This is a genomic window from Actinomadura sp. NPDC048955, assembly GCF_040649435.1.
In the GTDB taxonomy this organism is placed as follows: Bacteria; Actinomycetota; Actinomycetes; order Streptosporangiales; family Streptosporangiaceae; genus Spirillospora; species Spirillospora luteofluorescens.
This window is the reverse complement of sequence record NZ_JBEZJI010000026.1, coordinates 1-53,888: the sequence shown is the minus strand read 5'-3', so window position 1 is coordinate 53,888 and position 53,888 is coordinate 1. Positions and strand designations below refer to the sequence as shown.

The window sequence follows — 53,888 nt, the reverse complement described above, 5'->3', positions numbered from 1 at the left end:
GTAGGTGCGGCCGTCGAAGAGCGGCTGGATGATCGAGCGGCCGTTGTTGCCGTACCAGTCGGGGACCCAGCCGGGGGCGGCGATGTCCCAGGTGCCTTCGCGGGCGCGTGCGGGGGTGGAGAGGGTGCTGGAGTAGAAGGAGCCGCCGGGGTCGGGGGTCAGTTCCGTCTTGACTCCGCAGGCGTCGAGGTTCTGGGCGATGGACTGGGCGATCAGCTTGTGGACGCTGTTCGTCCGGAACGGGAACTTCAGGGTGAGGCCGGTGCGGCCCGTCCTGGCGAGCAGGTCGCGGCATTTGGCGGGGTCGCCGGACTCGCCGGGCGTGGGGTAGTGGTTGACGGCCGCGTAGCCGGAGTTGCCGGGCGGGATCACGGTGTGCAGGGGGCCGGCGACCGACGGGCCGCCGACGATCTTGATGAGGGCGCTGCGGTCGACGGCGTACTCCAGCGCCTGGCGGACCGCCCGGTCGCCGAGCGCGCCGCGGTTGCGGGGGCTGCGGGTGTTGAAGACCAGGTACGGGCTGTTGTTCGGGGTCTCCCTGATCGCGAAGCGCGGGTCGTCGCGCAGCCGCGGGATCGCGGACGTCGGGACGGGCTGGTCCCATGCGAGATCGGCGGTGCCCTGCTCGATCTGCTGCTGGACGGTCTCCGGCGAGTCCTGCCCCAGCGTGATCTGGATCTTCGCGACGTGCCGCTCGCGGAGCGGGTCCGAGCCCGCCTGCCATGCCGGGTTTTGGGTGAGCACGTAGGAGATGCCCGGCTTGTAGTCCGTGATCTGGTACGGGCCGTCGGAGACGGTGTGCTGCCGGAACCCGGCACTGTCCGGGACGTACCGGTCGTACTCCTGCGGCGCGGCCGCGGTGACCGGCAGCGCCAGCAGGTTGAGGAAGTCGCTGGCGGGGCGCTTCAGCTTGAACACCAGCGTCCGCGCGTCCTTGGCGCGGACGCCCTCGAAGCCGTGGTCGCGCTGGTAGGCGGCGATCGCCCGGGCGTCCTTGGCGTTCACGGAGCCGTAGCCGCGGCAGAACGCGTCCATGCCCTTGAGCGTGGAGAGGAAGTAGCCCTTGGCGGCGGAGGGCGAGGCCGGGTTGCACAGCCGTTCGAAGCCGCGGACGAAGTCCTGGGCGGTGACCGGGCGCGGCGGGTTGGTGTTCCACCGGACGCCGTCGCGCAGCCGGACCGTGTAGGTGCGGCGGTCCTTGCCGATGTCGCCGTTCTCGCGCGTCGGGATCCGCTCGGCGACGTCGGGCCGGACGGGGACCGTCTCCTGGAAGTCGTTGGACGCCCGGTTCCCGAACAGGGTCCGGGCGAACGTGCGGGCGAGCCCGTACGCGCCGACGCTGGCCACGGACGCGGGGTCGAGGTGCTCGACGTCGGACGAGCCGACGACCCGCAGGGTGCCGCCCTGGCGGGACGCGCCCTCCGCGGAGGCCCCGTCACCCCCTCCGGCGCATCCGGCGAGCCCCACCACGAGGCCCGCCAGCCCCGCCGCCACCTTGATCATTTCGCGTGCCGCCACGGTGTCACCTCACTGACTCAGAGCCTGGCGCGCTAGTCACCGGCGGTGTCACAGTAGGGCCAGAGCGTGACAAAGGGCCGGTACATCACCGTTTCTCTACAGAAGTAAGGACGCCCTGACAGTGGGATGTCCACTGACAGGGCGTCCTTTGGGAACTTTGTGATCAGGCTCTCAGCGCTCGATGTCGCCGCGGATGAACTGCTCCACCGCGTCGTGCGCCTGGTCGTCGTTGTACTGCTCCGGGGGCGACTTCATGAAGTAGGAGCTGGCCGACAGGATCGGGCCGCCGATGCCGCGGTCCTTGGCGATCTTGGCGGCGCGGACGGCGTCGATGATGACGCCGGCGGAGTTCGGGGAGTCCCAGACCTCCAGCTTGTACTCCAGGTTGAGGGGGGTGTCGCCGAAGGAGCGGCCCTCCAGCCGGACGTAGGCCCACTTGCGGTCGTCCAGCCACGGCACGTGGTCGGACGGGCCGATGTGCACGTCCGCCTTCGCCATCTCGTGCGGGATCTGCGAGGTGACCGACTGCGTCTTGGAGATCTTCTTGGACTGGAGCCGCTTGCGCTCCAGCATGTTCATGAAGTCCATGTTGCCGCCGAAGTTGAGCTGGTACGTGCGCAGCAGCTCGACGCCGCGGTCCTCGAAGAGGCGGGCCATGACGCGGTGCGTGATGGTCGCGCCGACCTGCGACTTGATGTCGTCGCCGACGATCGGCACGCCCGCGTCGGTGAACTTCTGCGCCCACTCGGGGTCGCTGGCGATGAACACCGGCAGCGCGTTCACGAAGGCGACCTTGGCGTCGATCGCGCACTGGGCGTAGAAGCGGTCGGCCTCTTCGGAGCCCACCGGCAGGTACGACACCAGGACGTCGACCTCGGCGTCCTTCAGGGCCTGCACGACGTCGACCGGCTCGGCGTCGGACTCCTCGACCATGTCCAAGTAGTACTCGCCAAGGCCGTCGAAGGTGTGCCCGCGCTGGACGGTCACGCCCGTGGGCGGCACGTCGGCGAACTTGATGGTGTTGTTCTCGCTGGCGTGGATGGCCTCGGACAGGTCCATCCCGACCTTCTTGGCGTCCACGTCGAACGCCGCCACGAACTCGACGTCGCCCACGTGGTACTCGCCGAACTGAACGTGCATCAGGCCGGGGACTCGCGTGTCGGGGGTCGCGTCCTTGTAGAACTCGACGCCCTGGACGAGTGAAGAGGCGCAGTTGCCCACACCGACGATGGCTACGCGCACCGAACCCATCCGGTAGCTCCTTCTCTGTTGCGGAACATGTGGTGGAGTCTCACCCGCCCCCGAAGGCGCCGGGCCACCGCTCAGCGGCCCTCGTCCCGAGGCATGTCCTGGTCAATTCGCTTAGCTGACTGTGCTTGCTGTTCCTGCTCGGCCCGCTCGCGCCCGATGAGCTCGTTGAGCCACCGGACTTCGCGCTCGACGGACTCCAGCCCGTGGTTCTGCAGTTCCAGGGTGTAGGAGTCGACTCGCTCGCGGGTTCGCGCCAGGGCGGCGCGAACGCTCTCCAGGCGCTCCTCCAGCCGGCTGCGCCGGCCTTCGAGGATCCGCAGCCGGACGTCGGCGCGGGTGTGCGAGAAGAAGGCGAAGTGCACGCCGAACCCCTCGTCCTCCCACGAAGCCGGGCCGGCCTCGGTGAGGAGCAGTTGCAGGCGCTCCTTGCCGTCGGCGGTGAGCTTGTAAACGATCTTCGATCGGCGGCTCTGCAGCGCCAGCGGCGCGTTCGGCTCCTCCGGCCGGTCCTCCATGATCAGCCCGTTGGCCAGGAGCTGCTTGAGGCACGGGTAGAGCGAGCCGTACGAGAACGCGCGGAACATGCCCAGCAGGGTGTTGAGCCGCTTGCGCAGCTCGTACCCGTGCATCGGGGACTCGTGCAGCAGCCCGAGCACGGCGAGCTCCAGCACGCCCGCGCCCTTCTTGGCCGCCATCCCGGTCCCTCTTCCGCAGAAGCCGATGTCTCGATCCGATGTATCGAGTGAATGTATCGACTCGATACATCGACAAGATACGTAGCCCGGCTCGTCCTGGCAAGTGGGGATCTAGCTGGGACGCCCCGGACGCCCCATCGGGCCGTATCGCGAATGTGGCGATTTCAGGGTGTATGTGGTGGAACTGTGTCAAAGTTGCGTCCTGGAACCACCTGGCCGCGTCGCACGACCCCGATCCCGGAACAGCCCGGAACGGAAGCCGAGTGAGGAGGAGCCACCGACCCCCCGGGGCGCGGACCGGCCGGGGCGTCCTTCGCCGAGCACACGCTCCCCCCGCTCACCAGCCCGCACAGTACTCTTCGGACGGCGCACGAGCCGCAACAAGGGCCGGGAGCCACCCGGCCCTCGGCAACAACCGTTGTCCCCTGTTGATGAGGTCGCGTGAGTAATCCAAGCCAGCCCCGACCGGAACCCGGGTCGCAGAGGCCGGGCGGGCACCAGAACCCCCGTCCCGGTGACTCCGGCGACCCCGGTGAGCCCGCCGGAACGCCTCCCGCGGGCTCTCCTGGCGCGCCCCAGAACCCCGCCCCGCCGGGCACGGCGGAAGGCCCCGGTTTCATGGGCGCCTCTGGCGCGAGCCCCGGTCCCTTCGGAGGTCCCGCGCCGGCCGCGCCCGCACCTGCGGGCCCGCCGAGCCCCGTCCCGCCGCCCACCGGTCGCCACGCCGCTCCTAGCGCGCAGGGCGGACCGGGTAACGCGCTCGTACCGAGCGGCCAGGGCGGACCAGGCGGAGCACCCGGCCAGGGTGGTTTCAACGGCAACGGTGGGTTCGGCCCTAACGGCGGCCCTGGCGGGACGTCCGGTCCAGGCGGATTCGGTGGGCCTGGAGGCAACGGTGGTCCCGGTGGATTCCAGCCTCCGGGTGGGCCTGGCATGGGCAACGCGCACGGCAACGTGCCCCCGGTCGGCCACGGCATGCAAGGCGGGCCCGGAATGGGTCGTCCAGGGATGGGCGGTCCCCCCGGTGGTCCCGGGGCGCCAGGAATGGGAGCGCCGGGACGGCCCGGTTTCCCCAACGCGCCCGGTATGGGTCCCGCGCAGGGAATCCCCGGTGCGCCCGGTGCGGGGGGCATGGGCCCGCCCGTGGGCTTCGGGACGCCGGGGATGCCCGGCGCGGCCCCGAAGCCGGGCGTGCGCGAGAAGCTCGGTGAGCTCGGAAAGGCCGGGCAGGGCCTCAGCGCGAAGGTGACCGCGAAGTTCCGCGGCGGCGGCGTGCGCGCGGCCAACCGCACGGGCGGTCCGGGAGGCCCCGCCGGCCCCGGTGGCCCTGGCGGACCCGGCGGTCCGGGAGGTCCGGGAGGTCCCGGCGGGCCTGGACGGCACGTTCCGCCCGGCAAGAAGGGGTTCTTCGGCCACCTGCGGTCCCGCGAGACCGGATGGCGGCGCTTCATCCCGTCTTGGAAGGTCGTGGGCGGCGTCTGCGGGCTCGGCCTCGCGGCGTTCGTCACGCTGATCTGGGTCGCCTACTCCAACACCCCGACGCCGAAGGAACCGACGGTCGCGGGCGTCGAGGACCAGGCGTCGATCTTCTACTACACCGACAGCACCGAGATCGGCCGGATCGGCAAGAAGCGGCAGAGCGTCGAGCTGGCCAAGATCCCGCCGAACGTCCAGAACGCGGTGCTGGCGGCGGAGAACCGCAGCTTCCGCACCGACCCGGGCTTCTCGATCAAGGGGACGACCCGGGCGGTGTGGGACAACCTGACCGGCGGGTCGGGCGGCGGCTCCACGATCACCCAGCAGCTCGCGAAGAACTACTACTCCGACCCGAACAACCGGACGGTCAGCCGGAAGTTCCAGGAGCTGTTCATCTCGCTGAAGCTGGAGGACGAGCACTCCAAGGACGAGATCCTCAAGCTCTACCTGAACACGATCTACTTCGGCCGCGACACCTACGGCATCCAGGCGGCGTCCCGCGAGTACTTCGGGACGGACGTGTGGAAGCTGCGGCCCGACCAGGCGGCCCTCCTCGGCGGCATCATCCAGAACCCGAACCGGGACCCGGGCGACAAGGCCAGCCAGGCGTGGGCGACCGGCAGGTACCAGTACACGCTCAACGGCATGGTCTCGATGGGCAAGCTCAGCCGGGCCGAGGCCGACAAGTACATCAAGCAGGGCCCGCCCAAGATCCGGAAGGCGGGCACCAGCGACCAGCTCTACGGCGGTCAGCGCGGCTACATGCTGATGCGCGCCAAGCTAGAGCTGAGCCGCCTGGGCGTCGACACCAAGGAGCTGACGACCCAGGGCCTGCGGGTTTACACGACGTTCGACCGCAAGAAGATGGCGATGGCCAAGCGGGCGGCCGAGCAGACCGTCCCGCAGGTGAACCCGAAGAAGCTCGCGAAGAAGAAGATCCGGGTCGGCCTGGTGTCGGTGAACTCCGCGAACGGCGAGGTCGTCGCGTTCTACGGCGGTCCCGACTACCTGGACCAGTCGTTCGACAACGTGTGGCAGGGCTCGGCGCAGGCGGGGTCGGCGATGAAGCCGTACGTGCTCGCGACGGCGCTGAAGCAGAACTACAGCCTGAAGAGCCTCGTCGAGGGCCGGTCGAAGACGCCGATCGGCCCGGACGGCAGCGTGGTGTCCAAGGACGACCCGAACGCCGTGATCGTCCCGAACAGCCATGACGTGGGCCCGGCGATCAACCTGATCACCGCGACGAAGGACTCGGTCAACACCGCGTTCATCCAGCTGATGGGCAAGGTCGGAATCGAGGAGGCGATCAAGACCGAGACCGATGCCGGCATCGCGTCCGACCTCCTGGAACCGCACAAGTGCTGCCTGAACCTCGCGCTGGGCGTCAACAACATCCGGCCGATCGAGCAGGCGGCGGGGTACGCCGTGTTCGCCAACGGCGGGATGTACCACCAGCCGCACGTGATCCGCGTGGTCAAGAAGTCGGACGCCAAGACGGTGCGGCTGCGGCCGAACTACGAGAAGCGCCGCGTCTTCAGCCCGAAGGTCGCCGCGGACGCGACGTACGCGATGCAGCAGGTCATCAGGGGCGGTACCGCGACGGCGGCGGCGCTGCCGGACGGACGCCAGGCCGCGGGCAAGACCGGTACGACGGACCGCAACGTCTCGTCGTGGTTCGTCGGGTACGTCCCGCAGGTCTCGACGGCGGTGACGATCTACAACGACGCGGTGGGCCCGGACGGCAAGAAGAAGTCGGTGATCCTGCCCCAGATCGGTGAGGTGGAGGGCGGCACGATCCCGGCCCGCATCTGGCGGTCCTACATGGCGAACGCGGTGCAGGGCATGGACCCGCAGGCGTTCCCGCCGCCCGCGTGGGGCGGGATCGTGCAGAAGTGGGCGAAGCCGCCGGAGAAAAAGAAGAAGGACGACGAGGGCAAGCCGCCGTGGTGCAACACCCCGGTCGGCAAGTTCGACCCGCGCTGCCAGGACGACGGCGACGGGGGCGACGGCCAGCAGCCCTGCCAGTCCCCGTTCCAGAACGGCAACTGCGACCCGAACAAGCCGCCGAGCAACCCGCCGCCGCGCTGGTGGTGCCAGATGCACCAGGGCGACCCCGCCTGCCGGAAGCGCAGGGGCGGCCGCGGCGCCCAGATCGAGACCGAGAGCCTGCGGCCGCTGCTGCCGTTTGCGAGGCCGCCCGAATGAACCGGCCGGCTTTCGCGAACCGAACCGTTCACTGGAGATGGGGGTGTGACATGGAGCATCCTTGCGAATTGCCGCACGCCGGCGCCTTTGACCGCATGCGCCCGTCCGTTCCGATGAAGGTGAGCCTTGCCTCAGCGGCCCCCTGCGCGCCGGGGGCACAGTACGCTCGGACGACGCAAAGCCGTACCCCAGTTGATGAGGCCGCGTGAGTAACCCAAGCCGATTTGGACCGGATTTCGGAGAGGGCTCTGGCCGGAGGGGCTCCCCCCGTCCCGGCTCTTCCGGCATGCCCTCGGGCGGGCAGCGCGGCGCGCCGGGTGGCTCGCCGAGCGGTTCGCCGACGCCGGGCAGGGCCCCGCGCCCCGGAGGCAGGCCGGGCGGACGGGCGGGCGGGCCGTCGCGGTCCGGCTCGTCCGGCGGCACGCGGCGTCGTGGCGCACCCGCGCCCATGCGTTCGGGCGGCGCCGGCCGTCCCATGCGAGGCGGCCCCGGAGGCCCTCCGAGCGGACCGGGTGGTCCCGGAGGGCCGGGCGGCCCCGGTGGACCTGGCGGTCCGGGCGGACCCGGCGGCCGCGGCGGCGGCTCCGGAGGCGGCGGCGACGACGGCTTCTGGGGTGACGAGGGGCGCGGCGGCGGGCGCGGCCGCGGCGGTGGCGGTGGCCGTCGCCGCGAGCGCAAGCCCGCGGACGAGGCGAACAAGAAGACGGGCTGGCGGCGCTACGTCCCGAACTGGAAGATCACCGTCGCCGTCGTCAGCGTGGCGATCCTCGGCCTGGCGACGCTCGTCGTCGTCGCCTACGCCAACACCCCGATCCCGACGGAGAAGCAGCAGGACGCGCTCCGCCAGGAATCGGTGATCACCTACGCGGACGGATCGACACTGGCCCGCATCGGTACGCACCGCGAGGACGTCGCGCTGAGCAAGGTGCCCAAGCACGTCCAGAACGCCGTCCTCGCCGCGGAGGACCGCAACTTCTGGCACGAGCCCGGCATCTCGCCGACCGGCATCGTGGGCGCGCTGTACCGGGCGGGGACGGGCGGCGGCGCCGCCGGCGCCTCGACGATCACCCAGCAGCTGGCCCGCAACTACTTCGCGAACCTCAGCCGGGACCGCACGGCCAGCCGCAAGCTCAAGGAAATCCTCATCTCCATCCGGATGGGCAAGGAGATGGACAAGTCGCGGGTCCTGGAGCTGTACCTGAACACCGTCCCGTTCGGACGGCACGCCTACGGCATCCAGGCGGCGTCCCGCGCCTACTTCCACAAGCCCGTCACCGAGATCAACGAGTCGCAGGCCGCGATGCTCGCGGCCCTGATCCAGCGGCCGGGGTACTTCGCCACCTACGGCCCGGCGTCCAACCCGGCCAAGCAGGCGCTGATCAGCCGCTGGAACTACGTCCTCGACGGCATGGTCGAGGAGAAGTGGCTCGACTCGGGCAAGCGTGCCCAGGCGAAGTTCCCCCAGACGCAGAAGAACTGGAGCGACGTCCCGGACGACCCGAACTCCGGCTACCTCCAGGACCGCGTCATCAACGAGCTGAAGACGACGCTCGGCATCGACGAGCAGATGCTGGAGACCGGCGGACTGAAGATCACCACCACGTTCCGCAAGGACCTGCAGGACTACACCAACAAGGCCGTCTCGCAGATCCGCAAGCAGAACGGGCTGAAGAACGACATCCAGTTCGGTCTCGCGGCGATCGACCCGAAGACGGGCGGGGTCGTGGCCGCCTACGGCGGTCCCGACTACCGCAAGCAGCAGTTCGACAACTCCTTCCAGGGCAAGGTGCAGCCGGGTTCGTCGTTCAAGCCGATCGTGCTCGCCACGGCGCTCGACCAGGGCATCAGCCTGCGGACGACGATGGACGGCACCTACAAGCGCACGATCAACGGCGCGTCCTTCACCAACGACAGCCGTTCGGAGAACGGCGTCTACAACCTCAAGCAGATGACGGCGATGTCGATCAACACGGCGTACGTCGACCTGGGGCAGAAGGTCCAGCTGGCCAACGTCGTCGACATGGCCAAGAAGATGGGCATCCCGAAGGACACCCCGAACCTCTCGAACACCATCACGTCGCTCCCGCTGGGCGTCATCGACGCCAGCCCGGTGACGATGGCCTCGGTCTACTCGACGTTCGCGGCGGGCGGCAAGCACCGGGACGCCCACGTGATCGCCAAGGTCACCGACAACCGGGGCCGGCCGATCATGAACAACGACCACAAGCTGCTGGAGAAGCTGCCCTGGCAGAAGCCCACGACGGCCTTCGACGAGGGCGTCGCGGCGGACGCCACGAACGCGATGCAGGCGGTCGTCACCAGCGGTACCGGTAAGCGCGCGAGCCTCGGCGCCCGTCCGGTCGCCGGCAAGACCGGTACCACCGACGAGAACAAGTCGGCCTGGTTCGTCGGCTACACGCCGGAGCTGGTGACGTCGGCGGCGATGTGGCGGCAGGACAAGAACGGCAACCGCAAGTCGCTGATCGGCGTGGGCAGTTACAGCCAGGTCTACGGTGGTACGGTCCCGGCCGACCTGTTCAAGACCTTCATGCTGAAGGCCCTGGAGGGCAAGGACATCACGCAGTTCCCGCCGCCGGTCAACGGCGGGCAGGTCGCCCCGTGGGCGAAGGCCAAGCCGACTCCCACGCCGACCTCGACGCCGACGCCGACCAACACGCCGACCTGCCAGCCGGGTCAGGGTCAGCCGGGGCAGCCGGGGCAGAGGCCGCAGAACGGCTGCAAGTCGGAGTCGCCGAAGCCGACGGAGACGCCGACCATCACGCCGCCGTCGGGCGACGTGCCGTGCAACCAGTACAACATGCCGCTCGGCTGCAACCCCGACATTCCACCCACCGGCGACAAGACCTGGTGGTGTGCGAAACCCGAGCACAAGAACGACCCGGCCTGCCGGAAGGACGGCGACCCGACCACCAACAACTAGCGGCACGTCCGCGACGCGACGGCCCGGAGCCCCACGGCTCCGGGCCGTTCCGTTCTTGATCGCCCGCCCCCCGGGGGCGAATAGGCTTGCTGTCCATGTCGTCGTCTACGGAGAGGCCCACGATGTCCGCCGACAGCGACCGGGCGGACGCCCCCGGACGACTGAAGCGGCTCGCGCCGGTGCTGGCCGGGCTCACCGCCCTGACGTGCCTTCTCGGCTGGCTGCAGAAGCAGCCCTGCGCGTCGGTGCGGTTCGACTTCCTCAAGACGACGGCGAACGCCTGCTACACCGACGTCTACCCGCTCTACTACGTGCGCGGGCTCAGCGACGGCAAGCTCCCGTACTTCGACACGTTCACCGGTTCCGATATCCGCTACGTCGAGTACCCGGTGCTGAGCGGCGGCTTCATGCAGCTGGTCGCGTGGCTGGTGAAGCCGTTCGGGGTGGACGGGCGCGGCATCGCGTTCTACAACGTCACCGTCCTGCTCCTCGCCGTCCTCGCGGTCGTCGCCGTCCTCGCCACCGCCTACGTCGCCGGACGCCGCTCGCTGCGCACCGGTCTGATGGTGGCGCTGTCCCCCGCGCTGCTCCTCACCGCCTACATCAACTGGGACCTGCTGGCGGTGGCGCTGTCGGCGCTGGCGCTGGCGGCCTGGTCGGCGCGCCGCCCGGCCCTGGCGGGGACCCTCCTCGGCCTGGCGATCGCGGCGAAGTTCTATCCGCTGCTGTTCCTCGGACCGCTCGTCCTGCTGTGCGTCCGGGCGGGGCAGTGGCGCCCGATGGGCCGGATGCTCGCCGGAACCGCCGCCGGGTGGCTGGTGGTGAACCTGCCCGTGATGCTCTTCGCGTGGGACGGGTGGAAGGAGTTCTACACCTTCAGCCAGAAGCGCGGCATCGACTGGGGCTCGATCTTCTTCGTGCTGCAGGACCACGGGCTGGACAAGCCCGCGTCCGACACCGAGCTTCTCAACCTGATCGGCACGGGAACGTTCCTCGTCCTCGCCGCCGGGATCGCCGTCCTCGCTCTGGCGGCCCCGCGCCGCCCGCGCCTGCCGCAGCTGATGTTCCTCGTGCTGGTGGCGTTCATGCTGCCGAACAAGGTCTGGTCGCCGCAGTACGTCCTGTGGCTGCTGCCGCTGGCGGTGCTGGCGCGGCCGAAGCTGCCGGCGTTCGTGGCCTGGCAGCTCGGCGAGATCGCCTACTTCCTCGGCATCTGGTGGTTCCTGCTGTCGGTGTCCGCCCAGACGCAGGGCGCCGACCTGTCCGGGACGCTGTCGGCGGTGCTGAGCCTGGACGCCCCGGACGGCGGGATCAGCAAGGACGTCTACACCCTGGCGCTGCTCGCCCGGTTCGTGACCGTCCTCGTCCTGGCGGCGCTGGTGGTGCGGGACGTCCTGGTCCCGTCCGGCGACATCGTCCGGTCGGACGGGGACGACGACCCGGCGGGCGGCGTCCTCGACGGCGCACCCGACGTGGTGGCGTTGGCACGCCGGCGCGGCGACCACCACGCCGGCGTGCCCCTGCCTACCTGAGGAAGCCGCCTTCCCGGATCAGGCGCGGGCGCGCAACGCGTCGATGAACCACTGGAAGAGCGGCGTCAGCGTCGGCGGGACGGGCCAGCCGTTGATGAGGGCGAGCAACTGCCAGTACCGCTCGGTGCGCGGGTCGGTGCCGATCTCCAGCCGGCGCAGGAGGTCGCGGCGGAAAGCGGCGTCGTCGGTGGCGTCCCACGCGTCGGCGTAGGCGCGGACCAGTTCGTCGACGACGGGGCGGGCCGCGTCCGATCCGGGCTCGATCCCGTCCGCGACGGCCTGCTCCGCCTTCTCCCGGGTCAGCTCGGCGAGGGCGGCGAAGTCGTCGGGGACGGTTCCCTGCGCGACCTCGGCCGCCTGGAACTCGGCCATGCGGCGCACCGAGGCCCGGAAGCCGGGGTCGCCGACCAGTTCGGCCAGCTCGACCCAGGCGTCGACCTGCTCGGGTTCGGGGTCGTCGGGCAGGTCGGGCAGCGCGGCGCGCATCTTCTCCGCGAAGCCGGGGTGCAGGTCGAGTCCGGCGAAGGACTCGTCGATGAAGTCGGTGATGATCCGGCGCCGCTCCTCGTCGGACAGCCGGGCGAGCCTGTGCATGAGTTCGATCTCCTCTGGGGTGGATCCGCGTCTGGCGACCGCCCGCAGTACGGCCCGGCGCAGCCTGAGCGTGCGTATCTGCACGTCCAGCGCGTCCGCGTGCGCCGCCGCGACCTGCCCGGCGTCGACCTCACGGTCCAGCAGGCGCCGGACGGTGGCGAGGTCGACGCCGAGGTCCCGCAGCGTCCGCACCAGGTCGAGGCGCGCGGCGGCGTCCGCGTCGTACAGCCGGTAGCCGGCCTCGGTACGGCGGGTGGGCGGGACGACACCGGCGTCGGAGTAGAACCGGATCGTCCGCACCGGCAGCCCGGTGCGGCGCGCCAGCTCGCCGATCGTGTACGTGGTGTCGCCGTCCATGCCCCTCACCCTGCGGCCTCCACCCGCTGGAGACTCAACCCAAATTCGCACGCTCTCACATCGGGCATGGGAAGGGCCCGTCCGGGCGGGTTCGCCGGGACGGGCCCGTGGAGGTCCTCGGAACCGGCTCAGCCCTCGTAGGCCGGGTCGGCGACGGTGGGGGTGGCGCCCTCGCGGCGGGCGCGGCGGACATCCTGGACGAACTCGCGGGAGAGCATCGCCGACAGGGTGGCGACGCCGCCGCGGTGGACGCGGATCTCCCCGTGCCGGACCTCGCCGGTGACGCGGATCGCGCGGCCGTCGCCGTTCTCGCCGGTCCAGTCCTTGACGCGGCCGCGGCCGGTGTAGCGCAGGTCCCAGTGGTCGATCCGGGCGTCCTGCGGGACGAGCAGCTTCACCATCGAGTGGTCGAGGTCGACCTCGATCTCGATGTCGCCGTCCGGGATCCGCGGCGAGCGCAGGTCCAGCACGGCCATGCCGCGGCGGGCGCGGACCTCGAAGCGGCGGCCGGTCGTCCAGTGGCCGAGCTTCTTGACGTTCTCGTAGTGGGCCTGGACACGGGTCGGCGCGCCGTCGGTGGTGGGCGTGCTGGTGGTGGGCGTGGTGTCCATCTCTGTGTTCCTCTCGGAATCGGGCAACTACCTCGCTCCAAGAGTTGCTCACTTAATGAGCATCTCTCTAATCGAGAGAATAGGAATCGGTGGGACGCATGTCAAGGGACGTGGGGGCGCGACGGTCTCGCCCGCCGCCAGGGAAGGGAAATCCTCGGGCGGAGGCGGGCGCGAGGTGGCCGGAATCTACCGATATAGGGGGTTTTGTGGCGAGTGCGGGGGAACGGAACGCGGCGTGCGGGGCCCGAGGCTCCGGACCCCGCGGACCCGCGGGGGAGCGGCGACTGCCGGGAGATGACGTGAACGCGGACCGAGCACTGACCGAGCTGCTCGCCGGGCGGCTGAGGCCGGGCGTCTACCAGTGGCGGGCGGCCCCCGTGCGGGGAGCCGTCGGCGACACGAGCTGGATGGAGCGCGCCGACGAGGCCGGCTGGCGCGGCTTCTACCTCGACGGCCGCCGCGCCAGGGACCGGGAGTCGTTCCTGCGGCTGTGCGGCGGCGTGTTCGAGCTGCCCGAAGGCGCGGGCGCCGACTGGGACGATCTCGGCGAGTGCCTGAAGGACCTGTCATGGACGCCCGCGAAGCACGGCTACCTGGTGCTCTACGAGTCGTGGGCGGAACTGGCCGACGCCGACCCGGCGTCGCTGCGCGCCGTCCTCGACGTGTTCGGGCGCGCGGTGAGGACCTGGCGGGACACCCCCACCCCCATGACGGTGCTGATGTCGAGCGTCGGCGTGGAAGTGGCGGGCGTCCCCCGGCTCGCCTGAGGCGGGCCGGGATCAGTAGGTGCTGGTGGAACCGCTGCTCGCCGCGAACATCGCGATGCCGAGGATGTAGAAGAGCAGGATGAGGAGCCAGCCCGCGGAGATCAGGTAGCCGAGGATCAGGCCGGTGACGGCCATGCCGTGCCCGCCCTCGCCCGTCCGCTTGATCTGGCCGAGCGAGACATGTCCGAAGATCACCGCGAGGATGGACGTCACGCCGCAGGCGAAGAAGCCGATCAGACCGCACACCAGCGATGCGGTCGCCATCCCGTTGGTCGGCCGCATGGCCGGCATCGGCTGCCCGTAGTAGTGGTGCTGTTGCACGGCCGGGGGCTGCGAATAGGACTGGGCGTAGGGGTCCTGGGCTCCGTAGCCGTAGGGGTCGTAGGGGGGCTGTGCCATGTGCTTCCCGTCGGTCTGCGCGCCCGCCGCCGGAGAGCACGCGTGCGCTGAGGGCTGGTTCCGGATTATGCCAGTGTGACGTGACCTTCGAGTTTTGTCGTCAGGCTGGGTCTACGCGCATTTAGATGCCGCATTCGCCACCGCGGTTCCCGGACACCGGCGACGATCCCGACTCTGCTTCCTCAGAGCTTCGAACGCAACCACGAGATGTCGTCGGCCTGGCCGTCCGCGGGCGTCTCGACCACGACCGGTGCGCCCGCCGCCCGGACCACGCCGAGGATGAGCTCCGGATCGATGCTCCCACTGCCCAGGTTGGCGTGCCGGTCGGCCCCCGAGCCGAACGAGTCCCGGCTGTCGTTGCAGTGCACCAGGTCGATGCGGCCGGTAATGGCCTTGATCCGGTCGACGGCGTCGACGAGTTCCTCCCCCGCCGCGTGCGCGTGGCAGGTGTCGAGGCAGAAACCGAGCTTGGACTCCAGGCCCGGCACCCCGGAGAGCACCTCCCACAGCCGCGAGATCCGATCGAACGTGCGCGCCATCGCGTTGCCGCCGCCCGCGGTGTTCTCGATGTACACCGGGATCGGGCACTCGACCCGCTCGAACACCTTGCGCCAGTTCTCGAAGCCGGTCTCCGGGTCGTCGTCCTTCAGCACGTGCCCGCCGTGCACGATCAGCGCCTTCGCGCCGATCGACGCGGCCGCCTCCAGCTGCTGGGTGAGGTTCTTGCGGCTCGGGATCCGGATCCGGTTGTTGGACGTCGCCACGTTGATCGTGTACGGGGCGTGCACGTACACGTCCACGCCGGAGCCCTCCAGCGCCTCCACGCCCTCGGGCAGGACCGGCTTCTTCCACCCCTGCGGATCGCCGAGGAAGAACTGGACGACGTCGGCGCCGACCGCGCGGGCGTTGTCGAGCGGGTTGTTCTGGTCGACGTGGGCTCCGATGCGCATGCCCACGAGACTAGCCGCGCCCTGTGACAGCCTGCGAGGTCACGCCGGCCTCGCCGTCAGATCGAGAAGCCTCCGTGGCTCAGCGCGAAGCCGGCGCCGACGAACGAGGCGATCATTCCGACCACGTTCAGCCACCGCTCGTTCGTCGTCGCGGAGACCATCTGGGAGTACAGGGCGACCGGCAGGCCGATCACGCCGAGCAGCGCACCGGGGAAGTGGGTCGCGGGGATCCAGCCGAGGATCAGCGCCGCGATCCCGATCGTCACCGCGGTCACCGCCAGGACGTCCTTGCGCCGATGGGGCTCGGCCTCGCTCTGGGCGCGGACGGCGCTCTCACGTGCGCCGGCGCCGGTCGCCTGCTGGGACATCGGGACCCTCCTCCAGCTCGGACTCCCGCGCCTGGGCCACGGGGCGGGCGCGGGACCGCACGGACCATGCGGGTAAAGCAATTCCCAGCGAAGACGAAGATCAACCGGTGGGCGGCGCGGAATGTCGGCGGCACCCGGTACGGTCGAACACGGATTCGAGAACACCGGGTCGGGTCCGCCCCCCGAGGGGAAGCGGGGGAAGAGCAGGAGGTGCACACCGTGACGAAAGCTGAGCTGGGGCTCATCGGTGACGCGGAGCTCGTCGAGGAGCTGTCGATGCTGACCACGCAGGCCGCCCGCATGCGCGCCCGCATGGCGGACATCATGGCCGAACTGGACCGCCGCCGTTGTCCCCGCCCCACCCAACCCCACGCAAGGCGCTGAGCAGTGCCTCAAAGTCCCGGCCCACTTCGCTCGCCTTGCGGCTGTGTTTCAACAGTCCCGGCCCACTTCGCTCGCCTGGCGGCTCGCTGCGTGACCGGGCCTGGGCAAACGCGGCATCGCTTCGCGATCTGCCCGGTTCCGCTCGCCTTCGGCTTCGCTCCACCGGGCAGCTCACGCGTTCGCGTGCGTGGCCGACGTTCGCGTGCGTGGCCGAGGCGACTTCGAGACGGGCGCTGGGCCCGCCCATGGCCCACGCCCGGACCGCCCCCTCCGCTCCGCTGCGAGAACGGGCGCCCGACTCTCGCGGGAGGCGACCGCCGCACCCCCGAGTGTTGGTAGCCTGTATCGGTCTCGCGGCAGGTCCGCCCGGCGATCCGGGTCCGGCGCCGCCGCGACGGACGCAAGAGCCCTCCTGTCACGGAGAGACCGTGACCGCATCAGTCCAGAGGAGGTAGGGACACAGCATGCGTCGTTACGAACTCATGACCATTCTCGACCCCGCCATCGACGAGCGCACCGCGGGTGCGGCGCTCGACCCGTTCCTGAAGGTCGTCAAGGACGACGGCGGCAGCGTGGAGAAGGTCGACGTCTGGGGCCGCCGGCGCCTGGCGTACGACATCCAGAAGAAGTCCGAAGGCATCTTCGCGGTGGTCGACCTGTCGGCTGAGCCTGCCACGGTCAAGGAGCTCGACCGGCAGCTCAACCTGAGCGAGTCGATCCTCCGTACCAAGGTCATCCGCCCCGAGGTCCACTGAGCCAGGCTCAGCCCTCACAGCAGCCGGAGCGAGCCCCATGGCAGGCGACACCGTAATCACGATCGTCGGGAACCTCGTCGAGGACCCGAATCTGCGCTTCACCCCGAGCGGCCAGGCGGTCGCTTCCTTCCGCATGGCCTCGACCCCGCGGTTCTTCGACCGCCAGGCGGGCGACTGGAAGGACGGCGAGGCGCTCTTCCTGACCTGCAACGTCTGGCGGCAGGCCGCCGAGAACGTGGCCGAGACCCTGCAGCGCGGCATGCGGGTGATCGTGCAGGGACGCCTCAAGCAGCGCTCCTACGAGACCCGCGAGGGTGAGAAGCGCACCGTCTTCGAGGTCGAGGTCGACGAGGTCGGCCCGTCGCTGCGCAACGCCACCGCCAAGGTCAACAAGACCCAGCGGCAGGGTGGCGGTGGCGGCGGCTTCGGCGGCGGTGGCGGCCAGGGCGGCGGCGGCTTCGGCGGCGGCGGCCAGGGCGGCCAGGGCGGTCAGGGCGGCGGCGGTTTCGGCGGTGGCCAGCAGGGCGGCGGCTTCGGCGGCGGCCAGCAGGGCGGCGCCCCGGCCGACGACCCCTGGGCCACCGGCGGCGGCGGTGGCGGCGGCGGATTCTCCGACGACCCGCCCTTCTAGGTCCGCCGCTCCTGCACGACCACGAGACAACGAACACACGTCCATTCCCGCGTGAGCGGGGCTCTCCCAAAGGAGCACCACGATGGCGAAGCCACCTCCCCGCAAGCCGAAGAAGAAGGTTTGCGTTTTCTGTCAGGAGAAGATCTCCTACGTCGACTACAAGGACACGGGCCTGCTGCGGAAGTTCATCTCCGACCGCGGCAAGATCCGTGCCCGGCGGGTGACCGGCAACTGCACCCAGCACCAGCGGGACGTCGCCACGGCGATCAAGAACGCCCGCGAGATGGCGCTGCTGCCGTACACCAGCACCGCGCGCTGAGGCAGGGGGTAAAGAACATGAAGCTCATCCTGACCCAGCAGGTCTCCGGGCTCGGCGAGCCCGGTGACGTCATCGACGTCCGCGACGGCTACGGCCGCAACTACCTCGTCCCCCGCGGGTTCGCGATCAAGTGGACCCGGGGCGCCGAGAAGCAGGTCGACTCGATCAAGAAGGCGCGTTCGGCCCGCGAGATCGCGACCGTCGAGCACGCCCGCGAGGTCGCCGACCGGCTCGGCGGGCTGCGCGTGACGCTGCGCACCCGCACCGGCAGCAACGGCCGCCTGTTCGGCGCCGTCACGGCCGCCGACATCGCCGAGGCGGTCCGCGCCGCCGACGGCCCCGACCTGGACCGCCGCCGCATCGAGATCGGGAACCCGATCAAGACCGTCGGCACCCACCGGGTCAGCGTGCGTCTGCACAGCGACGTCAACGCCACGATCGACGTCAACGTCGTCGAGGCCTGACGCGCGACCACCCGACGACCCCCGGACCCGCCCAGGGCCGGGGGTCGTCGGCGTCTTCCCCCGAAACCGAAACCCGGCTTCGTGCCTGGCCGCAGAGGTCACGGATGCGGGGTCTGCCAGCGTTTGCCGGGGCCGCGGATTTCCGGGTTTCCCGTGATACGCCCGTGAATCGCCGAGTGTTTGAGTGATCAGCTTTGCGGTGATTACGTTCCGTGATCACAGTGTCGCGGGACGAAGGGGGGCGGTGGTGATCGCGCATTCGGGGGAGGGCGCGGACGACCGGCAGCGCACGGGCCGGGCGGTGACACGCAGGGCCGTCATCGGCGGCGTCATGGGCGGCGTCATGGGCGCCGGCCTGCTGGAGATGCTGCCGTTGGGCACGTACCGCCAGAATGAGGCCATGGCGGAAGATCTCGCGGCAGGGCCGTACCGGGGGGACGACGGCCGCGTGCTGTTCACGGCGGACGCACCGCAGGTCTACACGCGGGCGCAGTGGAACGCGAGGGCGCCCAGGCGCGCGGCCGAGGTGGTCGACCGGCCGCCGGACCACATCATCGTGCACCACACGGCGACGGCGAACGCGCGGGACCGCTCGCTCGCCCACGCGTTCGCACTGTCACGTTCCATCCAGAACATCCACATGAACAAGAACGGCTGGGACGACGCGGGCCAGCAGCTCACGATCAGCCGCGGCGGCATCGTGATGGAGGGCCGCAACCGGAGCCTCAAGGCCATCCGGTCGGGCGACCTCGCCATCGGCGCGCAGGTCCTGCACCACAACCAGCACACGATCGGTATCGAGAACGAGGGCACCTACATGTCCGCGACGGTGCCGGGTGCCCTGTGGAAATCGCTGATGGAGGTGTGCGTCTGGCTCTGCCAGAAATACGACCTCGACCCGTCCGAGGCCATCGTCGGGCACCGCGACTACAACAACACCTCGTGCCCCGGGGACGTCCTCTACGCGCGGCTGCCGCAGCTCCGGCGATCGGTGGCCGAGCGCCTGGAGGGCACGTCGAGTCAGAGTTCCACGAGCCAGGGCGGCTCGGACGGCGGGTCGATCCTGTCGCCGCTGCTGCCGTCCCTCGACGATCTGGGGTGAGCGGCCAGGGCCTCGACGTGGCCTCGGCCCTGCGCGCGAACGCGTGAGCTGCCCGGTGGAGCGAAGCCGGAGGCGAGCGGAACCGGGCAGATCGCGAAGCGATGCCGCGTTCGCCCAGGCCAGGTCACGTAGCGAGCCGCCAGGCGAGCGAAGTGGGCCGGGACTTCGAAAACACAGCGAGCCGCCAGGCGAGCGAAGTGGGCCGGGACTGAGAGAACACCGCCTAGGTGTCGGGCGTCGTGTAGCGGGTGCGGCGGCGGGCGATCTCGGGGTCGATGCCCTCGACGAGCGACCAGATGCCCGCCACCCGTTCGACCAGGGCTTCGGGGGGCAGGCCGGCGAGGCCCTCCGCCGCCAGGTCGTCGATCGCCTGGGTCAGCCGGGCCATCCGCTCGCCGTGTGTGGAACACATGTTCGAATAGTAGCGGGAGTGACTGGCGATGCGGTGGCGATCCGGGAATCGGGTCCCGCCGGTCGCGCGCGTCCCGATCACGTTCACGCCGGGCAGGCGGGCCGCGACATGCGGGAGGGAGCGCCGCTGGACCGGCCCGTGAGGCGCGAGCCCTGACTTCCGGTCGGGTTCACAAGCGAGCTGTTACGTGGCCACATCTTGATGTGGAGGCTTACACTGTGGAGTATGACGCAAGATACATCCTTCTGGGGGAGGCTCGGAAAGCCCGAGCAGACCGCCCTGCTGGAGTACACGACCCGCGACGTCCTCCCCCCCGGTGACAGGCTGATCCGCCAGCGGGGGAGGTCCCGCTCGGTGATGATCATCCTGCGCGGGTGGGCGGCCGTCGTCTCCGAGCCAGACCCCAGGCCGGGCGATCCCACCGGCCCCGGGGCCAACGGCCGGCTGCTGGCCTTCCGCGGAGAGGGCGACATCGTCGGGGACATGGCGGGCCTGCTCAACAAGCCGCGGTCGGCCTCCCTGCGGGCGCTGGACGAGGTCGAGGTGCTGGAGCTGGAGGACACCCAGTTCAAGGACTTCCTCTGGAACCACAAGGAGGCGTGGTGGACCTACACGGAGATCCTCGCCGAGCGGGTCGACGAGCAGACCGCCAACATCCACTTCCAGAAGCACAAGACCTCCATGCAGATCCCGGAGATCCTGGTGAGCCTGGTCGACAAGGTCGGCCGGAGCAACCGGGACGGCATCTGGCTTCCCTATCCGCGCACCCAGACCGAGCTCGGCAGCCTGATCGGCATCTCGCGCGAGTCCGTGTCCAGCACCTGGTCCAGGCTCCGTGACGACGGCCTGGTCGCGACCCGCAACGGCCGGATGCTCATCCTCGACCTCGAAGGCCTCCGCAAGATCTACTCCATAGATGAGTAAGTGCTTCCACACTCATGAGTGTGGAAGCCTTCACAAATGAATGCTTATGCTTTACCTTCAGGGTGTGGCGACCCTGAAGGAAGGTAGGCACCATGTCGCTGGACGTCGTTGGAGCGGTATGCATCGCCGTTGGTCTCGTCGGGGGAGGTCTGCAGATCGGGGGACTTCTCAACGTCCCCACACTGTCGAAGGTCAAGGTCATCGCCCTGGTGATCATCGGAGTCGTGTTCATCGCGACGAGTGTGGCCCAGCACCTGATCGCTCCTGCCGAGAGCAAGAGAGCCTCCCAGGTGCGGGCGGAGTAGGAGGAGATGTGAGCACCAGGCCCGGAGAGGCTGATCTCGAGGCGCCGGAGTTCGAAGCGGCCTTCCTGTTGGTGGACATCCGGGGCTTCAGCCGGATCGTGTACGAACTGGGTCCTCACAACCCCAGGCGCGCCGGAGTCCTGGCCCGCAGCTTCTGGTCGAAGGTGGAGCCGATCGCCAAGTCCCTCGGTGGTGACATCTACGCCTGGCAGGGCGACTGCCTCCTGGTCGCCTACCGGGGGACTCCCCGCGAACGAGCTCTCCGTGCCCTCAAGACAGCGCAGGAGGCTCACGCGGTGGCGTGGCAGGACCTCGTCCCCCAATGCTGGGAACTGCTCACGGAAGCCGCGCACGAAGTGCAGTACGCCGGCACGGGGCAGCCTCCCAGCCGGGCCACCCAGTTCGCCGTGTCCAGCGCGATCTCCGACGGTTCCGTCGCCGTCGTCCCCCGGTCGGACGGGAGGCGGTACACCGAGGAGTTGACCGGCGACACCGTCAATCTGGTCTTCTCCATCACCAAGGCGGTCCCTCCCTGGCATATCGGCGTGACGAAGCCGGTGTACGAGCAACTGAAGGGCGACGAGTCCACCAAGGCCCTGGTGGACCAGTGGACGGAGCGCTCCCTTCTCCTGTGCGGCGCCCTCAGGGAGATCGCTTCGGTCAAGCTGCCGATGCTCGACAGTCCCGTACCGGACATCAAGGCATCGACGGCCTCCACCTCCCGGCCGAACATCTCCTCGGTGCCCGCCTGACCCCCGCGTCCGGTATCAGCGGACCGCGCCGGTGACCAACCAGCGGTCGCCGCGGGCGCGCAGGCTCAGCGTGATCATCCGGGTGAGCATCCACAGGCCGATCGCGCCCCAGAGCCCGGCGAGGCCCGCGCCCGTCCGGGGGACGAGGAGGGCGGCGGGCAGGAAGACGGCCGTGGCGACCAGCGTCGTCACGGCGAGGTAGGCGCCGTCGCCCGCCCCGATCAGGATGCCGTCCAGGACGAACACCACCCCGGCGATCGGTTGCAGCACCGCCACGAGCAGCAGCGAGCCGAGCAGGAGGTTCCGGACGTCGCCGTCGGAGGTGAACAGGGCGGGCAGCCACGGCCGGACCACGAGGACGGCCAGGCCGAACACGACGCCGCAGCCGACGCCCCACCAGACCATCCGGCGCGTGACGGCCCGCGTCGCGGTGATGTCGGACGCGCCCAGATAGCGGCCGGTGATGGCCTGGCCGGCGATCGCGATGGCGTCGAGCGCGAACGCCAGCAGCGTCCACACCTGGAACCCGACCTGGTAGGCGGCGATCTCCGGGTCCCCCATGCGCGCCGCGATCGACGTCCCGACGATGAGGACGACGCGCAGCGCCGCCGTCCGTACCAGCAGCCCGAAACCAGCGGTGGCGGACGTCCGCAACCCGTCCCAGTCGGGACGGACCAAGGCGCCGTGCCGCCGGGCCGCGCGCAGGACCACGGCGACGTACACGGCGGCGCTGCCGGTCTGCGCGAGGACGGTCCCCCACGCGGATCCGGCGATCCCCCACCCCAGCCCGATGACGAACACCACGTTGAGCAGAAGGTTCAGCGAGAAGCCGCCGATCGACACGAGCAGGGGCGTACGCGTGTCCTGGAGGCCGCGCAGTACGCCCGTCCCTGCCAGGACGACCAGCATCGACGGGATTCCGAACAGGCTCACCCGCAGGTACGTCTCGGCGTAGGGCGCCACACCCGGGGACGCTCCGAACGCGTCCACGATCCAGGGGATCAGCGGCCAGCCCGCCGCGATCAGCGCGGCGCCGATGGCGATCGCGAGCCACATGCCGTCGATGCCCTGCCTGATCGCCCCTCGCAGGTCCCCCGCGCCGACCTGGCGGGCCACCCCCGCGGTCGTCCCGTAGGCGAGGAAGACGCAGAGGTAGACGAGCGTGTTCAGGGCCTGCCCGGCGACCCCGAGCCCGCCCAGCTGCGCGGTGCCGAGATGCCCGACGATGGCCGAGTCCGACAGCAGGAAGAGGGGTTCGGCGACGAGCGCGCCGAAGGCCGGCACGGCGAGGCGCAGGATCTCGCGGTCGTGCGCGGTCGCGAGGCGCCGGGGGGTCGTCATCGCGCCGAGGCTACCAGCGTGTAACTCACTAATGAAATAGAAGCCTTACATGGCACCGGAGGGCGCACTTTCTTTCCCGCACACCCGGTGGACGAGGTTATCGCAGCTCAGCGCGCTGCCTTCGATGCCATCCACGGGAAATCCACAGAGTTGTCCACAGGTCGTGCACAACCTGGACCGCGTGTCTGCACAGGTCGTCCACAGGTTTGTCCACAGCTCACTTTGCCCGCGGCAGCGTGCCCTCGCGAGAATGTCGGACGCGACAGATAGACGTGGGGTGAACGGTCGGCGATGGGCGGACGGGGCCGCCGGCCGGCCGCGATGAAGGGGGTGTGGCGATGAGCGTTGCGGATATCGGGCCGCAGGAGCACGAGTTCGAGCGCACCCCCCCGCATGACATCTCGGCGGAGCAGGGCGTCCTCGGCGGCATGCTGCTCTCCCCGGACGCCATCGCCGAGGTCGTGGAGATGCTGCGCACCCCCGACTTCTACCGTCCCGCCCACCAGATCATCTACGACGTCATCCTCGATCTCTACGGCCGCGGCGACCCCGCCGACGCGGTCACCGTCGCCGGCGAGCTCACCAAGAACGGCGAGATCGGCCGCATCGGCGGCGCCCCCTACCTGCACACGCTGATCTCCCTGGTGCCCACCGCGGCCAACGCCGGGTACTACGCCAAGATCGTCCACGAGCGCTCGATCCTCCGCCGCCTGGTCGAGACCGGCACCCGCATCGTCCAGATGGGCTACGCCGCCGACGGCGCCGACGCCGACGACATCCTCGACCGCGCCCAGGCCGAGGTCTTCGCCATCGCCGAGAAGCGCGCCGGCGAGGACTACGTCGCGCTGAGCGAGATCATGCCCGGCGCCCTCGACGAGATCGAGGCGATCGGCAGCCGCGGCGGCCAGATGGTCGGCTGCCCCACCGGCTTCGCCGACCTGGACGCCCTCACCAACGGCCTGCACCCCGGCCAGATGATCGTCGTCGCTGCCCGCCCCGCGATGGGGAAGGCGACTAGTCTGGATACGTCTCTTCCGACCCCATTTGGCTGGACCACGATGGGAGAAGTGTCCGTTGGTGACTATCTGATCGGAGCCGATGGAAAGCCGACTCGTGTCGTGGCCGCAACCGACGTCATGCACGGCCGCCCGTGCTACGAGATCGAGTTCTCCGACGGCGAAGTGATCGTCGCGGACGCCCAGCATCAGTGGCGTACCACCACCGATGGCGGCCGGGAGACGGCCCGGCCTCCCGGGCGGCGACCGGCCGCGGGCGAGGCCCGGCAGCCCCTGCTGACGGTCGCCGAAGTCACATGCGCAGTCGACGGGAACAGCCGACTGGGCGCGCTCGCGGGTGTAGCCGGCAGGTCCGGGCCGCGCACGCTTCGCCACAACACCAACGCGCGTCCCACTACCTCGCAGCAGACACGCGTCCTTGACTCGCGCGACACTGCACTCGCCCACGCCGCCAACCACCGCTCCCTGGGGCGGGGCCCGGGCTGCGGAGCGTCCGCGGACTCACCGCTCCAGGGCGCCGACCAACGGATCGAGACGACCGAGCAGATCTTCGCGGCCCTTGACGAGGGCTCCCGCCGCACCGTGGAGTTCGCCGCCGCGTTCGACCTCCCCGAGGCCGACCTGCCGATCGATCCCTACGTCCTCGGCGCGTGGCTCGGTGCTGGCGACGACGACGAGGTCCGCATCACCTGCCTGGACGGCTCCGTCATCACCCAGATCGAGGCCACCGGCCAGGAGGTCGCCGCGGAGGCCGTCTTCGGGTCCCATCTCCTGTCCGGCTCGAGCGAGCGGTTCGCGTCGCTCGGCCTGCTCGGCGGCAAGCACATCCCGTCCCGCTACCTGCGCGCCTCCGCCGCCCAGCGACGGGCGCTGCTGGCCGGGGTGCTCGACGTCTGCGGGCACATTTCCATGGACGGCCGCGTCGACATCGCCGTCCCGTCCGCACGCCTCGCGGGCGACCTGCGCGAGCTGCTCCTCAGCCTCGGCCATGGCGTCGCCATGACGCCCGACCCCGCCGGAGACGACCTCTTCCAGATCGGCTTCGTTCCGGCCGGGACGGTGTTCAGGCTGCCGCGCAAGGCGGCCCGGCAGCGTGCGGGCGTCCACCCGCCGGCGCGGCACATCGTCGGCGTCCGGCCGGTGGAGAGCGTGCCGGTGCGCTGCGTGCAGGTCGACAACGACGACCACATGTACCTGGCGGGGCGCTCCTGCATCCCGACGCACAACTCGACGCTCGCCCTCGACTTCGCCCGCGCCGCGTCCATCAAGCACGGGCTGACCTCGGCGTTCTTCAGCCTGGAGATGGGCCGCAACGAGATCACGATGCGCCTGCTGTCCGCGGAGGCGCGGGTGGCGCTGCACGCGATGCGGTCCGGCACCATGCAGGACGAGGACTGGACGCGCCTCGCCCGGCGCATGAGCGAGGTCGCCGAGGCGCCGCTGTTCATCGACGACTCACCGAACATGTCGATGATGGAGATCCGCGCGAAGTGCCGCCGCCTCAAGCAGCAGCACGACCTGCGCCTGGTGATCATCGACTACCTGCAGCTGATGACGTCGGGCAAGCGCGTCGAGAGCCGCCAGGTCGAGGTCTCGGAGTTCTCCCGCTCGCTGAAGCTCCTCGCCAAGGAACTGGGCGTCCCGGTCATCGCGCTCTCCCAGCTCAACCGAGGCCCCGAACAGCGAACCGACAAGAAGCCCATGGTCTCCGACCTACGCGAATCGGGATCTATCGAGCAAGATGCGGACATGGTGATCCTGTTGCACCGGGAGGACGCCTACGAGAAGGAGTCGCCGCGCGCCGGCGAGGCCGACCTGATCGTCGCCAAGCACCGCAACGGCCCCACCGCCACCGTCACGGTCGCTTTCCAAGGCCACTACAGCCGCTTCGTCGACATGGCCCAGTAAAGCCACGGGCCTTGCTCGCCGAAGAAGCGGACGTCCGAGGTGCTCGCTACGGTCCCGGCATGATCACCAATCCCACTGAGAACTGGCGGGAGCTCGGCACCTTTCCCGACGTGTTCCTGGAGCGAGTCGAGCAGGCGCTGCGCGCTTTCGAAGCCGAGCTGACGGCTCTGGGCGCCCCCGCCGACCAGGCCGTCATGGCCGCTGTCGAACACGTGGTCGTCGCGCTGAACCAGATCGACGGCACCGGCGGCCACGACTTCGACACCGTCGACCGCGAAGAACTCTGCGAATACATCGAGGACGCCCTCACCCGGACGGGAATCGACGTCGAGGCACTGGCACGCCGACAGGGCATCGACCCGGCTGCGCTCACAGACGAGTGGCGAGACTGGTGAAACCCACGCCCAAGCCGATCTGACTAGTCGGCTCCGCCAGCCCGAACGCCGGGGCCCGGGTGTCGGCGTTCCCGCGAATAAGCCCAGCCTGAGCCGGACAGGCCCGGCCGGGGCACCCCTTCCTGAATGTCTGCGCCCAGGCGTCGCTCTTCGCGGGTATACCTCCTGAGGACAAGAGCCTTGTGACGCGGTGTGTTCTGGCACCGCCAGATCTCCGTCTCGTGGATGGGGTGCCGAATGATCAGCGGTGTGGCGCAACCCGAACCGTTCGGAGTGGCGGCGATCATCACCGACCGTCTCGGGCGGGTGTTGATGCATCTGCGAGACGACCACCCCGGCATCGCATGGCCGGGGTACTGGTCGTTGCCGAGCGGTCTCGCCGAGCCGGGAGAGACTCCCGCCGAGGCGATGTCCAGGGAACTCCACGAGGAGACGGGGCTCAGCATCGCCTTGACACAGCGACTGGAGCATCCCAATGACGCCGAAGGGGACCGTGTTGTGTTCTTCACCGGGTCCTGGGATGGGGATCCCGCGACGATCCCGCTGACCGAGGGCGTGAAGCTGGAGTTCTATCCGCTGCCCGGCCTGGCCGGTCTGCGGGTTCCGCCGTTTGTTGCTCTGGCGCTGCGGCAACTCCAGAACAGGGGGCTGCTTGGTTTCTGAGCGTCCGGGTGGGTCTGGCAGCCCGGGCCCGGCCGCCCGGGCTGCCCTGCGGGTGGCGGGCGGTTCGCGCTTTGCCGGGCGGTCAGGGCCCAGGGGTGTCGCGGCCGTCGATCTTCTTGTGCGTGGGGGTGCGGAACTCGTCGATCAGGACGGGGTACTGCTCTGCTCCGTGTCCGGCGGCGATCGAGCGGTCGGCCATCGCCTTGATCAGCTTCGGCAGCCCGGTGTCGACGCCGGCCGCCTCGCTCTCCTCGACCAGGTGCGCCATCGCCCGCGCGTCGGTCTCCAGGGCCGACACCTCCGCCGGGTAGGCGCCGCGGTCGATCTGCTCGGCGTAGCCCGGGAGCCATCCGGCCACCACGGTGGCGATCTGCTGCGCGAACGGCGCATATGTCGCGGCGTCGACGCCGGCCGTCCCGAGGAGGGCGGTGCCCTGGAGCCAGGCGTTCAGGACGTTCCACATCATGGCCAGGCCGGCCACGTCGTACAGGGACGCGAGCCCGGGGTCCCCGCCGAGGTGGACGACGGCACCGAGCGCGCCGAGCGCCGGCTCGTGCGCGTCGAAGACCGGTCGCGGCCCGCTGTGCAGGATCACCGCTTCGGCGGTCCCGATCGCCGGCGGGACGGCCATGATGGCGCCGTCCAGGTAGCGGGCGCCGCGCCGCTCGGCCCATCGGGCGGCTTCACGGGCCTGGGCCGAACTGCCCGAGGTGAGGTTGACCAGCGTCGTGCCGTCCACCTCGGTGGCGTCGAGTACCTCCTGCATGGCCTGGTAGTCGGTGAGGCAGATGATCGTCAGGGAGCCGGCCTGGAGCGCGTCGCCGGCCGTCGGCGCCAGTCGTGCGCCTTCGGCCACCAGCCGGTCGGCCTTGGAGGTCGTGCGATTCCACACGGTCGTGGGATGTCCGGCCTTGAGGAACGCGCCGGCCAGTGCCTGACCCATCAGGCCGAGTCCGATGACCGTCACAGAGATGTCGGTGTTGTTGTCCATGGCAGCATCGTTAACGTTGATACCGGTCTGAAGGTCAAGTGAGGATGCGATGCGGATCGGAGAGCTGAGCCGCCGGACGGGCGTCAAGGCCCATCAGTTGCGGTACTACGAGGCGCAGGGCCTGCTGGAGGCGGATCGCGGCACGAACGGCTACCGCGAGTACGACGACGCGGCCGTGGTGCGGGTGAAGCAGATCCGGCACCTGCTCGGTGCCGGACTGTCCTCCGAGGACATCGCGTATCTGCTGCCCTGCGCGGTCGGCGAGGCGCCGGAGCTGCTCGGGTGCCCCGAACTGCTGGACGCGATGCGGACGCGGATGCGGCGACTCGACGATCAGATGGAGAGGCTCGCTCGTTCCCGCGACGCTCTCGCCGGCTACATCGACGCCGCCGAGCGAACGGACGGCGAGGCCCCTCCCCTCTTCGCGTGCGTCGAGCCCCTTTCCGCGTGAGACGCCGTGCGGCTAGCGGTAGCCGCGTTTGAGCAGGTGGTCGGCCCCTGCCTCGAAGCCTTCGGGGGTGAGCAGTGCGAAGCCGAAGGCGTCGGCGAGGCGGTCGGTGACGTTGAAGGCGGCGCAGACCGCGAGCGCGTCCTCGATCTGCCGGGGTGAGGCGCCGGCGGCCAGCACTTCCCGCATGTCCTCCGCACCGACCGTTCCTTCACGCGTCAGTTTGCCGAGCATCCGCAGGGTGGCCCGCAGCGGCTCCTCGATGGGGGCGGATTCCAGGTCGTCCAGCACGGCCGCCACGCGTGGTCCGTCCTGGTAAGCGCGGCTTGCGGTCGCGGTGTGCGCGCGGACGCAGAACGCGGTCTCGTTCACCTGGGAGACGTAGGCCGCCATCAGCTCCCGGTCGCCCACCGACCAGTCGGACGGCCCGCGCATCGCCTCATGGGTGAACGCCTTGGCCCGGGCGCCGTAGAAGTCGGGGCGGTAGAAGACCAGCTTGGCGGCGTCGGGCACCGGATGCCTGGAGATCAGCCGGATGAGCGCGAACAGCAGCTTGGTCTTGGGGCTGTAGCCGTGGTCGAGGATGTCAAGACGCATGCTCGGGCCTTCCCTTGCCGGTCGCTTCGGCCAGGGCCGCCAGGCCGGCCTCGTACAGCCGGGCGGAGTGGCCGACCGCGGCGCAGACCACCAGCTCGAACACCTGGTCCTCGGTGAGGCCCGACGCCTTCGCCGCCGCCAGGTCCGCCTCGGTGACCTGCGCGGGGCTGTCGACGACCCTGCCGATCAGTGCGTCCAGCGGCGGGGAGAGGCCCTCATTGCCGAAGGCGCGCGCCCGCTGCTGCGCGGATGCCCTCCCCTTGCCGTTCAGCAGGCGATCCACTAGGGCTCGGTGCGCAGCGCGCTTCCTGTTCTCGTTCGCCATGGCCCCTCCCTCGCATTCGTCCGTCCTCATGAACAAGACGATCGGCACCCTGCCGAACAAGACATCCGGCGGGACACAGTCGAGTCATTTCCGGGCACCGGCGCGCCACGCAGACACTCCGGTGGCCGGTGCTGCCGGTACCCGGTCAGCTCTTGAGGGTGCTGGTGCGGCGGTCGAGGATGGTCAGGGTCTCCTCGCACCAGCGGAGGTTCTCGCGCTCGAACGCCAGGCCGCGCATGAGGGTGAGGTAGGGGCCGATCCGGTCGGCGGTGGCCAGGTAGTCCTCTTCGGCGCGGCCGTTCAGGAAGCGGGCCTGGAGCCGCTCGAAGCGGGCGATCTTGGATTCGGCCCAGGACCGGCGCTCCCGCAGGGCGGCCATGACGGCCTCGGCGTCCCCCGCGTCCACCGCCTGGACCTGCACCATCAGCTCCTCGCGCATCGCGCCGGGGCGCGGGGGCCTGGCGGTGAACTCGTGCAGGGCGCGGCGGCCGGCCTCGGTGAGGGAGAACAGGCGCTTGTTGGGACGGCGTTCCTGCTGGACGACCCGCGCCTGGATCAGTCCGTCGGCGGCCATCTTGTCGAGCTCCCGGTAGAGCTGCTGGGGGGTGGCCATCCAGAAGTTGGCCACGCCGGCGTCGAAGCTCTTGGACAGGTCGTACCCGGACGCCTCACCTTCCAGAAGCGTGGCGAGGACCGCGTTCCGCAACGACATGGTTCCGAGCGTATCGGCCCGTGATCGCCGCCACGCCGCCGCCCGGTGGACGGCCTCCCGCGGCGCGGCTAGTGTAATTTGCACCTATTCAACAAGTTGGATACCTCGGGGGTGTCGCATGCATCCGTTCAGGCGAGCGGTGGAGGCCGGGGACACGGCGGCGATCGCGGGCCTGCTGGCCGACGACGCCGTGTTCACCAGCCCGGTCGTGTTCCGGCCGTACCACGGCAAGGCCATCACGGCGGCGATCGTGCGAGCCGCGGCGCGGGTGTTCGAGGACATCCGCTACGTGCGGGAGATCGTCGGCGCGGACGGCCGCGACCACGCGCTCCTGTTCCAGGCGACCGTGAACGGCCGCGAGGTGCACGGGTGCGACTTCCTCCACATGGACGAGGACGGCCTGATCGACGAGCTGACGGTGATGGTGCGCCCGCTGTCGGGGGCCGCCGCGCTGGCCGAGGCGATGGGTGCGCAGTTCGAGCAGATCGAGCGCGAGGTCCTCAGCTCCTGAACCGCCCCCGCGCGCCGGCGCCGGGGTACGCTGCGCGGCATGCGGGGAGATGAGCGTCCAGCTCGGGTCGAGGACGTGCACGAGCTGGCACAGGGAATGCCGCACGTCACGGTGGAGCACGGCAAGAGCGGGAACGCCGTCTACCAGGTGGGACGCAAGTCGTTCGTGTTCTTCCGCACCCCTCGTCCCGACGCGGTCGACCCCGCCACGGGCGAGCGCTACCCGGACGTGATCGTGTTCTGGGTGCCTTCCGAATCCGACAAGGAAGCCCTGGTGCAGGACCAGGCGTCGCCGTTCTTCACGACCCCGCATTTCAACGGCCACCGCTCGGTGCTCGTGCGGGCGAGCCGCCTCGGCGAGCTCACGCTGCGGGAACTCACCGAGGTCGTCCAGGACGCGTGGCTCTCGCAGGCGTCGCGCAGGCGCGGGGAGGCCTGGCTCCGCGACCATCCGGCCGCTGATCCTCGGGTGCCGCCCCACCGGTCCTGAAAAGATCTGAGAATTCTCCGCCGCGGACGTCGAGAACGCGGGGCCGGCTCCGTCCCAGGGTACGAGCAGCCGAGAACGGCCCGCTCGACGACACCGGCACAGGAGCGACGACCATGGAGCAGAACGAGATCGACGAGATCCTCGACCGCCCTTACAGCAGGGAACTGCTGGCCCGCGACCTGACCCGGCTGGCCTACGTCGCCGGGGACGGCACGCCCCGCAACGTGCCGATCGCGTTCACCTGGAACGGATCGGAGATCGTCATGTGCACCGCCAAGAACGCCCCGAAGCTGCGTGCCCTGCGCCACCGCCCGGAGGTCGCGCTGACCATCGACACCGAGGTCCACCCGCCGAAGATCCTCCTCATCCGGGGGCGCGCCGAGCTCGACGCCGTCGACGGCATCCCGGAGGAGTACCTCCAGATGAACGGCAGCTACGAGATGACGCCCGAGCAGCGCGTCGAGTGGGAGGCCGGGGTCCGCTCGCTCTACGACGGCATGGTCAGGATCGTCGTCACTCCGACCTGGGTGAAGCTCATCGACTTCGAGACCACCCTGCCCACCGCGGTCGAGGAACTGGTCCGGCGGCAGGCCGAACGCCAGAACGCCTGAAGGAGGAGACGATGGCCAAATACCTGCTGCTCAAGCACTACCGGGGTGCGCCCGCGGCGGTCAACGACGTGCAGATGGACCAGTGGACCACGGAGGAGCTCACGGCCCACGTCCAGTACATGGAGGACTTCGTCGCGCGGCTGGAGGCCACCGGCGAGTACGTCGAGAACCAGGCGCTCTCCCCGCAGGGCACGTTCGTCCGCTCGGACGGTGAGGGCCGCCCGCCCGTCACCGACGGCCCGTTCGCGGAGACCAAGGACCTGATCGCCGGCTGGATGGTGATCGACGTCGAGAGCTACGAGCGCGCGCTCGAAGTGGCCGCCGAACTGTCCGCGGCGCCCGGCGCGGGCGGGAGGCCGGTCCAGGAGTGGCTCGAGCTGCGGCCGTTCTACACCGCGATGTGCACCGTGACCGAGTGAACCCGTCGCTCGTGCGCGAGCTCGTGCCCGCGGTGATCGGTGTGCTGGTCAGCCGCGGCGCCGACTTCGCGTCCGCCGAGGACGCCGTGCAGGAAGCCCTGATCCGCGCGCTGGAGACCTGGCCGGACGATCCGCCGCGCGATGCGAAGGCCTGGCTCGTCGCCGCCGCGTGGCGCAAGTTCCTCGACGCCGCGCGCGCCGAGACGTCGCGGCGGGGAAGGGAACAGACCGTGAAGGTCGAGCCGCCGGCAGGACCGGTGCCGGGCACGGACGACTCGCTGTGGCTCTACTTCCTGTGCGCGCACCCGTCCCTGTCCCCCGGTTCGGCCGCCGCGCTGACGCTGCGCGCGGTCGGCGGCCTGACGACGCGGCAGATCGCGGCGGCCTACCTCGTCCCCGAGGCGACCATGGCGCAGCGGATCAGCCGGGCCAAGCGGAGCATCGCGGGGCTGCCGCTCGACCGGCCCGGCGACCTGGCGACGGTGCTGCGGGTCCTGTACCTCGTCTTCAACGAGGGATACGGCGGGGACGTCGATCTGGTGGCCGAGGCGATCCGCCTGACCCGGCAGCTCGCCGCCTCCACCGACGAGCCCGAGGTCGCGGGACTGCTGGCGCTGATGCTGCTGCACCATGCCCGGCGCGCGTCCCGCCTCGGCCCGGGCGGGCGCCTGGTGCCGCTCGGTGAGCAGGACCGGTCCCGTTGGGACACCGGCCTCATCGCCGAGGGCGTGACGATCCTCCAGGCGGCGCTCGCCCGCGACCGGCTGGGCGAATACCAGGCGCAGGCCGCGATCGCCGCGCTGCACGCGGATGCCCCGGCCGCCGCCGAGACGGACTGGGTGCAGATCGTGGAGTGGTACGACGAACTGCTGCACCTCACGGGCAGCCCGGTGGTGCGCCTCAACCGCGCGGTCGCGGTCGGCGAGGCCGACGGCCCGCAGGCGGGCCTGGCGGAGCTGAGCAAGGTGGATCCCGGGCTGCCCCGCTTCACGGCGGTACGCGCCTACCTCCTCGAACGCGCGGGCGACCTTGAGCAGGCCGCCGAGTTGTACGCCGAGGCGTCCCACGCGGCCACCAGCTTGCCGGAGCGAGACCACCTGACCCGCGAGGCGGCGCGGGTGCGGCAGGCACTGCGCTCCTAGCCGGTCACCAGTTCTCAGCCGTCAGCCCGTTTCGTGTAGATGATGTCGAAGTCGTGGTCCCAGGTCTCGTTGTCCAGGGACTTCTCCCAAGCCGCCCGGATGCTGCGGCCGTCGGCACTGAGCGTTCCGGTGAAGCGCTGATCGAACCCGGGGGCTTCCCGCCACATCTTCCAGACGCCGCCGTCGAAGGACATCCGGTAGACGCGGGACACGCCCCGCGAGTCGTAGTACAGGACGGTGTAGAGGCCGGACGAGTCGTCGAGGCCGACGAGCTGGGTGGCGGTGGGTGCGGGCGGCGGGGGCTGCGACCTGATGCGCAGGAAGGCGCCGCCCTCCAGCCGGTCGATGGTCACCCGGCCCTGCGCGTCGCCGAACTGCGGGACCTCGGCCGTCCACTCGCCGAGCAGAACGTCCAGCGCTTCCAACGCCGGATTCGGTGGCATCGTCGCCATCGCCTCTCCTCTGGTCGCGCCGTGATCGGCCGGAACGCGCATCGGGCAGGACCGGCCGCCTCGGGTGTCGCTCGTATTCTTTCCCGCGACCGGACGACCGAGAAGGGCCCGCGCGTGAGGCGACGGACCCGACCGTGGCCGAGACCGCCGCCCTGGTCGCCCTCTCAGGAACGGAGAGAGCCCTGGTCGGAGTGCTCGAACGGCCTGCGCGCCGAGGCCGTCCCCTTGCGCGGTGCCCCGGTCCACCGGCCGATCACGGCGGCCAGTCGCGGCATCACCAGGTTCACCATGACCGTGACGAGCACCCCGCTGATGACGGCCGCGCGGGCGGCCATCGGCAGCGCGGCGAGCAGGTCGCCGAAGAGCGCGAGCAGCACCATCACCACGGCGAACGCCACCAGCCACGCCGCGAGGGTCATCGCGAGCCGGGCCCGCACTGCGGCGTTCACCGCCGGCCGCCCTTCCGCACGGCCGCGGCCACGCCCTCGAAGGTCATGAACTCCGGCACCATCAACTCGTCCATTGGTCGTCCTCCCTGCGTTCCGATCGGCTCGGTTCGACGCTAGGACGGCGACGGATGATAAGTCCAAGACAGGCTTACGCTGGCTGTAATAGCGTCTGCTTATGGAACTTCGGCAGCTCGGGTACTTCGTCGCCGTCGCCGAGGAACGCCACTTCACCCGCGCGGCCGAGCGCGTCCAGGTGGCCCAGCCGGCGGTCAGCCAGCAGATCCGCCGCCTGGAGGCCGAGGTGGGCGAGCCGCTGTTCCGGCGCGACCGGCGCTCCGTCGCCCTGACCGCCGCCGGGGAGGCGCTGCTCCCGCACGCCCGCGCCATGCTCGCCGAGGCCGCCAACGCCAAGGAGTCGATCGCCGCGCTGTCCGGGCTGCTCGCCGGCAGCCTCGCGGTCGGGCTGGTCCAGCCGCTGCCCGACCAGCGGGTGCTCGCCCTGCTGGGCGCCTTTCACCGCCGCCATCCGCGGATCCGCCTCACCCTCCGCGAGGACGAGACCGACGGGCTGATCGCCGCCCTGGCCACCGGCGAACTCGACGCCGCGATCGTCGGTCAGGGCCCCGCCGACCCGCCGCTCGCCGCCGAGATGACCCCGCACGTGATCGCCCGGGAGGACGTCGTGGTCGCCCTGCACCCCGACCACCCCCTCGTGGCCCGGGACTCCCTCACCCTCCACGACCTGCGGGAGGAGCCGCTGGTGACCGCGCCTCGCACCAGCAAGCTCCGCACCAACCTCGAGGCCGCCTGCGGCCGGTTCGGCTTCGTCCCGAACGTGGTCGCCGAGACCCGCGACCTGACCCTCGTGCGCCGGCTCGTTCTGCAGCGGATCGGCCTTGCCGTCCTCCCCGAATCCGCGCTCCAGGGCCCGCCTGCGCTCGCCCGTGTCCCGCTCGCCCGTCCGTCGCTGGAGCGCCGGATCGTCCTCGCCGCCCGTCCCCATCACGCCAGCCCCGCCGGCCGAGCCTTCCTCGCCATGGCGCACCGCCGCCTCCTGCCCCACCAGCCCGGCACGGTGACGTGACGAAACGCTGAGAGGGCGTTCTGCGTCAGCGAACGGCGCTGACCGGTCGGCCATGCAAGCGCACAAAGGAACAGAACCGTCTGCATGACGCGCAACCTGAGCGACAATGATCGGGACGGCAAGGGCGCACGTGAGGGGCGGCGGGTGGAACACGGCACGCTGATCGTGCGCACCCGGGTGCGGCGCCAGACCGGCCTCACCCCGTCCGCCTGCCGCGCACGCTTCGCCGCGTCGAGTCCCGGGCTCTGAGCGGCAACGTCCTGCCGCATTGATCGGCCGTTCCTGCCAACCATCCGTGCTCCCTGCGGCGTTCAATGGGCGTGAGTGAACCGACGCAGGAAGCCGCGTACATCTCGTTCGCGGCCGCAGCGTGGAAACGCCACTACGGCTTGGCCACGTTGCTGACCGGCGACGCCCACCGCGCCGAAGAGCTCCTCCAGGACTGCCTGGTGAAGCTGTACGTGCGCTGGCGCCGGGTGGCCGACGGCGATCCGGACGCCTACCTGAAACGGATGCTGGTCAACGGCAACGTCAGCTGGTGGCGGCGCAGACGGCGCGAGGTGCTGACCGAGGCCCCCGAACGCCTCGACGCGCGCTCGGACTCCCCGCGGGAACCGGACGACGAGCTCCGCCGGGCGCTGCTCGCCCTGCCCCGCCAGCAGCGCGCCGTCGTCGTGCTGCGCCATTACGCCGACATGACGGAGGCGGCGGCCGCCGAACTCCTCGGATGCTCCGTCGGCACCGTCAAGAGCCAGCACTCCCGAGCGATGAAACGGCTCCGTTCCACGCTCGCCCTTCCGCAGACCGAGGAGATCACACGATGAGCGAGGAACAGCTGACCCGGATGCTGCGGTCGGCGACCGACGGGCGCCCGATTCCCGACGCGCCGATCGAGACCGTGACGCACCGCGGCCGGCGCGCCAGGCGCAGGCGCCGCGCGGCCGCCGGCGCGCTCGGCACCGGTGCGGCCGCGCTGGTCGTGGCCGCCGCCACCGTCGGCGCGAACCTCGCCTCCGGCGACGACGGCCAAGTGATCACCCCCGGACGCGGCGGCGATGTCACCCTGGCCGGGGCCACCGAGGCCACGGCGGGCACGACGTTCCACGTGAAACTCACCTGGACGCTGAGCGCGCGCGGACGGCGCGAAACGGTGGAGACCTATCAGGGCGCCTTCGACGCCCCCAAACGGCGCGGCTACCTGCGCGGTCCCGGATCGGCGCCGATGGAGCAGCGCTTCATCGGCGACGACCGCTACGTGCGGCGCGGCAGCATATGGCGCAAGATCGACCATGGGCTGAACGGCTTGACGCGCGGCACCACCGGCCCGCTGGAGCTGACCGCCGATCCGGGCCGGATGCTGCGGATGCTGACCACGTTCGGAACGGTGACGCCCCAGGGCCGGTCGGGCACCGGGGCGGCGGCGGTGCAGACCTACGCCTTCTCCCATGCGGCCCGTCCTTCCGAGGGTTCGCCTGCGGGGACGCGGATCACGGGGACGGTGACGATCGGGATCGCGACGCACAAGATCCAGAAGATCGTGCAGACGACCGTCATCACCGGTGCGGATTTCGAGATCGCCGACCGGGACCCCGTCCGCTTCACCTCCGTCACCGAGTTCTCCGACTACGGGACGCCGGTGCGGGTCACGCGCCCGCCCCTGTAGGCCGATCGCGAACCGGGCCGGGGCCGCCGGGACGCGGTCAACCGGCGCGGGAGGTCACCGTGAGCTCGGGGGAGGACGCCAGGGTCTGCAGGACGACGCAGTAGCGCTCGGTCAGCCGCAGCAGCGTGGCCATGTCCTCCTCCGAGGCGTCGGTGTCGAGCTCGAACCGCAGCCGGATGGAACGGAAGCCGACGGGGGTCTCCCTGTCCACGGCGAGCGTCCCCCGGAAGTCCAGGTCGCCTTCCGCGCTCACCGTCCCGCCGCGAACGTCCAGCTCAAGGGCCGTCGCGACCGAACGCAACGTCACACCGGCGCAGGCGACGAGCGCCTCCAGCAGCATGTCGCCGGAGCACAGCAGTGTGCCGTCGCCTCCGGCCGCCGGGTGCAGTCCGGCCATCGCCAGCGCGCGCCCCGTCTGCACCGAGCAGGTGACGCCGTCCTCCAGCGTCCCGGAGGCGTTCAAGGTCACCACGGCGGATCCGGGATCCTCCCGGTAGCGCTCCTTGAGCGGCCTCTGCAACTCCCGCAGCTCTCGGCTCTCCATCAGGCCCCCATCCGATCGCGGAACGTCTCCCCCGGTGCCCGTCCCAGCGAGCCTAACTCCGCGAGGCGCGGCCTTCACCACCCGCCTTGCGGCCGTGGCGCGTCGACCGCATCGCGCCACCGTTCGCCGACTGTTCACGCCGCCGCCTTGATCGACGGACGCCGGCCTCACCTCGACCTGGTGCTCTGTGCCTGCTCGTCACTTATATGGCCAGGAGGTCAGCTTGAAGGTTCCGGCTGGGAAGATGCGGCGGACGGCCGCGGTCGTGCTCACGACCGGTGCGGTGGCCGCCGCGCTCTCGGGGTTGGCCGACGCGTCCGGCGGCGATCGGACCCGCGAGGTCCGGGGGGCGCTGCAGGGCGGCAAGGCGCGCAACGTCATCCTGCTGATCGGCGACGGCATGGGCGACTCGGAGATCACGATCGCCCGCAACTACACCAGGGGCGCCGCCGGGCGGCTCGCCCTGGACACGCTGCCGCTGACCGGTGCGTACACCACGTACTCGGTCAACAAGGACGACCCGCGCCAGATCGATTACGTGACCGACTCGGCGGCCAGCGGGACCGGCTGGGCGACGGGGCACAAGACCTACAACGGCGCCATCTCGGTCACGCCGGACGGCAAGCCCGTTCCGACCATCCTGGAACTGGCCAGGCGGGCCGGTCTGCGCACCGGGGACGTGACCACGGCCGAACTCGGCGACGCCACCCCCGCGGTGCTGGCCGCGCACGTGGCGGACCGCGGCTGCCAGGGACCGGCCGACATGGCCAAGTGCCCGGTGCAGGACAAGGCCAACGGCGGGCCCGGCTCGATCTCCGAGCAGCAGGTGCAGACGGGCGCCGACCTCTACCTGGGCGGCGGGAGGGCCCGCTTCGCGCAGACGGTGAAGGGAGGCCCCTTCGCCGGCAAGACCGTGATCGACCAGGCGAGGGCCGCCGGATACACCGTCGTCACCGACGAGGGCGGACTGAACGCGGCGAAGCCCGGTGGCAAGCTGCTGGGGCTGTTCGCCGACGGCAACATGCCGCAGGAGTGGACCGGTCCGGCGGCCAAGGTCGGGGGCACCACCCCGGCCAGGTGCACGCCGAACGCCTCCTTCGGCGGCCCGCACCTGTCGTCGATGGCGTCCAAGGCCATCGGCCTGCTGGACGCGCAGACCCGGCACAGCCGCAAGGGCTTCTTCCTGCAGATCGAAGGCGCCTCCATCGACAAGCGCGACCACTCCGCCGACCCCTGCGGCCAGATCGGTGAGACGGCCGAGTTCGACAGGGCGGTGCGGGCCTCGCTCGACTACGCGCGCCGGAACCCCGACACCCTGGTGGTCGTGACCGCCGACCACGGCCACACCAGCCAGATCATCCCGCTGGAGGCCCAGAGCCCCGGCCAGACCGCCACACTGGTCACCGCCGACGGCGCCCCCATGAAGATCAACTATGCGACCAACACGCCGGGCCAGTCCCAGGAGCACACCGGCACCCAGGTCCGCATCGCCGCCAAGGGCCCGCAGGCGGCCGGCGTCCTCGGCGTGACCGACCAGACCGACCTGTTCCGCACCGTCACCCGCGCCCTCGACGTCCGCTAGCCCCTCTCTCGGACGCGCCGCGCCCGGGCCGGTCGCGCGTGCGCCGGCCGTCTCCGATGAGACGGCCGGCTGCGCCGACCGGCCCGCCGCCATCAGCCCGCGCCTCCCATGTAGACCTCGACCACGCGCAGATCGCCCGCGAGTTCGACCGCCGGCCGCTCTAGGGCGCAGCCGCCGGTCTCCCCTTCCCGGACGGCTAGCGGCAGGCCGTCCAGCGTGATCGCCACCATCAACGAACGGCCACACCCACGTCGGAACGTGGTCTAGCCCCGTGCTCCGGTGCGCGTCCTGCGCGGCCCGCGCCGGGTGGTGAACAGGGCGAGAGTGAGGCATGCAGCGGCCAGCAGGATGACGCACGCGACCGTCAGCGCGGTGGTGTAGCCGTGCACCACGGCCGCGTCCGGGCGCGGGTGCGGGCGAGAGGCCAGGTATGTCGCGGTCGCACTGGCGGCGAGGGTGTTCAGCAGCGCGGTGCCCAGAGCCGCACCGAGCTGCTGGGCGGCGTTGTAGGCGGCCGACGCGGCCCCGATGTCGTGGCCGCGCATGCCCTCGGTGGCCAGGCCGGCGGTCGGGGGCATCACGCAGCCCAGGCCGAGCCCGGTGAGCACGAGCGCGGGAAGCAGGGCGACGGCGAACACGTCCGTGCCCGCCGCGGACAGGCGGGTCAGGACCAGCATCCCGGCGGCCGCGGTGAGCAGGCCCGGCACGATCACCGCCGCGGGCCGGACGCGGCCGTGGAGCCTCCCGGCGATGACCATGGACCCCGCCAGCGTGGCCAGCGCGTTGATGATCAGGGTCAGGCCCGCCCGGACCGGCGAGTAGCCCAGCACCGTCTGGGTGTAGTAGCTCATGAACAGGTAGAAGCCGAACATCGCCACGAACATCAGGGTGATGGCGCAGAACGCGGCGGCGCGGGCGCGGTGCAGCAGGACCCGCATCGGCAGCAGCGGCTGGGCAGCGCGGATCTCCACGACGACGAAAGCGGCCAGCAGCGCCATCCCGCCGACAAGGAGCGCCTGCACCTCGGCCGAGCCCCACCCCAGCGGTTCGGCCCGGGTGAACCCGTACACGACCGCGGCGAATCCGGCGAGGCTCAGCAGCGCACCGGCGACGTCCAGCCGCCCCCTGCCGACGATCGGCCGGTCCGCTGGCACCAGCGTGATGCCGAGCGCGGCGAGCAGCGCGACCGGCACGTTGATGTACAGGCACCAGCGCCAGCCGGCGTACTCGGTCAGCAGGCCTCCGGCGATGAGGCCGATCGCCGAGCCTCCCGCGCCGACCGCGGCGAAGACCCCGAACGCGCGGCCGCGTTCGTGTGCCTGGGTGAAGGTCGTCGTCAGCAGCGACAGCCCCGCGGGAGCTAGCGCGGCGGCGAAGCCACCCTGCAGCGCCCGCGCCCCGAACAGCATGAGGGGGTTCACCGCCGCGCCGCCCAGCGCGGACGACGCGGCGAAGCCGGCCAGCCCGATCAGGAACGTGCGCCGGTGGCCGACCGCGCCGCTGACCCTGCCGCCGATGAGCAGCAGTCCGCCGAACACCAGCGCGTAGGCGGTGATCGCCCAGTGCCGGTCACCGTCCGACATCCCGAGCGCGTGCTGCGCCGACGGCAGCGCGATGTTCACGATCGTCCCGTCCAGGACCACCAGCAGCTGCGCGGCACTCACCACCGCCAGCGTCCACCACCGCCGCCTTGGCACGCCCCCTTGCCTGTCACCGGGCGCCTCACCGGCACTCGCCGTCACCTGCGTCGTGTTGTCTCCGACATCCATGACTTCCAGCGTTCCGTTGAAGTCGTCCCGGAGACTTCTCACCGCTGCCGGCTGCTTCATCAGGCCTGAGCACCAACAACCCTCAACCCGCCGTTCAACCCAAGGGGGACGCCACGCGCGCCAGGATCCGCTGACCGGCTGCGGGCTCGAAGCCCGAATCCAGGGGATTCGTGGTGGCGCTCCTACGGTCCCGATTGAAGACGTCCTCGTGTGGTGAGGTCGGGCTCGTTACCTGTTCCTGGGGTTCGTCAGCGGGCGGGGCGGTCGTAGATGAGTTCTTGGCCGTCTTCTTCGTCCCATTGTTCGCCTACGTGGGTGAAGCCCTGGCCGGCGATGGTGGCCAAGGAAGCCTTGTTGTCGGGGCTGATCGTGGCGCGGACGGTGGTGACGGACGGGTCGGCGGCGGCGCGTTCGAGGAGGGCGGCGAGCATCGCGCGGGCGTAGCCCTTGCGGCGGTGGGCCGGGTCGACGGAGTAGGCGATCACGACGGTCCCGTTCTCGTCCGGGGCGCCGTGGAAGCCGGCGTGGCCGACGACCACGCCTTCCGGTTCGGCGACGGCGGCCCGCACGATCCAGGGGGCGTGGGAGGGGTCGCGGTCGAGCTGGGCGAGTCGGAAGCGCCACAGGAACTTCGCGTCGTCGGTGGTGAAGTAGTCGGTGAGGGGGACCCCGGCGACCGCGCCGGCGCCCTCCAGGTCGTCCTCCAGCAGGGCTTTCATCGCGGCGGGCGGCAGTTCGGCGAAGCGGATGGCAGGCGGCACGGGCGGCTCCTCGGGTCGGGGGCGACCACTCTATGTTGGGACCCCCAACGATCGCCAATGGTTATCCGGGCCGGCGGTTCTCCGCGTGGTGGTCGACGACGCGGACCAGCAGTTCGGTGAGCCGCGTGCGCTCGCCCGGTGACAGGGGGGCGAGCAGGTCGTCCTGGATGCGGGTGAGGACCTTGTCCAGCTCCGCCAGGTGGAGGGAGCCCTCGGGGGTGATCGTGATGACGTTGCGGCGCCGGTCGGACGGGTCGGGGGAGCGGTCGACCAGGTTCTTGGCGGCCAGTTCGTTCAGGGCGGCGACCACGTCGCTGCGGTCGATGCCCGAGCGGCGGCCGAGGTCGGCCTGGCTGGACGGGCCGTACTCCTCCAGGGCGGCGAGCAGCCGGTAGTGGTAGCCGCGGGCGCCGGCCGCGGTGAAGCCCTCGGCGAGCAGCCGGTGGCTGTGCGCCGAGGCCAGGTTGATCAGCCAGCTCGGGGTGTGCCGGAGCCGCGTGGGCGTCCGGTCGTCGGACGTCGTCATGCGGACCAGTGTAAGGGCTTGTTGGTAGAGCCAACGATCGTTTATTGTGGGCATCACCAATGTTGGCTTACCCAATGAATGAGGATGTCGTGGACGACCGTGCTGAACTCTCCGCGCTCGTGAGCCGGCTGGGGCTGTGGCTGGACGACAAGAGCCCCGGCGACGGGCGGGCCGTCTTCGTCGAGGACGCCGAGGCGCGCACCGTGGGCGGGGTCGCGAAGGGGCGCGACGCCCTCGTCGCGCAGGCGCGCCGGAACCACACGGTGCCGACGCAGCACTTCATCACCAACCCGCTCATCGATGTGGACGGCGATCAGGCCGCGATCGGCGCGAACCTTCTGGTGGTCTTCGCCCAGGAGGACGGCTTGCGGCTGCTCGGCGAGCGCTACGAACTGCGCGCCGTCCGGACGGGTGAAGGATGGCGCATCAGGAGGGTCGAGGTCCGTCCGATCTGGGAAGCCGCGAAAGTCTGAGACCGTGCCGGTTCAGGGGGATGTCAGCTCGTCCGAGAGGGCCTTCAACCGGGCTCGGGCGTCGGGGTCGTAGGCCTGAGCGTCCGCCCGCGCCTCCTTGAGCCCGTCGAAGAAGCGGCCGGACACTTCGTCCAGGGCGGGGTCGGTGACGAGGCGGTGCGTCGCGCGCACCCCCTCTTCCAGAGTGCTGATCGGCGAGGACACCATCTTGGTGGGCATGTAGGTGGCCGGGTGCAGGGCGTTCGCGGTGACGCCCGTCCCGGACAGCTCGGCGGCGAGGTCGATCGTGAACAGGATCTGGGCGAGCTTGCTCTGGCAGTACGCCCGCGTCCCGGTGTACCCGCGGGTGATCATCACGTCGTCGAAGTCGATGGCCTGCTGGCCGAGGCTGCTGACGTTGACGATCCGCGCGGGCGCGGAGGCGATCAGGGTGGGGAGCAGGAGCCGGGTGAGCAGGTAGCCGGACAGGTAGTTCACCTGGAACGTCAGCTCGTGGCCGTCCGCGCTCTCCTGCCGCGGGCCGTCGGTGCCGATGCCCGCGTTGTTGACGAGGACGTCCAGGCGCGGGTGGTCGGCGCGGACGGCCTCGGCGAGCGCGCGGGTCTCGGCGAGCGAGGACAGGTCGGCGCGGTACCAGGAGGCCCTGCCGCCGATCTCCTGGAGGGTCGCCTCGCCGCGCCGGTCGTCCCGTCCGTGGACGAGAACCGTGGCGCCTTCGGCGGCCAGTTCGGCGGCCAGGGCGCGACCGAGCCCGTCGGTCGCGCCCGTGATGAGGATGGTCTGCTGATCGATGGGACGCATGTCCTCCATGGTGCCCGGTGCGGCGTCAGGGGCGGTCGAGGAAATCCCGGACGAGCTTGACGAACTCGTCGGGGCGCTCTGCCATCGCCACGTGGCCGGTGTCGAGTTCGGCGTACTCGCTGCCGCGGATGCCCGCGAACAGCTCCCGGTGGTTCTCGACGGGGATCGTCTGGTCGCGGGTCGCGCCGATGACCAGGGCGGGCGCCGCGATCCGGGGCAGCAGCGGGCGGATGTCGAGCCGCTTGACGAGGTCGATCTGCCGCAGCCGGTCGTCGGGCCGGCCCATGAACGCGTGCTGTTGTTCGACCGCGTCATGCCCGATCCGGTTGAGGAACGCGCGGCTGAACGCGGTGAGCGTCGCGAACCGTCCGAAGCTATCGGGGCCGCCCGCGAGGCTTGACCAGGCGGTCATGTACTGCTGGACGTACTCGTCGCCCGCGTGGGACAGTCCCGCGACGGGCACCAGCCGCCGGACGAGGTCCGGGCGCAGCGCCGCGGCGGCCGCGGCGGTCGGGGCGCCGAGCGAGAACCCGACCACGTCCGCGGGGCCCGCGCCGAAGTTCTCGATCACGGCGTCGACCTGCCCGGCGAGCGTCTCGATGGTGAGCGGGGAGCCGTCGTCCTCGGCGGGGTCGCTGCCGGAGAGGTCGGGCAGGAGGACGGTGCGGTGGTCGGTGAACGCGTCGAGCATCAGGTCCCACATCGAGGAGCCGGGGCCGACCCCGTGCACGAGGACGAGCGCGGGCCCCGATCCCACGACGCGGTAGGGGACGGTGGCGTTTCCAACGGTGAGCTTCGGCATGATGGGCCGTCCTTGGTGGTGTCGTTCCTGGACGCCGCCGACGCTGCCAGTGCCGGGCCGCGATGAGGAGCGGACGGCTTTGGCTAGGACAACCGGTCCCAGGCTCGGCCCTACGGACATCCAGGAAGGAGCGGAATCATGGGGGCATGGAGATGGACCGCAAGGAGCTCGCCGACTTCCTCCGCCGCTCCCGCGAGCGGCTCCGCCCGCAGGAGGTCGGGCTGACGGCGGGCCCCCGGCGCCGCACGCCGGGGCTGCGCCGGGAGGAGGTGTCGCAGCTCGCCGGCATGTCGGCGGACTACTACATGCGCCTTGAGCAGGCCCGCAGCCCGCAGCCGTCCGCCCAGCTGCTCGGCGCGCTGGCCCGGGCGCTGCGGCTGACGATCGACGAGCGCGACCACCTGTACGTCCTCGCCGGGCACCGGCCGCCCGCCGGGCCGTTCGCGGGCGAGTACGTCCGGCCGAGCATGCTGTACCTGCTGGACCGGCTGCACGAGACGCCGGCGCAGATCATCGGCGACCTCGGTGACCTGCTGGCGCAGAACGCGCTGGCCGAGGCCCTTTTCGGATGCGTCTGCACGGTGGAGGAGCCCGACCGGAACATCGTGTGGCGGTGGTTCACCGATCCGTTCGTCCGGGAGGCGTATCCGGAGGAGGAGCACGAGCCGCACGGTCGCCGGCATGTCGCCCAGCTGCGGGCGGCCGTCGCGCGCCGGGGCAGCGACGCGGCCGCGTCCGCCCTGGTCGAACGGCTGCACGCCGCCAGCGGCGAGTTCACCCGGATCTGGGACCGGCACGAGGTGGCCGTCGAGCGCACCGGCCGGATGAAGGTGGTGCATCCCGAGGTCGGCCCGATCGAGTTCGACACCGAGGCGCTGCTGACCCCGGCCGAGGACCAGCGGCTCGTCGTCTTCACGCCGCCGCCCGGCACGGGCAGCATCGAGTCCCTCGACCTGCTGCGCGTCATCGGCCCCGAGACCGCGCACCGCAGCCACCGCTGACGGGCGTCACCCGGCGGTGAGCCGCCACAGGGACGTGGTCTCGGCGGCGCGGGCCGCGTGGAGGGGGTCGTCGGGGTCGGCTGCGCGCGGGTGGCGCGGCGCGGTGTCGAGCCTGCCCGCGACCCGCAGGCCGGACGAGGCGATCATCTCCAGGAGTTCGTCCCGCGTGCGCAGGCCCAGGTGTTCGGCCAGGTCGGAGAGGATCAGCCAGCCCTCCCCGCCCGGTTCGAGGTGGCCGGCGAGACCGGACAGGAAACCGCGCAGCATCCGGCTGCCCGGATCGTAAACGGCATGCTCCAGGGGTGTGCTGGGCTTGGCCGGAACCCAGGGCGGGTTGCAGACGGCCAGACCGGCACGTCCGTCGGGGAAGAGGTCGGCTTGGACGACCTCGACGTGCACCCCCAGCCGGTCGAGGTTCTCTTGTGCGCAGGCCAGCGCACGTGGGTCCTGGTCAGTAGCGACGACGTGCTCGATGCCACGGCGAGCCAGTACCGCTGCCAAGACGCCCGTACCGGTTCCTATGTCGAACGCCGTTTTCGTGGGCGGCACCGGCGCCTCGCCCACCAGGTCGACATACTCGCCCCTGATGGGCGAGAAGACGCCGTAGTGCGGGTGGATGCGGTCGCCCCCCAGCGCGGGGATAGGAACGCCCTTCTCGCGCCATTCGTGTGCGCCGATCAGGCCGAGCAGTTCGCGCAGTGAGGTGATGTAGGGCTGGTCGTCCGTCCCGTAGGCCTCCGTACAGGCGTCCTGGACATCCGGTGCTCGCCGTAGCGGAATCACGTGGCCGGGGTCGAACGGCATGAGCAGCATGCCGAGCGTCCGTGCGCGCTGGGCGCGTGCCTGCCGGTACAGGTGGAACGCCTGTGCGCGGTCTGGTTCGGGCTTGTTCCTGCGCCGCCGTGGGGGACGGTCGATCCGGCGCGCCATGGCCTTGAGGAGTTGCCGCGCGTTCTGGAAGTCGCCGCGCCACAGCAGCGCGGTGCCCTCGCACGCCAGGCGGTAGGCGTCGTCCGCGCGGGTCTCGTCGTCGGCGACCACGACGCGGCGGGGCGGGGGCGCGCCGCTCTCCGACCGCCAGCGGACGCGATGGTCCCGGCCGTCCTCCTGCCAGGAGATCTCGTCCACAGGGGTACCGTATCGGCGTGCGTCTACCTGGGCCATTGCATGCCCTTAACGAAGGCCTCGCCTTCCTGCTGGAACTCGTCGCCATCGCCGCGCTCGCATGGTGGGGCTTCACCGCGAGCGGGAACGTGCTGGTCAACATCGTCCTCGGGCTCGGCGCCCCCGCCGCCGCGATCGTCCTGTGGGGGATGTTCGCCGCGCCACGGGCTCGCTTCACCATCGCGCTGCCGCTCGTCCTGCTGGTGAAGGCCGTGGTGTTCGGCGCGGGCGCGCTCGCCTTCTACGGCGTCGGCCACGCCGCGGCGGCCATCGCCTTCGCGGTGATCGCCCTGCTCAACACCGCTCTGGCGACCGCCGACCGCGACGCCCACTTCCGCACGGCCGCCAAGTGAGCCAGTACTTCCAGAATGGCGAGGAGGTGCTCTGGAATCCCGCGACCAGGGTCGCCGGGCTCTTCCTGGACATGGCGGAAGCCCATTCCCGCCTGCTCGGCGTCCCGTCCGGTCTCGGGCCGATGGAGGAGGACGAGTGTCAGGTGGACGTTCAGGCGTTCGCCCTGTTCACCGACGCGCTCGTCCGGTACCACGCGAATTCCTCCCACATGATCCTCAGGTCGCTGACGGAGGGCTTCACCGCGATGACGCTCGCGATCGCGGACAGCGCCGGAAGGTCCGTCGCGGCCGCCCGGGAAATGGCGGACGATCCCGCCGTCCGCCGCCTCGTCGACCTCGCTCACGAGAACGCGACCACCATGGCGCGCTAGGAGTCACTGGGCGAGATCGGCACTGGAAAGGTGTGCGGAAGTCTCGGCGAGTTTGTGCAGGGCCGCCTCTGAGGGGGACCCCGGTTCGGCCGCGTAGAGCATGAGGCGGCTGAGGTCGGGGTCGCCGGGCAGGTGCAGGGTCTCGAACGGCAGGACGAGCCGCCCCACCTCGGGATGGTCGATGCGGGCCTCGCCGTGCGTCAGGTCCGTGACGTGGTGCGCCGACCAGAGGCGGCCGAACTCCGGGCTCCGCTCCCGCAGGCAGTCGATGACCGCGTGCAGGTGCGGGTCGTCCGGGTCCTGGCCGGAACGGAACCGCAGGTAGGCGGCGTTCCGGCGGGCCACCGTCGGCCAGTTGCCGCCGAGCCGGGCCTTGTAGTCGGCGTTCAGGTGGATCTGGTGGGACCAGGTCCGCTCGTCCGGCGGGACGTTCGCGAGGTCCACGAACACGGCGGCGGTGAGCCGGTTCCACGCGACGACGTTCGTGTAGTGCCCGACGACGTACGCGGGGGCGTGCGTGAACGAGTCGAGCAGGTGCTGCAGCGGGGCCCGCAGCCGCGGAGGCGCGGTGACGGGCGCGCGGCGCGGCGGGTGGGCGAGCCGGTGCAGGTGGGCGTGCTCGTCGCCGTCCAGCCGCAGCGCCCGCGAGATCGCGTCCAGGACCTCGGTGGACACGCCGTCGGCCGTCCCCTGCTCCAGCCTGATGTAGTACGCGACGCTGACCCCGGCGAGCTGCGCCAGCTCCTCGCGCCGCAGCCCGGGGACGCGCCGCCGCGTCCCGTAGGAGGGCAGGCCGGCGTCGTCGGGACGCAGCCGCGCCCGCCGCGACCTGAGGAACTCGCCGAGTTGGCCGTTACGCGCCATGCTGCCGAGGCTATCCGGGGCCTCCGCGCGCATTACCGTTGTCCCCACTTGTCCTGGCATGTGGCGGGGGGCCGGATGTACCCACGACGGTTCGGGCCGTACGAGTTACTGTGCGAACTGGGTGAGGGCGGCATGGGGGCCGTCCACCTGGGACGGGCGCCGGACGGGCGGATCGTCGCGGTGAAGACGATGAAGGGGCTCGTCGACCAGAGCGAGGAGGGGCGCCGCAGGTTCGAGCGGGAGATCACCGCGCTGCGCAAGGTCGACGCCCCCAACGTCGCCGCGTTCGTGGACGCCGACCTGACGGCCCCGACCCCCTACCTGGTCACCGAGTACGTCCAGGGGCGTTCCCTGGACGCGGTCATGGCGGACGGACCGCTCGGGACGGAGGATCTCGGCCGGCTGGGGCTCGGGCTGGCCCGCGCCCTCGACGCCGTCCACGGGGCCGGGCTGGTCCACCGGGACGTCAAACCGGCCAACATCGTCATCACGGGCGGTGAGCCGGTGCTCATCGACCTCGGCGTCGCCCACCACGTCGACATCACCCGCATCACCACCAGGCCGGTCGGCACGCCGCGCTACATCGCGCCGGAGGTCCTGAAGAACGTGAAGCCGACCTGGGAGGCGGACGTCTTCGGCTGGGGCGCCGTCATGGCCTACGCGGCGACCGGCCGGCCCTGCTTCCCGGGCGACTCGACGCCGGCGATCTTCTACCAGATCTTCCATGAGGAGCCCGACCTGACGGGCGTCCCCGGCTGGCTGCGCGACATCGTCCACCGGGCGCTCGCCAAGGATCCGGCGGACCGGCCCTCCGTCCGGTCGCTCCGCGAGGCCGTGACCCGCCGGCCGCAGGTGGAGCGGCTCCAGGCCGCCTACGCGGAGGCCCGTGCCGCGCACGAGCACGCCCGTGCGGAGGGCATCGCGTTCGGCCTGCACGCGATCGCCGCCGCGGCGGGGGACCGCGTGCTGGCGGCGAGCAGCCTGCTGGACCAGGCGCACGCCGCCCGGGGCTCGGGCAGGCTCGACCGCGCGGAGCCTCTGTTCGAGGAGGCGCGGGACGCGTCCGCCGCCGTCGGGGCCCGGCAGGACGAGGGCTGGGCGCTGGACGGCATCGGCGTCTGCCTGCGTCACCGTGACGAGGACGGTCCCGCCGGGGAGGCCTTCGCCGCGGCGCTCGCCGTCGCCGAGGAGGTCGGCGACACCGTGCTGCGGGCATGGAACCTGTGCAACCTCGGCGACCTCGCTCTGCGGCGCGGTGACCGCAGGGCCGCCGCCGCCCGTTACGACGAGGCCCTGACCGCGTCCCTCGATCACCTTGAGATCCAGGTCGAAGCCCTGGTGGGACGGGCGCGCACCGCGTTGAAGCTGAAGGAGCACGAGACGGCGGAGTCACTGTTCGAACGCGCCGCTCGTGCCGCGGAGGGGATCGACCACCTTCGCCAGGCAGGTTGGGCCTGGTACGACTGCGGCGAGTCCGCCCGTGGGCGCGGTAAGCACGGCCGGGCCAAGGATGCCCTGGAAGCTGCGCTTGCTATCGCCACCCGGATCGAGGACCGGCTCATGGAGGGCTGGACACTGTGCAAGCTCGCCGGGTGCCTCCGCGACACCGGCGCTAAGAGCCAGGCCATCGCCAGGTACGAGCAGGCTCGTGACGTCGCCGATTCCTTGGGCGACGCGAAGATGCGGCAGTACGCCGTCACCCGCCTGAACGCGCTGGCCTGAGGGCGGCGGGTCAGGCGGCCTTGGTCGTGATGTCGCCGTTGCTGGTGCTGACGTCGAGCCGGAACTGGGCGGACGGGTCGTTCGGGATGCCGAGCCGCCGGTCGCCGTCGCCGGTGTGCGTGCTCACGCGGTAGCGTCCCGCGGGCATGGTGACCGTGACCTCGCCGTTGTCGGTCTTCGCGCGGACGTTCTGCGGCGCACCGGGGGTCAGGGTGACGTCGCCGTTGTCCGTCTCGGCGTCGACGCCGCCCTTGAGGCCGCTCCCCCGGATCTCGCCGTTGTCCGTCCTGACCTTGATCGGCCCTGTGGCCCCGTCCAGGCGGATGGAGCCCGAATCCGTGGACACGTCCACCTTGCCCACCTTGGACAGGGTGATGGAGCCGTTCGATGTGCCGCCGGACACGGGGAGGCCGGCCGGGAGGTCGACCGTGTAGCTCACCGAGCAGCGGGAGCCGCAGCCGCTCAGCGTCAGGACACCGTTCTCGATCCGGTACGTGGGGCCCTCCGGCTTGTCACCACGGTGCTTGACCTTGCGGTGCAGGGACGCCTTGGACGAACCACCGTGCAGCGTCACACTGCCGGATCCGATGTGGTCCAGTCGCACAGCGGTGATTTTGCCCTTCAGTGCGGCGTCGTCCTCGTAGGTGGAAGCGAATGCCACGTCGCATGCGCTGAGTGCGGTCACGCTGACCGCGGCTAGGGCGAGGGCAGAAAGCATGCCACGCACAGCGATCCTCCTGGTCGATATGGATGAACGCTGCTGAGCCTAAGGAGACGGGCACCGGAAGGCCGTCACGCCAAGGAGCCAGCTTCGTCCTACCTCCCAGGTCGCTGAGCCTGCTACTGGGAGTGGTACGAACGGGCGGGGACTGGGTAGGCGCGTCCCGCGCAGCGAGGGTCTCTGTCATGACCGCACTCACCACCGCCGTGGCCGCTCCCCCAGAGCGGATGTCGTCACGGCACAAGCTGGTTCTTACTCTCTTGCTCGGCGCGCAGTTCATGCTCGCCATCGACTTCTCCATCCTGAACGTGGCGCTCCCCGTCGTCGGCAGAGGACTGGGCTTCGGACTGGACGAACTCCAGTGGATCGCTACGGCGTTCGCCCTTCCCGCCGCCGGATTCACGTTGCTGTTCGGCCGCGTGGCCGATCTGGCCGGACGGCGCCGGATGCTGCTCGCGGGCATGGCGCTCCTGGCCGGAGGTTCGCTGGTCGGCGGGCTGGCCACGTCACCGGCGATGCTGCTCGTCGGGCGCGTCCTGCAGGGCCTGGCCACGGCGATCGCCACACCGGCCGCCCTGTCGCTGCTCACCACGTCCTTCCCTGAGGGGCCGCTGCGGACGCGGGCGCTCGGGCTCAGCGGCGCGCTGATGTCGGCCGGGTTCACCGTCGGCGCGATCCTCGGCGGGGTGCTGACCGACCTGCTGAGCTGGCGCTGGGCGTTCCTGGTCAACGTTCCGGTGGCGGTGCTGATCTTCGCGGTGACGCCCGCCGTGGTCGCGGAGAGCCGGTCCCGGGACGGGGCGAGGCTGGACGTTCCCGGTGCGGTGACCGTGACCGGCGGGCTCCTCGCCCTCGTCTACGGGATCACCTCCGCCGGGTCGTCCGGGTGGGGCTCCCCGGCCGCGCTCGGCGCACTGGTCGCGGCCGCGGTCCTGCTCACCGCGTTCATCCTGGTCGAGCGGCGGTCGCCGGCCCCGCTCGCGCCGCTGAACGTCCTCACCCGACGCACCGTCACCTGGGGCAACGTGGGCGGGTTCGTCGCGTTCGCCACGGAGACGTCGCTGGTGTTCCTGATGACGCTCTACCTCCAGAAGGTCCTGGGCTTCTCGCCGCTGGCGACCGGGCTGGCGCTCGGTGTCCTCGGCGCCGGGACGTTCGCCGGAGGCGTCGCCGCGCCTCGCATCATGGGACGGTTCGGCGGCCGCGCGACGCTCGTGTCCGGGCTCGTGCTGCAGGCCGCCGCCACCGCCGCGCTGCTGGGCCTCGGGGACTCGCGCGGCGCCCTCGGCCTGCTGCTCGCCGCCACCGCGATCGGGGGATTCGGGAACCTCGTCGCGATCGTCGCCTTCATGGGGATCGCGACGTCCGGGCTGCCGGACGGCGAGCAGGGCCTCGCGACCGGGCTCGCCACGATGACGCAGCAGGTCGCGATCACCCTCGGCATACCGGTGATGAGCGCGGTGGCGACGGCGAACGCGTCCGTCCTCGGCGGCGTCCACACGGCGACCGCCGTGAACGTCGCGATCGTCCTCGCCGGCGCGGCCCTCGCCGGGTCGTTCCTGCGCCGCTCGTAGGAGAAGGCCATGAACCTCGAACTCGAAGGCAGGGTCTACATCGTGACCGGCGCGTCCGCCGGGATCGGCGAGGCGACCGCCGCCCTCCTGGCCCGCGAGGGCGCCCAGGTCGTCCGGGTGGCGCGCTCCCCCGTCGACGTGCCCGCCGACCTCACCCGGCCCGACGCCGCGCAGCACGTCGTGGACGTCGCGCTGGAACGGCACGGCCGCCTGGACGGCCTCGTCAACAACGCGGGGGCCCTCGAATCCCGGATCGGGTTCCTCGACGTCACCGACGCGCAATGGCACGCGACGTTCGAACTGAACCTGCACGCGGCAGTGCGCATGGCCCGCGCCGCACTGCCCGCACTCATCGACCAGGGGGCTGGAAGCATCGTGCACGTTTCCAGCGAGGCCGCACGTTTTCCCGATACGCCGCTGGTCGACTATGCAGCGTCCAAGACGGCGCTGCTGTCGGTGTCCAAGACGCTGGCGGGGGAGTTCGGCCGCTGCGGAATCCGCTCCAACGTCGTCGCGCCTGGCCCGACCCGTACGCGCCTGTGGGACGAGCCCGGAGGGTTCGCCGACCAGTTGGCCGACCAGTACGGCCTACCTGTGGAGGAGGCGATCCGACGATTCGTCCAGGACGAACGGCGGCTCCCCACCGGACGGCTTGGCACGCCCCAGGACGTCGCACGGGTCATCACTTTCCTGCTGTCACCGCTGGCCGCCCAAGTCACGGGCGCCGAATGGGCCGTGGACGGGGGAGCGCTGCGGCAACTGTGAACGGTGCGTGCCGGACGTCACGGGCGTCCGGCACGCCGCCCCCTGGCGATGCAGACCGGCGCGGGCCAGGTCAGGCCGGCACCTTGTCGAGGAACCCGGTCACCCGGTCGAACCGGCCGTCGTCGTCGAAGGTCGCCACGTCGAACCCGACCACGATCGCCTCGCCGCCCTCCGGGCCGAGCTCCCAGGTGAAGCGGGCCACGTTGTGGTGCGCGTCCACCGTCCCCGCCGCGCGGAACACCAGGCCGGGGAACTGCTGCTGCGCGGCGCCGACGAACGCGTCGATCGCCTCGCGCCCCTCCGCCACGCCGAGCGGGTCGACGTAGACCGGGCTCTCCGTCCACAGTTCGTCGATCGCGGCGCGGCGCGCGGCCGGGTCGGTCTCGTTCCACACGGCCAGGTAGCGCTCGACCCGCTGCTGCACATCGCTCATGTCATGACTCCTGTCTGATCGTTCGGGTTCGTCGCCCCGATGACCTCTACGGTGCCGGGCCGGCGACGGAAGATCGATTACCTGGGAGGTCATGCCCGCGCGTCCGGTGGCCCGGCCGCGACGATGATGTCGGATTCCTGCCAGTGAAAACCCCTGACCATCGGTGATGCTGGAGGCATGCACGAGGACGTGGAAAGGTGCGTGCGGGCCGTCCAGTCGAAGGACGCCCGCTTCGACGGATGGTTCTTCACCGGGGTCGTGACCACCGGGATCTACTGCCGTCCGAGCTGCCCCGTGGTGCCGCCCAAGCCGGAGAACATGCGCTTCTACCCGAGCGCTGCCGCCGCCCAGCAGGCCGGGTTCCGGGCCTGCAAACGGTGCCGTCCCGACACTTCCCCTGGCTCACCCGAATGGAATCACCGCGCGGACGTCGTGGCCAGGGCCATGCGCCTCATCGCCGACGGCGTCGTCGACCGTGGGGGCGTTCCCGGCCTCGCAGCAAGGCTCGGCTACAGCACGCGGCAGATCGAGCGCCAGCTCAACGCCGAACTGGGCGCGGGCCCGCTCGCCTTGGCGCGGGCCCAGCGCGCGCAGACGGCGCGGCTCCTCATCGAGACGACGCCCCTCCCCATGGGCGACGTGGCGTTCGCGGCGGGATTCGCCAGCATCCGCGCCTTCAATGACACCGTCCGCGAAGTGTTCGCGCTCACCCCGTCCGCCCTGCGCGACCGCGT

The 53,888-nt window shown here is 70.9% G+C and carries 62 protein-coding genes (1 of these 62 running past the window's edge); 35 read left to right on the top strand and 27 right to left on the bottom strand.

Annotated features, from left to right (window positions below; translation table 11 throughout):
- The 3 genes from AB0C84_RS24145 to AB0C84_RS24135 form a co-directional block, all read right to left on the bottom strand.
- On the bottom strand, positions 1-1,518 hold the 5' portion of the coding sequence (locus tag AB0C84_RS24145) for an ABC transporter substrate-binding protein (protein ID WP_361070245.1). 255 nt of this gene lie to the left of the window's left edge; only the first 1,518 of its 1,773 coding nucleotides appear in the window; its start codon is at positions 1,516-1,518; its stop codon lies beyond the left edge, outside the window.
- A 171-nt stretch (positions 1,519-1,689) separates the two neighbouring features.
- The gene (locus AB0C84_RS24140; protein WP_179845249.1) at positions 1,690-2,769 is read right to left on the bottom strand and encodes an inositol-3-phosphate synthase; all 1,080 of its coding nucleotides are present in this window, start codon (positions 2,767-2,769) and stop codon (positions 1,690-1,692) included.
- 71 nt (positions 2,770-2,840) lie between these two features.
- Positions 2,841-3,464, bottom strand: a complete 624-nt coding sequence (locus AB0C84_RS24135) for a PadR family transcriptional regulator (protein ID WP_179831420.1) — start codon at positions 3,462-3,464, stop codon at positions 2,841-2,843.
- A gap of 1,131 nt (positions 3,465-4,595) precedes the next feature.
- Between AB0C84_RS24135 and AB0C84_RS24130 the strand changes: the two genes are divergently transcribed.
- From AB0C84_RS24130 to AB0C84_RS24120, 3 genes are all read left to right on the top strand, one after another.
- Positions 4,596-7,145, top strand: a complete 2,550-nt coding sequence (locus AB0C84_RS24130; protein WP_361070242.1) for a transglycosylase domain-containing protein — start codon at positions 4,596-4,598, stop codon at positions 7,143-7,145.
- A gap of 448 nt (positions 7,146-7,593) precedes the next feature.
- On the top strand, positions 7,594-10,086 hold the full coding sequence (locus AB0C84_RS24125) for a transglycosylase domain-containing protein (RefSeq protein ID WP_361070239.1): 2,493 nt from the start codon (positions 7,594-7,596) through the stop codon (positions 10,084-10,086).
- 122 nt (positions 10,087-10,208) lie between these two features.
- Positions 10,209-11,618, top strand: coding sequence for a glycosyltransferase 87 family protein (locus AB0C84_RS24120; RefSeq protein WP_361070236.1), 1,410 nt, complete (start codon positions 10,209-10,211; stop codon positions 11,616-11,618).
- Positions 11,619-11,636: 18 nt separating this feature from the next.
- Here AB0C84_RS24120 and AB0C84_RS24115 read toward each other — a convergent pair whose 3' ends face one another.
- Complete coding sequence (locus tag AB0C84_RS24115; protein ID WP_361070233.1) at positions 11,637-12,569, bottom strand: MerR family transcriptional regulator; 933 nt, start codon at positions 12,567-12,569, stop codon at positions 11,637-11,639.
- Positions 12,570-12,697: 128 nt separating this feature from the next.
- The gene (locus tag AB0C84_RS24110) at positions 12,698-13,180 is read right to left on the bottom strand and encodes a hypothetical protein (protein WP_361070230.1); all 483 of its coding nucleotides are present in this window, start codon (positions 13,178-13,180) and stop codon (positions 12,698-12,700) included.
- 299 nt (positions 13,181-13,479) lie between these two features.
- Between AB0C84_RS24110 and AB0C84_RS24105 the strand changes: the two genes are divergently transcribed.
- Entirely contained in the window at positions 13,480-13,947 is a 468-nt protein-coding gene (locus tag AB0C84_RS24105; RefSeq protein ID WP_179845253.1) for a barstar family protein, read from the top strand.
- Positions 13,948-13,959: 12 nt separating this feature from the next.
- Here AB0C84_RS24105 and AB0C84_RS24100 read toward each other — a convergent pair whose 3' ends face one another.
- The 3 genes from AB0C84_RS24100 to AB0C84_RS24090 all read right to left on the bottom strand — a co-directional run bounded on the left by AB0C84_RS24100 (position 13,960) and on the right by AB0C84_RS24090 (position 15,664).
- Entirely contained in the window at positions 13,960-14,346 is a 387-nt protein-coding gene (locus tag AB0C84_RS24100; RefSeq protein ID WP_179845254.1) for a DUF4190 domain-containing protein, read from the bottom strand.
- A 182-nt stretch (positions 14,347-14,528) separates the two neighbouring features.
- Entirely contained in the window at positions 14,529-15,296 is a 768-nt protein-coding gene (locus tag AB0C84_RS24095) for a deoxyribonuclease IV (RefSeq protein WP_361070225.1), read from the bottom strand.
- Between the two features lie 56 nt (positions 15,297-15,352).
- The gene (locus tag AB0C84_RS24090; RefSeq protein ID WP_179845256.1) at positions 15,353-15,664 is read right to left on the bottom strand and encodes a hypothetical protein; all 312 of its coding nucleotides are present in this window, start codon (positions 15,662-15,664) and stop codon (positions 15,353-15,355) included.
- Positions 15,665-15,883: 219 nt separating this feature from the next.
- Here AB0C84_RS24090 and AB0C84_RS24085 point away from each other — a divergent pair, with 219 nt between their 5' ends.
- The 6 genes from AB0C84_RS24085 (at position 15,884) to AB0C84_RS24060 (ending at position 19,319) form a co-directional block, all read left to right on the top strand.
- Positions 15,884-16,048, top strand: a complete 165-nt coding sequence (locus AB0C84_RS24085; RefSeq protein WP_179845257.1) for a hypothetical protein — start codon at positions 15,884-15,886, stop codon at positions 16,046-16,048.
- 464 nt (positions 16,049-16,512) lie between these two features.
- A complete protein-coding gene (gene rpsF / locus AB0C84_RS24080) occupies positions 16,513-16,803 on the top strand; it encodes a 30S ribosomal protein S6 (protein ID WP_185029698.1) in 291 nt (96 codons plus the stop codon).
- A 37-nt stretch (positions 16,804-16,840) separates the two neighbouring features.
- Positions 16,841-17,434: a single-stranded DNA-binding protein gene (locus AB0C84_RS24075; protein ID WP_361070219.1), complete on the top strand. Its 594-nt coding sequence runs from the start codon at positions 16,841-16,843 to the stop codon at positions 17,432-17,434.
- Positions 17,435-17,516: 82 nt separating this feature from the next.
- Entirely contained in the window at positions 17,517-17,753 is a 237-nt protein-coding gene (gene rpsR / locus AB0C84_RS24070) for a 30S ribosomal protein S18 (protein ID WP_019631633.1), read from the top strand.
- A gap of 17 nt (positions 17,754-17,770) precedes the next feature.
- A complete protein-coding gene (rplI, locus tag AB0C84_RS24065; protein WP_258940343.1) occupies positions 17,771-18,217 on the top strand; it encodes a 50S ribosomal protein L9 in 447 nt (148 codons plus the stop codon).
- A 400-nt stretch (positions 18,218-18,617) separates the two neighbouring features.
- Complete coding sequence (locus tag AB0C84_RS24060) at positions 18,618-19,319, top strand: peptidoglycan recognition family protein (RefSeq protein ID WP_361070357.1); 702 nt, start codon at positions 18,618-18,620, stop codon at positions 19,317-19,319.
- A gap of 223 nt (positions 19,320-19,542) precedes the next feature.
- Here AB0C84_RS24060 and AB0C84_RS24055 read toward each other — a convergent pair whose 3' ends face one another.
- Positions 19,543-19,731: a hypothetical protein gene (locus tag AB0C84_RS24055; protein ID WP_179845260.1), complete on the bottom strand. Its 189-nt coding sequence runs from the start codon at positions 19,729-19,731 to the stop codon at positions 19,543-19,545.
- A gap of 225 nt (positions 19,732-19,956) precedes the next feature.
- Between AB0C84_RS24055 and AB0C84_RS24050 the strand changes: the two genes are divergently transcribed.
- The 3 genes from AB0C84_RS24050 (at position 19,957) to AB0C84_RS24040 (ending at position 21,712) form a co-directional block, all read left to right on the top strand.
- Positions 19,957-20,655 carry a Crp/Fnr family transcriptional regulator gene (locus AB0C84_RS24050; protein WP_361070214.1) on the top strand — a complete coding sequence of 233 codons (699 nt, stop codon included), beginning with the start codon at positions 19,957-19,959 and terminating at the stop codon, positions 20,653-20,655.
- Between the two features lie 92 nt (positions 20,656-20,747).
- Entirely contained in the window at positions 20,748-20,960 is a 213-nt protein-coding gene (locus tag AB0C84_RS24045) for a hypothetical protein (protein ID WP_179845262.1), read from the top strand.
- Between the two features lie 8 nt (positions 20,961-20,968).
- On the top strand, positions 20,969-21,712 hold the full coding sequence (locus tag AB0C84_RS24040) for a hypothetical protein (protein WP_258945180.1): 744 nt from the start codon (positions 20,969-20,971) through the stop codon (positions 21,710-21,712).
- A 15-nt stretch (positions 21,713-21,727) separates the two neighbouring features.
- Here the strand turns inward: AB0C84_RS24040 and AB0C84_RS24035 are convergent, their stop codons facing one another.
- Positions 21,728-23,053 carry an MATE family efflux transporter gene (locus AB0C84_RS24035; protein WP_361070211.1) on the bottom strand — a complete coding sequence of 442 codons (1,326 nt, stop codon included), beginning with the start codon at positions 23,051-23,053 and terminating at the stop codon, positions 21,728-21,730.
- A 338-nt stretch (positions 23,054-23,391) separates the two neighbouring features.
- Here AB0C84_RS24035 and dnaB point away from each other — a divergent pair, with 338 nt between their 5' ends.
- The 3 genes from dnaB to AB0C84_RS24020 all read left to right on the top strand — a co-directional run bounded on the left by dnaB (position 23,392) and on the right by AB0C84_RS24020 (position 27,035).
- A complete protein-coding gene (dnaB, locus tag AB0C84_RS24030; RefSeq protein WP_361070208.1) occupies positions 23,392-25,977 on the top strand; it encodes a replicative DNA helicase in 2,586 nt (861 codons plus the stop codon).
- A 59-nt stretch (positions 25,978-26,036) separates the two neighbouring features.
- Complete coding sequence (locus AB0C84_RS24025; protein ID WP_361070205.1) at positions 26,037-26,372, top strand: hypothetical protein; 336 nt, start codon at positions 26,037-26,039, stop codon at positions 26,370-26,372.
- A gap of 237 nt (positions 26,373-26,609) precedes the next feature.
- The gene (locus AB0C84_RS24020) at positions 26,610-27,035 is read left to right on the top strand and encodes an NUDIX domain-containing protein (RefSeq protein WP_361070202.1); all 426 of its coding nucleotides are present in this window, start codon (positions 26,610-26,612) and stop codon (positions 27,033-27,035) included.
- Between the two features lie 82 nt (positions 27,036-27,117).
- Here AB0C84_RS24020 and AB0C84_RS24015 read toward each other — a convergent pair whose 3' ends face one another.
- A complete protein-coding gene (locus AB0C84_RS24015) occupies positions 27,118-28,026 on the bottom strand; it encodes an NAD(P)-binding domain-containing protein (RefSeq protein ID WP_361070199.1) in 909 nt (302 codons plus the stop codon).
- Between the two features lie 49 nt (positions 28,027-28,075).
- Here AB0C84_RS24015 and AB0C84_RS24010 point away from each other — a divergent pair, with 49 nt between their 5' ends.
- On the top strand, positions 28,076-28,477 hold the full coding sequence (locus AB0C84_RS24010) for a MerR family transcriptional regulator (RefSeq protein ID WP_361070196.1): 402 nt from the start codon (positions 28,076-28,078) through the stop codon (positions 28,475-28,477).
- Positions 28,478-28,489: 12 nt separating this feature from the next.
- On the opposite strand, the gene AB0C84_RS24005 is transcribed toward AB0C84_RS24010, so the two are convergent.
- The 3 genes from AB0C84_RS24005 to AB0C84_RS23995 all read right to left on the bottom strand — a co-directional run bounded on the left by AB0C84_RS24005 (position 28,490) and on the right by AB0C84_RS23995 (position 30,108).
- Complete coding sequence (locus AB0C84_RS24005) at positions 28,490-29,071, bottom strand: carboxymuconolactone decarboxylase family protein (RefSeq protein ID WP_361070193.1); 582 nt, start codon at positions 29,069-29,071, stop codon at positions 28,490-28,492.
- Positions 29,061-29,396 (bottom strand): hypothetical protein, encoded by a 336-nt coding sequence (locus AB0C84_RS24000; protein WP_361070189.1) that lies wholly within the window; start codon positions 29,394-29,396, stop codon positions 29,061-29,063. Before AB0C84_RS24000 ends, AB0C84_RS24005 begins: the two co-directional genes overlap by 11 nt.
- A gap of 145 nt (positions 29,397-29,541) precedes the next feature.
- Positions 29,542-30,108, bottom strand: coding sequence for a PadR family transcriptional regulator (locus tag AB0C84_RS23995; RefSeq protein ID WP_361070186.1), 567 nt, complete (start codon positions 30,106-30,108; stop codon positions 29,542-29,544).
- Between the two features lie 118 nt (positions 30,109-30,226).
- On the opposite strand from AB0C84_RS23995, the gene AB0C84_RS23990 reads away from it, so the two are divergent.
- From AB0C84_RS23990 to AB0C84_RS23970, 5 genes are all read left to right on the top strand, one after another.
- On the top strand, positions 30,227-30,619 hold the full coding sequence (locus AB0C84_RS23990) for a nuclear transport factor 2 family protein (RefSeq protein ID WP_361070183.1): 393 nt from the start codon (positions 30,227-30,229) through the stop codon (positions 30,617-30,619).
- Positions 30,620-30,658: 39 nt separating this feature from the next.
- Complete coding sequence (locus AB0C84_RS23985) at positions 30,659-31,108, top strand: MmcQ/YjbR family DNA-binding protein (RefSeq protein WP_361070180.1); 450 nt, start codon at positions 30,659-30,661, stop codon at positions 31,106-31,108.
- A gap of 113 nt (positions 31,109-31,221) precedes the next feature.
- Positions 31,222-31,719 carry a pyridoxamine 5'-phosphate oxidase family protein gene (locus AB0C84_RS23980; protein ID WP_361070176.1) on the top strand — a complete coding sequence of 166 codons (498 nt, stop codon included), beginning with the start codon at positions 31,222-31,224 and terminating at the stop codon, positions 31,717-31,719.
- Positions 31,720-31,730: 11 nt separating this feature from the next.
- Positions 31,731-32,138, top strand: a complete 408-nt coding sequence (locus tag AB0C84_RS23975; protein WP_179845275.1) for a YciI family protein — start codon at positions 31,731-31,733, stop codon at positions 32,136-32,138.
- Positions 32,135-33,280, top strand: coding sequence for a DUF6596 domain-containing protein (locus tag AB0C84_RS23970; RefSeq protein ID WP_361070171.1), 1,146 nt, complete (start codon positions 32,135-32,137; stop codon positions 33,278-33,280). Before AB0C84_RS23975 ends, AB0C84_RS23970 begins: the two co-directional genes overlap by 4 nt.
- A 14-nt stretch (positions 33,281-33,294) precedes the next feature.
- On the opposite strand, the gene AB0C84_RS23965 is transcribed toward AB0C84_RS23970, so the two are convergent.
- Both AB0C84_RS23965 and AB0C84_RS23960 read right to left on the bottom strand, forming a co-directional pair.
- Positions 33,295-33,732, bottom strand: a complete 438-nt coding sequence (locus tag AB0C84_RS23965; RefSeq protein ID WP_361070168.1) for a hypothetical protein — start codon at positions 33,730-33,732, stop codon at positions 33,295-33,297.
- Positions 33,733-33,896: 164 nt separating this feature from the next.
- Positions 33,897-34,181 carry a hypothetical protein gene (locus AB0C84_RS23960; protein ID WP_361070165.1) on the bottom strand — a complete coding sequence of 95 codons (285 nt, stop codon included), beginning with the start codon at positions 34,179-34,181 and terminating at the stop codon, positions 33,897-33,899.
- 175 nt (positions 34,182-34,356) lie between these two features.
- Between AB0C84_RS23960 and AB0C84_RS23955 the strand changes: the two genes are divergently transcribed.
- From AB0C84_RS23955 to AB0C84_RS23940, 4 genes are all read left to right on the top strand, one after another.
- Positions 34,357-35,265 carry a LysR substrate-binding domain-containing protein gene (locus tag AB0C84_RS23955; RefSeq protein WP_361070161.1) on the top strand — a complete coding sequence of 303 codons (909 nt, stop codon included), beginning with the start codon at positions 34,357-34,359 and terminating at the stop codon, positions 35,263-35,265.
- An 84-nt stretch (positions 35,266-35,349) separates the two neighbouring features.
- Positions 35,350-35,514 carry a hypothetical protein gene (locus tag AB0C84_RS23950; protein ID WP_361070158.1) on the top strand — a complete coding sequence of 55 codons (165 nt, stop codon included), beginning with the start codon at positions 35,350-35,352 and terminating at the stop codon, positions 35,512-35,514.
- Positions 35,515-35,585: 71 nt separating this feature from the next.
- The gene (locus AB0C84_RS23945; protein WP_361070155.1) at positions 35,586-36,089 is read left to right on the top strand and encodes a SigE family RNA polymerase sigma factor; all 504 of its coding nucleotides are present in this window, start codon (positions 35,586-35,588) and stop codon (positions 36,087-36,089) included.
- Positions 36,086-36,928, top strand: coding sequence for a hypothetical protein (locus AB0C84_RS23940; protein WP_361070152.1), 843 nt, complete (start codon positions 36,086-36,088; stop codon positions 36,926-36,928). Before AB0C84_RS23945 ends, AB0C84_RS23940 begins: the two co-directional genes overlap by 4 nt.
- 37 nt (positions 36,929-36,965) lie before the next feature.
- On the opposite strand, the gene AB0C84_RS23935 is transcribed toward AB0C84_RS23940, so the two are convergent.
- Entirely contained in the window at positions 36,966-37,472 is a 507-nt protein-coding gene (locus AB0C84_RS23935; RefSeq protein ID WP_258945160.1) for an OsmC family protein, read from the bottom strand.
- Positions 37,473-37,695: 223 nt separating this feature from the next.
- Here AB0C84_RS23935 and phoA point away from each other — a divergent pair, with 223 nt between their 5' ends.
- A complete protein-coding gene (phoA, locus tag AB0C84_RS23930; RefSeq protein ID WP_361070148.1) occupies positions 37,696-39,054 on the top strand; it encodes an alkaline phosphatase in 1,359 nt (452 codons plus the stop codon).
- A gap of 92 nt (positions 39,055-39,146) precedes the next feature.
- Here phoA and AB0C84_RS23925 read toward each other — a convergent pair whose 3' ends face one another.
- The 4 genes from AB0C84_RS23925 to AB0C84_RS23910 form a co-directional block, all read right to left on the bottom strand.
- Positions 39,147-39,284 carry a hypothetical protein gene (locus tag AB0C84_RS23925; protein WP_361070145.1) on the bottom strand — a complete coding sequence of 46 codons (138 nt, stop codon included), beginning with the start codon at positions 39,282-39,284 and terminating at the stop codon, positions 39,147-39,149.
- Between the two features lie 33 nt (positions 39,285-39,317).
- Positions 39,318-40,718 carry an MFS transporter gene (locus AB0C84_RS23920; protein WP_361070142.1) on the bottom strand — a complete coding sequence of 467 codons (1,401 nt, stop codon included), beginning with the start codon at positions 40,716-40,718 and terminating at the stop codon, positions 39,318-39,320.
- Between the two features lie 353 nt (positions 40,719-41,071).
- Complete coding sequence (locus AB0C84_RS23915) at positions 41,072-41,584, bottom strand: GNAT family protein (RefSeq protein ID WP_312879346.1); 513 nt, start codon at positions 41,582-41,584, stop codon at positions 41,072-41,074.
- 61 nt (positions 41,585-41,645) lie between these two features.
- Positions 41,646-42,110, bottom strand: coding sequence for a MarR family transcriptional regulator (locus AB0C84_RS23910; protein WP_361070139.1), 465 nt, complete (start codon positions 42,108-42,110; stop codon positions 41,646-41,648).
- A gap of 89 nt (positions 42,111-42,199) precedes the next feature.
- Between AB0C84_RS23910 and AB0C84_RS23905 the strand changes: the two genes are divergently transcribed.
- Positions 42,200-42,583: a nuclear transport factor 2 family protein gene (locus AB0C84_RS23905; protein WP_361070135.1), complete on the top strand. Its 384-nt coding sequence runs from the start codon at positions 42,200-42,202 to the stop codon at positions 42,581-42,583.
- 12 nt (positions 42,584-42,595) lie between these two features.
- On the opposite strand, the gene AB0C84_RS23900 is transcribed toward AB0C84_RS23905, so the two are convergent.
- On the bottom strand, positions 42,596-43,384 hold the full coding sequence (locus AB0C84_RS23900; protein ID WP_361070131.1) for an SDR family NAD(P)-dependent oxidoreductase: 789 nt from the start codon (positions 43,382-43,384) through the stop codon (positions 42,596-42,598).
- A 25-nt stretch (positions 43,385-43,409) separates the two neighbouring features.
- Entirely contained in the window at positions 43,410-44,186 is a 777-nt protein-coding gene (locus AB0C84_RS23895; protein ID WP_361070128.1) for an alpha/beta hydrolase, read from the bottom strand.
- Positions 44,187-44,332: 146 nt separating this feature from the next.
- Between AB0C84_RS23895 and AB0C84_RS23890 the strand changes: the two genes are divergently transcribed.
- A complete protein-coding gene (locus tag AB0C84_RS23890; protein WP_179845288.1) occupies positions 44,333-45,187 on the top strand; it encodes a helix-turn-helix transcriptional regulator in 855 nt (284 codons plus the stop codon).
- 6 nt (positions 45,188-45,193) lie between these two features.
- Here the strand turns inward: AB0C84_RS23890 and AB0C84_RS23885 are convergent, their stop codons facing one another.
- On the bottom strand, positions 45,194-46,315 hold the full coding sequence (locus AB0C84_RS23885) for a class I SAM-dependent methyltransferase (RefSeq protein WP_361070125.1): 1,122 nt from the start codon (positions 46,313-46,315) through the stop codon (positions 45,194-45,196).
- A gap of 35 nt (positions 46,316-46,350) precedes the next feature.
- Between AB0C84_RS23885 and AB0C84_RS23880 the strand changes: the two genes are divergently transcribed.
- On the top strand, positions 46,351-46,704 hold the full coding sequence (locus tag AB0C84_RS23880; protein WP_258945149.1) for a YrdB family protein: 354 nt from the start codon (positions 46,351-46,353) through the stop codon (positions 46,702-46,704).
- Positions 46,701-47,075, top strand: coding sequence for a DUF6086 family protein (locus AB0C84_RS23875; RefSeq protein ID WP_361070120.1), 375 nt, complete (start codon positions 46,701-46,703; stop codon positions 47,073-47,075). Before AB0C84_RS23880 ends, AB0C84_RS23875 begins: the two co-directional genes overlap by 4 nt.
- A gap of 3 nt (positions 47,076-47,078) precedes the next feature.
- On the opposite strand, the gene AB0C84_RS23870 is transcribed toward AB0C84_RS23875, so the two are convergent.
- Positions 47,079-47,939, bottom strand: a complete 861-nt coding sequence (locus AB0C84_RS23870) for a helix-turn-helix transcriptional regulator (protein WP_361070117.1) — start codon at positions 47,937-47,939, stop codon at positions 47,079-47,081.
- Between the two features lie 75 nt (positions 47,940-48,014).
- Here AB0C84_RS23870 and AB0C84_RS23865 point away from each other — a divergent pair, with 75 nt between their 5' ends.
- Positions 48,015-49,661, top strand: a complete 1,647-nt coding sequence (locus AB0C84_RS23865; protein ID WP_361070114.1) for a serine/threonine-protein kinase — start codon at positions 48,015-48,017, stop codon at positions 49,659-49,661.
- Between the two features lie 10 nt (positions 49,662-49,671).
- Here AB0C84_RS23865 and AB0C84_RS23860 read toward each other — a convergent pair whose 3' ends face one another.
- Entirely contained in the window at positions 49,672-50,322 is a 651-nt protein-coding gene (locus AB0C84_RS23860) for a DUF4097 family beta strand repeat-containing protein (protein WP_361070110.1), read from the bottom strand.
- 245 nt (positions 50,323-50,567) lie between these two features.
- Between AB0C84_RS23860 and AB0C84_RS23855 the strand changes: the two genes are divergently transcribed.
- Positions 50,568-51,956, top strand: a complete 1,389-nt coding sequence (locus tag AB0C84_RS23855) for an MFS transporter (RefSeq protein WP_258945144.1) — start codon at positions 50,568-50,570, stop codon at positions 51,954-51,956.
- Positions 51,957-51,965: 9 nt separating this feature from the next.
- A complete protein-coding gene (locus tag AB0C84_RS23850) occupies positions 51,966-52,721 on the top strand; it encodes an SDR family oxidoreductase (RefSeq protein WP_361070105.1) in 756 nt (251 codons plus the stop codon).
- 70 nt (positions 52,722-52,791) lie between these two features.
- Here the strand turns inward: AB0C84_RS23850 and AB0C84_RS23845 are convergent, their stop codons facing one another.
- Positions 52,792-53,154, bottom strand: a complete 363-nt coding sequence (locus AB0C84_RS23845) for a nuclear transport factor 2 family protein (protein WP_361070102.1) — start codon at positions 53,152-53,154, stop codon at positions 52,792-52,794.
- A gap of 177 nt (positions 53,155-53,331) precedes the next feature.
- Between AB0C84_RS23845 and AB0C84_RS23840 the strand changes: the two genes are divergently transcribed.
- Positions 53,332-53,888 (top strand): bifunctional transcriptional activator/DNA repair enzyme AdaA (locus AB0C84_RS23840; protein ID WP_361070099.1); only part of this gene is annotated, 557 nt, incomplete at its 3' end.

Coding starts and splice junctions, on each gene's coding strand:
- AB0C84_RS24140 (WP_179845249.1), bottom strand. CDS start 2,769: ATGGGTTCGGTGCGCGTAGCCATCGTCGGTGTGGGCAACTGCGCCTCT.
- AB0C84_RS24135 (WP_179831420.1), bottom strand. CDS start 3,464: ATGGCGGCCAAGAAGGGCGCGGGCGTGCTGGAGCTCGCCGTGCTCGGG.
- AB0C84_RS24130 (WP_361070242.1), top strand. CDS start 4,596: ATGGGCCCGCCCGTGGGCTTCGGGACGCCGGGGATGCCCGGCGCGGCC.
- AB0C84_RS24125 (WP_361070239.1), top strand. CDS start 7,594: ATGCGTTCGGGCGGCGCCGGCCGTCCCATGCGAGGCGGCCCCGGAGGC.
- AB0C84_RS24120 (WP_361070236.1), top strand. CDS start 10,209: ATGTCCGCCGACAGCGACCGGGCGGACGCCCCCGGACGACTGAAGCGG.
- AB0C84_RS24115 (WP_361070233.1), bottom strand. CDS start 12,569: ATGGACGGCGACACCACGTACACGATCGGCGAGCTGGCGCGCCGCACC.
- AB0C84_RS24110 (WP_361070230.1), bottom strand. CDS start 13,180: ATGGACACCACGCCCACCACCAGCACGCCCACCACCGACGGCGCGCCG.
- AB0C84_RS24100 (WP_179845254.1), bottom strand. CDS start 14,346: ATGGCACAGCCCCCCTACGACCCCTACGGCTACGGAGCCCAGGACCCC.
- AB0C84_RS24095 (WP_361070225.1), bottom strand. CDS start 15,296: ATGCGCATCGGAGCCCACGTCGACCAGAACAACCCGCTCGACAACGCC.
- AB0C84_RS24090 (WP_179845256.1), bottom strand. CDS start 15,664: ATGTCCCAGCAGGCGACCGGCGCCGGCGCACGTGAGAGCGCCGTCCGC.
- rpsF (WP_185029698.1), top strand. CDS start 16,513: ATGCGTCGTTACGAACTCATGACCATTCTCGACCCCGCCATCGACGAG.
- AB0C84_RS24075 (WP_361070219.1), top strand. CDS start 16,841: ATGGCAGGCGACACCGTAATCACGATCGTCGGGAACCTCGTCGAGGAC.
- rpsR (WP_019631633.1), top strand. CDS start 17,517: ATGGCGAAGCCACCTCCCCGCAAGCCGAAGAAGAAGGTTTGCGTTTTC.
- rplI (WP_258940343.1), top strand. CDS start 17,771: ATGAAGCTCATCCTGACCCAGCAGGTCTCCGGGCTCGGCGAGCCCGGT.
- AB0C84_RS24060 (WP_361070357.1), top strand. CDS start 18,618: ATGGCGGAAGATCTCGCGGCAGGGCCGTACCGGGGGGACGACGGCCGC.
- AB0C84_RS24055 (WP_179845260.1), bottom strand. CDS start 19,731: ATGTGTTCCACACACGGCGAGCGGATGGCCCGGCTGACCCAGGCGATC.
- AB0C84_RS24050 (WP_361070214.1), top strand. CDS start 19,957: ATGACGCAAGATACATCCTTCTGGGGGAGGCTCGGAAAGCCCGAGCAG.
- AB0C84_RS24045 (WP_179845262.1), top strand. CDS start 20,748: ATGTCGCTGGACGTCGTTGGAGCGGTATGCATCGCCGTTGGTCTCGTC.
- AB0C84_RS24035 (WP_361070211.1), bottom strand. CDS start 23,053: ATGACGACCCCCCGGCGCCTCGCGACCGCGCACGACCGCGAGATCCTG.
- dnaB (WP_361070208.1), top strand. CDS start 23,392: ATGAGCGTTGCGGATATCGGGCCGCAGGAGCACGAGTTCGAGCGCACC.
- AB0C84_RS24025 (WP_361070205.1), top strand. CDS start 26,037: ATGATCACCAATCCCACTGAGAACTGGCGGGAGCTCGGCACCTTTCCC.
- AB0C84_RS24020 (WP_361070202.1), top strand. CDS start 26,610: ATGATCAGCGGTGTGGCGCAACCCGAACCGTTCGGAGTGGCGGCGATC.
- AB0C84_RS24015 (WP_361070199.1), bottom strand. CDS start 28,026: ATGGACAACAACACCGACATCTCTGTGACGGTCATCGGACTCGGCCTG.
- AB0C84_RS24010 (WP_361070196.1), top strand. CDS start 28,076: ATGCGGATCGGAGAGCTGAGCCGCCGGACGGGCGTCAAGGCCCATCAG.
- AB0C84_RS24005 (WP_361070193.1), bottom strand. CDS start 29,071: ATGCGTCTTGACATCCTCGACCACGGCTACAGCCCCAAGACCAAGCTG.
- AB0C84_RS24000 (WP_361070189.1), bottom strand. CDS start 29,396: ATGGCGAACGAGAACAGGAAGCGCGCTGCGCACCGAGCCCTAGTGGAT.
- AB0C84_RS23995 (WP_361070186.1), bottom strand. CDS start 30,108: ATGTCGTTGCGGAACGCGGTCCTCGCCACGCTTCTGGAAGGTGAGGCG.
- AB0C84_RS23990 (WP_361070183.1), top strand. CDS start 30,227: ATGCATCCGTTCAGGCGAGCGGTGGAGGCCGGGGACACGGCGGCGATC.
- AB0C84_RS23985 (WP_361070180.1), top strand. CDS start 30,659: ATGCGGGGAGATGAGCGTCCAGCTCGGGTCGAGGACGTGCACGAGCTG.
- AB0C84_RS23980 (WP_361070176.1), top strand. CDS start 31,222: ATGGAGCAGAACGAGATCGACGAGATCCTCGACCGCCCTTACAGCAGG.
- AB0C84_RS23975 (WP_179845275.1), top strand. CDS start 31,731: ATGGCCAAATACCTGCTGCTCAAGCACTACCGGGGTGCGCCCGCGGCG.
- AB0C84_RS23965 (WP_361070168.1), bottom strand. CDS start 33,732: ATGGCGACGATGCCACCGAATCCGGCGTTGGAAGCGCTGGACGTTCTG.
- AB0C84_RS23955 (WP_361070161.1), top strand. CDS start 34,357: ATGGAACTTCGGCAGCTCGGGTACTTCGTCGCCGTCGCCGAGGAACGC.
- AB0C84_RS23950 (WP_361070158.1), top strand. CDS start 35,350: ATGACGCGCAACCTGAGCGACAATGATCGGGACGGCAAGGGCGCACGT.
- AB0C84_RS23940 (WP_361070152.1), top strand. CDS start 36,086: ATGAGCGAGGAACAGCTGACCCGGATGCTGCGGTCGGCGACCGACGGG.
- AB0C84_RS23935 (WP_258945160.1), bottom strand. CDS start 37,472: ATGGAGAGCCGAGAGCTGCGGGAGTTGCAGAGGCCGCTCAAGGAGCGC.
- AB0C84_RS23925 (WP_361070145.1), bottom strand. CDS start 39,284: ATGGTGGCGATCACGCTGGACGGCCTGCCGCTAGCCGTCCGGGAAGGG.
- AB0C84_RS23910 (WP_361070139.1), bottom strand. CDS start 42,110: ATGACGACGTCCGACGACCGGACGCCCACGCGGCTCCGGCACACCCCG.
- AB0C84_RS23900 (WP_361070131.1), bottom strand. CDS start 43,384: ATGCGTCCCATCGATCAGCAGACCATCCTCATCACGGGCGCGACCGAC.
- AB0C84_RS23895 (WP_361070128.1), bottom strand. CDS start 44,186: ATGCCGAAGCTCACCGTTGGAAACGCCACCGTCCCCTACCGCGTCGTG.
- AB0C84_RS23890 (WP_179845288.1), top strand. CDS start 44,333: ATGGAGATGGACCGCAAGGAGCTCGCCGACTTCCTCCGCCGCTCCCGC.
- AB0C84_RS23870 (WP_361070117.1), bottom strand. CDS start 47,939: ATGGCGCGTAACGGCCAACTCGGCGAGTTCCTCAGGTCGCGGCGGGCG.
- AB0C84_RS23865 (WP_361070114.1), top strand. CDS start 48,015: ATGTACCCACGACGGTTCGGGCCGTACGAGTTACTGTGCGAACTGGGT.
- AB0C84_RS23855 (WP_258945144.1), top strand. CDS start 50,568: ATGACCGCACTCACCACCGCCGTGGCCGCTCCCCCAGAGCGGATGTCG.
- AB0C84_RS23850 (WP_361070105.1), top strand. CDS start 51,966: ATGAACCTCGAACTCGAAGGCAGGGTCTACATCGTGACCGGCGCGTCC.
- AB0C84_RS23845 (WP_361070102.1), bottom strand. CDS start 53,154: ATGAGCGATGTGCAGCAGCGGGTCGAGCGCTACCTGGCCGTGTGGAAC.